Origin of the sequence: Parashewanella tropica, assembly GCF_004358445.1 — a bacterium.
GTDB classification, from domain to species: Bacteria; Pseudomonadota; Gammaproteobacteria; order Enterobacterales; family Shewanellaceae; genus Parashewanella; species Parashewanella tropica.
This window is the reverse complement of record NZ_CP037951.1, coordinates 2915343-2973013: the sequence shown is the minus strand read 5'-3', so window position 1 is coordinate 2973013 and position 57671 is coordinate 2915343. Positions and strand designations below refer to the sequence as shown.

43 protein-coding genes, 1 other RNA gene and 1 pseudogene (2 of these 45 cut by a window edge) are annotated in these 57671 nt (G+C 39.8%); 27 read left to right on the top strand and 18 right to left on the bottom strand.

Annotated elements, in window-relative coordinates; genetic code table 11:
• The 7 genes in view from E2H97_RS13005 to E2H97_RS12975 are tightly spaced (at most 41 nt apart) and all read right to left on the bottom strand, a layout consistent with a single transcriptional unit that may run on beyond the window.
• On the bottom strand, window positions 1-506 hold the 5' portion of the coding sequence (locus E2H97_RS13005; RefSeq protein WP_133407532.1) for a sigma-70 family RNA polymerase sigma factor. 58 nt of this gene lie to the left of the window's left edge; only the first 506 of its 564 coding nucleotides appear in the window; its start codon is at window positions 504-506; its stop codon lies beyond the left edge, outside the window.
• A gap of 41 nt (window positions 507-547) precedes the next feature.
• Window positions 548-2191 (bottom strand): BatD family protein, encoded by a 1644-nt coding sequence (locus E2H97_RS13000; protein ID WP_133407531.1) that lies wholly within the window; start codon window positions 2189-2191, stop codon window positions 548-550.
• Window positions 2185-4071 carry a VWA domain-containing protein gene (locus E2H97_RS12995; RefSeq protein WP_133407530.1) on the bottom strand — a complete coding sequence of 629 codons (1887 nt, stop codon included), beginning with the start codon at window positions 4069-4071 and terminating at the stop codon, window positions 2185-2187. Before E2H97_RS12995 ends, E2H97_RS13000 begins: the two co-directional genes overlap by 7 nt.
• Entirely contained in the window at window positions 4068-5063 is a 996-nt protein-coding gene (locus tag E2H97_RS12990; RefSeq protein WP_133407529.1) for a vWA domain-containing protein, read from the bottom strand. The genes E2H97_RS12995 and E2H97_RS12990 overlap by 4 nt, the downstream gene beginning before the upstream one ends.
• Window positions 5057-5539, bottom strand: coding sequence for a DUF4381 domain-containing protein (locus E2H97_RS12985; RefSeq protein WP_133407528.1), 483 nt, complete (start codon window positions 5537-5539; stop codon window positions 5057-5059). The genes E2H97_RS12990 and E2H97_RS12985 overlap by 7 nt, the downstream gene beginning before the upstream one ends.
• Complete coding sequence (locus E2H97_RS12980) at window positions 5536-6471, bottom strand: DUF58 domain-containing protein (RefSeq protein WP_133407527.1); 936 nt, start codon at window positions 6469-6471, stop codon at window positions 5536-5538. The genes E2H97_RS12985 and E2H97_RS12980 overlap by 4 nt, the downstream gene beginning before the upstream one ends.
• A gap of 30 nt (window positions 6472-6501) precedes the next feature.
• Complete coding sequence (locus E2H97_RS12975; protein ID WP_133407526.1) at window positions 6502-7458, bottom strand: AAA family ATPase; 957 nt, start codon at window positions 7456-7458, stop codon at window positions 6502-6504.
• A gap of 316 nt (window positions 7459-7774) precedes the next feature.
• Here E2H97_RS12975 and fadI point away from each other — a divergent pair, with 316 nt between their 5' ends.
• On the top strand, window positions 7775-9085 hold the full coding sequence (gene fadI / locus E2H97_RS12970) for an acetyl-CoA C-acyltransferase FadI (protein ID WP_133407525.1): 1311 nt from the start codon (window positions 7775-7777) through the stop codon (window positions 9083-9085).
• Between the two features lie 6 nt (window positions 9086-9091).
• Window positions 9092-11212, top strand: a complete 2121-nt coding sequence (gene fadJ, locus E2H97_RS12965; RefSeq protein WP_133407524.1) for a fatty acid oxidation complex subunit alpha FadJ — start codon at window positions 9092-9094, stop codon at window positions 11210-11212.
• A 586-nt stretch (window positions 11213-11798) separates the two neighbouring features.
• Here the strand turns inward: fadJ and E2H97_RS12960 are convergent.
• The 3 genes from E2H97_RS12960 to E2H97_RS12950 form a co-directional block, all read right to left on the bottom strand.
• Window positions 11799-12098, bottom strand: a complete 300-nt coding sequence (locus E2H97_RS12960; protein ID WP_133407523.1) for a hypothetical protein — start codon at window positions 12096-12098, stop codon at window positions 11799-11801.
• A gap of 116 nt (window positions 12099-12214) precedes the next feature.
• Window positions 12215-16504: an EAL domain-containing protein gene (locus tag E2H97_RS12955; protein ID WP_133407522.1), complete on the bottom strand. Its 4290-nt coding sequence runs from the start codon at window positions 16502-16504 to the stop codon at window positions 12215-12217.
• Between the two features lie 210 nt (window positions 16505-16714).
• Window positions 16715-19507 carry an insulinase family protein gene (locus E2H97_RS12950; RefSeq protein WP_133407521.1) on the bottom strand — a complete coding sequence of 931 codons (2793 nt, stop codon included), beginning with the start codon at window positions 19505-19507 and terminating at the stop codon, window positions 16715-16717.
• Between the two features lie 338 nt (window positions 19508-19845).
• Between E2H97_RS12950 and sixA the strand changes: the two genes are divergently transcribed.
• Complete coding sequence (gene sixA / locus E2H97_RS12945) at window positions 19846-20310, top strand: phosphohistidine phosphatase SixA (RefSeq protein WP_133407520.1); 465 nt, start codon at window positions 19846-19848, stop codon at window positions 20308-20310.
• 6 nt (window positions 20311-20316) lie between these two features.
• On the opposite strand, the gene smrB is transcribed toward sixA, so the two are convergent.
• On the bottom strand, window positions 20317-20829 hold the full coding sequence (gene smrB, locus E2H97_RS12940; RefSeq protein WP_133407519.1) for an endonuclease SmrB: 513 nt from the start codon (window positions 20827-20829) through the stop codon (window positions 20317-20319).
• 147 nt (window positions 20830-20976) lie between these two features.
• Between smrB and prmB the strand changes: the two genes are divergently transcribed.
• The 4 genes from prmB (at window position 20977) to E2H97_RS12920 (ending at window position 24559) form a co-directional block, all read left to right on the top strand.
• Window positions 20977-21924 (top strand): 50S ribosomal protein L3 N(5)-glutamine methyltransferase, encoded by a 948-nt coding sequence (gene prmB, locus E2H97_RS12935; RefSeq protein ID WP_133407518.1) that lies wholly within the window; start codon window positions 20977-20979, stop codon window positions 21922-21924.
• The gene (gene aroC, locus E2H97_RS12930) at window positions 21925-23019 is read left to right on the top strand and encodes a chorismate synthase (protein ID WP_133407517.1); all 1095 of its coding nucleotides are present in this window, start codon (window positions 21925-21927) and stop codon (window positions 23017-23019) included.
• 137 nt (window positions 23020-23156) lie between these two features.
• Window positions 23157-24287, top strand: coding sequence for an ATP-NAD kinase family protein (locus tag E2H97_RS12925; protein ID WP_133407516.1), 1131 nt, complete (start codon window positions 23157-23159; stop codon window positions 24285-24287).
• The gene (locus E2H97_RS12920; protein WP_133407515.1) at window positions 24287-24559 is read left to right on the top strand and encodes a YfcL family protein; all 273 of its coding nucleotides are present in this window, start codon (window positions 24287-24289) and stop codon (window positions 24557-24559) included. Before E2H97_RS12925 ends, E2H97_RS12920 begins: the two co-directional genes overlap by 1 nt.
• Here E2H97_RS12920 and E2H97_RS12915 read toward each other — a convergent pair.
• Complete coding sequence (locus tag E2H97_RS12915) at window positions 24554-25663, bottom strand: hypothetical protein (RefSeq protein WP_133407514.1); 1110 nt, start codon at window positions 25661-25663, stop codon at window positions 24554-24556. The two genes, E2H97_RS12920 and E2H97_RS12915, sit on opposite strands and share 6 nt — an antisense overlap.
• 215 nt (window positions 25664-25878) lie before the next feature.
• Entirely contained in the window at window positions 25879-27210 is a 1332-nt protein-coding gene (gene mnmC1 / locus E2H97_RS12910; protein ID WP_133407513.1) for an FAD-dependent 5-carboxymethylaminomethyl-2-thiouridine(34) oxidoreductase MnmC1, read from the bottom strand.
• Between the two features lie 169 nt (window positions 27211-27379).
• On the opposite strand from mnmC1, the gene fabB reads away from it, so the two are divergent.
• The 5 genes from fabB (at window position 27380) to E2H97_RS12885 (ending at window position 33903) form a co-directional block, all read left to right on the top strand.
• Complete coding sequence (fabB, locus tag E2H97_RS12905) at window positions 27380-28591, top strand: beta-ketoacyl-ACP synthase I (protein WP_133407512.1); 1212 nt, start codon at window positions 27380-27382, stop codon at window positions 28589-28591.
• Window positions 28592-28818: 227 nt separating this feature from the next.
• Window positions 28819-28916, top strand: an RNA gene (gene ffs / locus E2H97_RS12900) — signal recognition particle sRNA small type.
• Window positions 28917-29109: 193 nt separating this feature from the next.
• Window positions 29110-30870, top strand: a complete 1761-nt coding sequence (locus E2H97_RS12895) for a hypothetical protein (protein ID WP_133407511.1) — start codon at window positions 29110-29112, stop codon at window positions 30868-30870.
• A 298-nt stretch (window positions 30871-31168) separates the two neighbouring features.
• Window positions 31169-33340: a hypothetical protein gene (locus tag E2H97_RS12890; protein ID WP_133407510.1), complete on the top strand. Its 2172-nt coding sequence runs from the start codon at window positions 31169-31171 to the stop codon at window positions 33338-33340.
• A gap of 59 nt (window positions 33341-33399) precedes the next feature.
• Window positions 33400-33903, top strand: coding sequence for a hypothetical protein (locus tag E2H97_RS12885; RefSeq protein ID WP_133407509.1), 504 nt, complete (start codon window positions 33400-33402; stop codon window positions 33901-33903).
• Here the strand turns inward: E2H97_RS12885 and E2H97_RS12880 are convergent.
• Genes E2H97_RS12880 through dinG form a run of 4 tightly spaced genes read right to left on the bottom strand, consistent with a single transcriptional unit; the run spans window position 33884 to window position 38296 of the window.
• Window positions 33884-34789 carry a histone deacetylase family protein gene (locus tag E2H97_RS12880; protein WP_133407508.1) on the bottom strand — a complete coding sequence of 302 codons (906 nt, stop codon included), beginning with the start codon at window positions 34787-34789 and terminating at the stop codon, window positions 33884-33886. The two genes, E2H97_RS12885 and E2H97_RS12880, sit on opposite strands and share 20 nt — an antisense overlap.
• Window positions 34790-34796: 7 nt before the next feature.
• A complete protein-coding gene (locus E2H97_RS12875) occupies window positions 34797-35459 on the bottom strand; it encodes a primosomal replication protein (protein WP_133407507.1) in 663 nt (220 codons plus the stop codon).
• Window positions 35456-36223 carry a sulfite exporter TauE/SafE family protein gene (locus E2H97_RS12870; protein ID WP_133407506.1) on the bottom strand — a complete coding sequence of 256 codons (768 nt, stop codon included), beginning with the start codon at window positions 36221-36223 and terminating at the stop codon, window positions 35456-35458. Before E2H97_RS12870 ends, E2H97_RS12875 begins: the two co-directional genes overlap by 4 nt.
• On the bottom strand, window positions 36224-38296 hold the full coding sequence (dinG, locus tag E2H97_RS12865) for an ATP-dependent DNA helicase DinG (RefSeq protein WP_133407505.1): 2073 nt from the start codon (window positions 38294-38296) through the stop codon (window positions 36224-36226).
• 143 nt (window positions 38297-38439) lie between these two features.
• On the opposite strand from dinG, the gene E2H97_RS12860 reads away from it, so the two are divergent.
• The 11 genes from E2H97_RS12860 (at window position 38440) to E2H97_RS12815 (ending at window position 54183) form a co-directional block, all read left to right on the top strand.
• Window positions 38440-40794: a DNA polymerase II gene (locus tag E2H97_RS12860; RefSeq protein WP_133407504.1), complete on the top strand. Its 2355-nt coding sequence runs from the start codon at window positions 38440-38442 to the stop codon at window positions 40792-40794.
• Between the two features lie 113 nt (window positions 40795-40907).
• Entirely contained in the window at window positions 40908-42077 is a 1170-nt protein-coding gene (locus E2H97_RS12855; protein WP_133407503.1) for a porin, read from the top strand.
• 352 nt (window positions 42078-42429) lie between these two features.
• The gene (locus tag E2H97_RS12850; RefSeq protein ID WP_133407502.1) at window positions 42430-45345 is read left to right on the top strand and encodes a TonB-dependent receptor; all 2916 of its coding nucleotides are present in this window, start codon (window positions 42430-42432) and stop codon (window positions 45343-45345) included.
• A 525-nt stretch (window positions 45346-45870) separates the two neighbouring features.
• Entirely contained in the window at window positions 45871-46860 is a 990-nt protein-coding gene (locus E2H97_RS19015) for a TonB-dependent receptor plug domain-containing protein (protein ID WP_246029001.1), read from the top strand.
• The gene (locus tag E2H97_RS12845) at window positions 46857-48767 is read left to right on the top strand and encodes a TonB-dependent receptor domain-containing protein (protein ID WP_246029000.1); all 1911 of its coding nucleotides are present in this window, start codon (window positions 46857-46859) and stop codon (window positions 48765-48767) included. The genes E2H97_RS19015 and E2H97_RS12845 overlap by 4 nt, the downstream gene beginning before the upstream one ends.
• A gap of 468 nt (window positions 48768-49235) precedes the next feature.
• The gene (locus E2H97_RS12840; protein WP_133407501.1) at window positions 49236-50018 is read left to right on the top strand and encodes a DUF3450 domain-containing protein; all 783 of its coding nucleotides are present in this window, start codon (window positions 49236-49238) and stop codon (window positions 50016-50018) included.
• Window positions 50018-51373, top strand: coding sequence for a MotA/TolQ/ExbB proton channel family protein (locus tag E2H97_RS12835; protein ID WP_133407500.1), 1356 nt, complete (start codon window positions 50018-50020; stop codon window positions 51371-51373). Before E2H97_RS12840 ends, E2H97_RS12835 begins: the two co-directional genes overlap by 1 nt.
• Window positions 51373-51900, top strand: coding sequence for a MotA/TolQ/ExbB proton channel family protein (locus E2H97_RS12830; RefSeq protein WP_133407499.1), 528 nt, complete (start codon window positions 51373-51375; stop codon window positions 51898-51900). Before E2H97_RS12835 ends, E2H97_RS12830 begins: the two co-directional genes overlap by 1 nt.
• A gap of 13 nt (window positions 51901-51913) precedes the next feature.
• Window positions 51914-52318 carry an ExbD/TolR family protein gene (locus tag E2H97_RS12825; protein ID WP_133407498.1) on the top strand — a complete coding sequence of 135 codons (405 nt, stop codon included), beginning with the start codon at window positions 51914-51916 and terminating at the stop codon, window positions 52316-52318.
• A 1-nt stretch (window position 52319) separates the two neighbouring features.
• Complete coding sequence (locus E2H97_RS12820) at window positions 52320-52934, top strand: energy transducer TonB (RefSeq protein WP_121838357.1); 615 nt, start codon at window positions 52320-52322, stop codon at window positions 52932-52934.
• A 4-nt stretch (window positions 52935-52938) separates the two neighbouring features.
• Window positions 52939-54183 (top strand): tetratricopeptide repeat protein, encoded by a 1245-nt coding sequence (locus E2H97_RS12815; RefSeq protein WP_133407497.1) that lies wholly within the window; start codon window positions 52939-52941, stop codon window positions 54181-54183.
• Between the two features lie 44 nt (window positions 54184-54227).
• Here the strand turns inward: E2H97_RS12815 and E2H97_RS12810 are convergent, their stop codons facing one another.
• Window positions 54228-54707: a diguanylate cyclase domain-containing protein gene (locus tag E2H97_RS12810; RefSeq protein WP_170308303.1), complete on the bottom strand. Its 480-nt coding sequence runs from the start codon at window positions 54705-54707 to the stop codon at window positions 54228-54230.
• A gap of 136 nt (window positions 54708-54843) precedes the next feature.
• On the opposite strand from E2H97_RS12810, the gene E2H97_RS12805 reads away from it, so the two are divergent.
• The 4 genes and pseudogenes from E2H97_RS12805 to E2H97_RS12790 form a co-directional block, all read left to right on the top strand.
• Window positions 54844-56673 (top strand): DUF885 domain-containing protein, encoded by a 1830-nt coding sequence (locus E2H97_RS12805; protein WP_133407495.1) that lies wholly within the window; start codon window positions 54844-54846, stop codon window positions 56671-56673.
• Between the two features lie 62 nt (window positions 56674-56735).
• Window positions 56736-57263, top strand: a complete 528-nt coding sequence (locus E2H97_RS12800; protein WP_133407494.1) for a GNAT family N-acetyltransferase — start codon at window positions 56736-56738, stop codon at window positions 57261-57263.
• Window positions 57264-57306: 43 nt separating this feature from the next.
• A pseudogene (locus E2H97_RS12795) lies at window positions 57307-57534 on the top strand (RNA-binding S4 domain-containing protein); the annotation flags it as partial.
• A gap of 6 nt (window positions 57535-57540) precedes the next feature.
• On the top strand, window positions 57541-57671 hold the 5' portion of the coding sequence (locus tag E2H97_RS12790) for a ribonuclease E inhibitor RraB (RefSeq protein ID WP_133408648.1). The gene runs 256 nt beyond the window's last position; only the first 131 of its 387 coding nucleotides appear in the window; the start codon lies at window positions 57541-57543; the stop codon falls past the right edge of the window.

Below are 57671 nucleotides of genomic sequence, written 5' to 3'. Positions count from 1 at the left end.
CGCGCCCTAAAGAGTCGAGTCATTACAGTATTGCGATTTAAATCAAGAATGCTGGCGATTTCATCACCAGTAAAACCGCCAATAACTTGCAGTAATAGAGGTTCACGGTACTCCAACTCTAAACTACCGATTTGTCTTCTTAACAAGTGTTGCTCAGCATGTTGCTCATTTGAGCCTGAAAACACATCTTCAAGGTGATCTTGCTCAATATCGGCATAATCAAATTGTTTGCGTTCAAACCGACGAGCGTTCTCACGGCGTAAAATCGTGATCAACCAAGCCTTGGCCGCTTTGTCATCCTTTAGGGAGTCTAAAGCCTTCCATGCGCGTAAAAAGGTTTCTTGAGTTACGTCTTCGGCAATATGTTTGTCCCCGCACAACCAATACGCATAACGGTATATGTCGGTGTTTAGGGCACGAACTAGGCTCTCGTAACGGCGTTGTTTAGTAATCATGTCTATAGAGACCGTACTGTCCGCCTTTTTATTTCGAAAATGTTTCAACATTTTTTACATTCTTATCGGGCTGTCGCCATACTCCATTGTAATTAAGGATTTAATGGCGTTAACTGGTTGTCATTCTTATTCGAATTCGACACGTTTAAAGACTCAATTGCATCCCTTAGAGTTTTTGCCGTTAGTTGGCACTGACCTTTACCGTATTGAGCTGATTGTAATTGCTCTATTACTTGTTGAAGCTGTTTTGAAGCTTGAGAGACTTGCGACAAGTTCAAAGCCGTTCCTTGGTGTTGACTGACGTACTGCTGGATCAGAGTGAGCACTTTACCATACTCTTTGCTTGCTAAAGCTTGTTCTAGCTGATTTATGGAGATATCAGACCAGCGAGTAGATACTCTAGTATTTGTCGCGACTTGTTCAACCGGTTTGCGACTTTGACGCCACCACATAAAGGTAGAAAAGAACCAAAGCACAGCAAAAGCAAGAGTGGCCCAAGGCCAGTAGCCAGCAGATACCGATTGTGTCGTTGGTGTTCCTGCTATAGGAGGCGTAACAACAGCAGGAGCGTCAGTGATTGCCGGTACTGAGCCAACAACTTTTATAGTTCTAGCTGGTAACATTGCAAACTCTTGCTTGCGTTTTACTGGGTTCCACCATGGAACTCTAACTTCAGGTAAAGTAAAAGTTCCGGGTTTGGTTGGAACGATTGCAATAGTTTGGCTTACCTCTGCCACCATAGAATTGCCTCGTACATAAGTTTTACGTACGGGTTTTTCTGGGTAATTTTTTAGCTCATTAGGGTAATTTAAACTGAAATCTGGAACACTGGTATCGTCAGTATTTGACGCTAAGATTTTGATGGTTCGAGTGATAGGCGAACCAACGTCAAATTCTGACTTATTCTCTGGCCACGTGTCTTTCAGCACAACCAAATCAGAAACTAACCAGTTGCCATGATAATCAGCTGGTTTAGGCAAAATTTGAATGGTTTGTGGTTTTGCATTTAAGAGAACAGGGCGGCTTTCATTAAATCCAAATAAGCCTCGGCTAGGTTGAGTATTGGTTAATACATCACCGTTAAAGCCAGCGCCAGTAATTTCTAGCTTACCTGCTTTATCTGGAATGATGCCATAGGTTCTCTCAATTACTCTAAAACGACGTCCATTGACAATTTCTGTATCATCTTTGTCGTTACCAATTTGCTTAACTTGCGCGTCATTTATGTTTGGAGCATTCAGTGCGCCACGTTGAAGATCAACGGCAAGATAAAGTTTCATGGTATACAGCAATAATTGACCCACATACCCTTGTTGATGATTTAGTGAGGTAGTGATGTAAACGTCTTTATTTTTTTGTTGGGCATTTTTATCGGTTACCACTTGTAGAGCGATTTCATTCGACTTTACATTGTCGATTTCAAAGCTTGGAATTCTTACAATGCCTTTGTGCTTAGGGGCCAATAAAATCTGCCAGCGGGTTTCACGCTTAGCATCAAAGTTGATGATTTGAGTACTGCGACTCACGCTAGTTCGACCGACAATAAAGTCCTTAAGTAGGGCAGAGGTATTGAGAGTATTACCGTCGAGTTCATCATCAGCAGTGATATTTAAAATAAAGTATTCGCCTTCAACGACAGGGTTTCTATCTACTGACGATTCTATCTTGGTAACCGCCAATGCTGAAAATGACGTACTGAGCAATAGAAAAAATAATGTTAAGAGTCGTTTTACCACTGTTCTTGTCCTTCTACTGTTCTACCTTGTTGGCGACGTTTTTGATACTCAAGCTGCATTTTATTTCTGATCAACAGTTGAGGATCATCAGGTAAAGCATTTAATACTCGTTGCATACTTGCAGGTAATTCCTGTTTAGGTTCACCTTGTTTTTGCTCTGCCGTTGCAGCCTGTTGTTGATCTGATTTTTGCTCATCAGGTTTTTCTTTTTCAGACTGAGTTTGGTCCTGTTTCTTTTCAGACTGCTTCTGCTGAGATTGCTTTTGTTCTTGGTCGTCCTGAGATGTTTGTTGGTTTTGTTGCTGTGGTTTATTGTTTTGGTTATCTTCTGACTGTGATTGACCAGATTTTTGATCTTTTTGCTCAGCGTTTTGATTCTGCTTGTTTTGCTGCTGTTGATTTTGCTTTTGTTGTGACTTTTGTTCGTCACTGTTTTTCTGATTTTGTTGATCACTTTGTTGTTGCTGATCTTTTTTATCTTGGTTTTGCTGTTTGTTGTCACCGCTACTGTTTTGTTTATTTTGCTGCTGTTGCTTCTGAAGTTTTTTGGCTAACTCCAAATTATCTTTAGCGTCAGCCATCGAAGGATTTTGCTTCAAAGCTTGTTGGTAGCGTTTTTCTGCTTCGGCATAATTACCCATTTGCATTAAAGTATTGCCTTGGTTGTAAAGTCCCGTTGCCGAATTGTCTTGCTCAAAACCTTTTAATGCTTGCTTAAAATCACCTGATTTATATTGGGCGCTATGCTGCCATTGAGGTTGGTTAAACTGTTTGGCAGCTTGTTTGTAATTTTGCTCGTTATACGCTTCTTGCGCTTGTTGGTTTTGTGTTTTCCAGAGGGAATCCCAATCAAGGGCATGGGCTTGTTGCGGCATCAAAAGGTAAGAGCACAATACAAGAGAGAACAACGTCGCGCCGTTTCTAAATAACATAAGTACAAAAGGTAAAAGTAATAAAGCGATATAAGGGCCTAAGTCTTGCCATGTTTCACCTTCAAGGTCGGTCAATTTAGCTTGTTTTTTAACACTCAACCATGAAGTTATCTGTTCAATATCATTATTATCAGCTCGCTGGCGGATAGTGATTCCTTGACCTGCTTGAGCCAATTCTTCAAGTAAATCATAACGAGTTTTAGCAACGACAATTTGATCGGCATTGTCTCTGAGTAATTGACCATCAGGAAGCTTAATAGGTGCACCTTGCTGACTTCCGAAAGCCAGAATAATTAAGCGGAAATTTTGGTCATTAAGCTGAGCTTTGGCTTGTTGAAGTTGTTTTTCATTAATGCCGTCTGTGAAGACAATAATATCACCACTAACGTGTCCACCTTGAGTGAGCAGTTGCTTAGCCTTCTCAATACCTGCTGCAAGGTTTGAACCAGCTACAGGCATAATGTCAGGCGATAACGTTGGTAAAAAGTTGAGTAGCGTGCCTTTATCTCGGGTTAACGGGCTAATAGTGAAAGCATCGCCTGCGTATGCGATTAAACCCGTTTCTCCTTCTTTAAGAGCTTTTATTAAATCTATGGCTTTGTAACGTTCTTGAGCCAATCTATTTGGTGGTAAATCTGTGGCATACATGGATAACGACATATCCATCAACAATACTCTGCCTTGTGTACTGGCAAAAACGGGTAAGTTTTCTTTGGTTACAGCTGGGCCAGATAAGGCGAGAACCAAAATCAGCCAAAAACTGCTGAGTAAGAATACTGAGTTTTTATTATTTTGTACGCCAGAATCAATCAGCAAGTTGGCAAGATGAGGTGAAATATAACGATTCCAAACCGTATTTCCGCCTTGTTGACGCCAAAGAAACACTAAAACCACTGCGAGTGGAATGAGGGCAAACAACCATTCAGGACGAATAAAATGTAAGGTCATTTTTGTTCTCCTGATTTGGATTTTCGTAAATTTTGTAATACAGGTAATCGGCTTAGACACATGAGCACGTGCAGTAATAACAATATGGCGAGTGGGTAATAAAACAGCTCTGAACGTGGACGATACGTTTGTTGATCTCTTGCGATAGGTTCTAGCTTGTCTATCTCATGGTAAATCTTTTCTAATTCTTCAGTGTTTCGAGCGCGGAAAAACTTGCCATGGGTTGTATTTGAAATGGCTTTAAGTGCATTGATATCAAGATCCATAGACGGGTTGACTCGTTGGCGACCAAAGAGTGTTCTTTGCTCTAGCACATCCGCACCTACGCCAATGGTATAAATTGTAATGCCTCGTTTTGCGGCAATTTCAGCGGCTTGTTGTGGGTCTAATACGCCAGCATTGTTTGAGCCATCAGTCAGTAAGATCAAAATTCGGTTACTGTTTTTTACTTTATCAAAGCGTTTAACCGCTAAACCAATCGCTTCACCTATGGCGGTTTGTTTACCCACTAATCCAATTTGTGCTTCTTTTAGAAACTGGCTGACTGAGCGTCTATCAAGCGTTAAAGGTGCTTGTAAATAGGCGTGATCGGCAAACAAAATTAAACCAATTCGATCCCCTTTACGACGTTGAATAAAGTCACTAACAACATGGCGGATCATGGTAAAGCGATCAACGGTTTGATTATCTAGTACCATGTCTTCGATTTGCATACTGCCTGATAAATCGACTGCTACCATTAAGTCACGACCTTTACTTGGAAGCTCAATGGGTTCGCCTAACCATTGTGGGCGACAAATGGCAGCTAAAAATAACAACCATAAAAGCCAGTAGCCGTATTTTGACGGTGAAGCTTTTTGTTGCTGAACACCAGAGATGCTACCTGTTGCTGGCAGTTTTAGGTGTCCACCTTGTTGTTTTTGTTTAATGCGTTTGAAAATGAGTGGCAGTGGCAATAATAGCCAAATCCAAGGCCAAATAATGGTTAACATTTTGCCTCCTGTTTTAGAGGCAAGCTTTGTTTAAGCCAAGTCATGGCTAATGACTGCAACTGTTTCTTTTCTGAGTCGGATAGAGGCGTTGCTTGATAGCGTCTATCTAACAGTTCGGCAATTTCACCTTGTTGGTTTTTAGGCATGGTTTTATCAAGCCATTGATACCAATTTTTTCCGTCAATAGAGGCGATGTCTTCTCGGCTTCTATAACTTAGTGCGGCACGTTTTAAGACGGCATTAACTTGCACAGCATAGGTTTCATCGCTTTGCGATATGCTGTTTAATTCAGCTAAAGCGGCAATTTTGACTTGCTGATTTTTTTTATATCGTTTGATAAGCAAGTAAGTCATTACTATCAGCATTAATACGACAACAATAACAACCCAATATCCAATAGCCAGCGGCCAAATTCCGATGGCTTCAGGCGTATGTATATCTTTTAACTGAGCAAGTGCTGGATTTTGGGCATTCATTGGCGTAAATGCTCCAGTTGTTCACTGAGCTTTTTACCTGCATCAATGATATTCGGGTATACATGGATTTGCTGCATAATCGAGAGAAACTGTTGTCTTTTTTGTTGTTCGCTACTTAACCACTCTTGGTAGGAGTGACGTGTTAATACGGTTTTATGTTTACCTTGCTTGATAGGCAGTGAAAATTGTTTGGGAAGTGGTAGCTCGCCCGTTCTTAAAGGGTCAGTGACTAAAAAAGCTTTTACTTCACAATGACGTTTTAACTCAGTAAGTGGTGCAACACATTCTGGGGTAAAGTTTTGTCCGTCTGAAACAATCCATACTAATGAACCGGGTTTAGCTAATCGTTTTAAGCGCATGCAAGCATTGAAAACATGATCGGGCTGATAATCTTCATCGTCAATGTTATCTAGTTGATGTTGATGAAGTTCATTTAGAGTTGAGATAAGTTGCAAAATCCCATGACGACGACTTTTGGGCTTGAGCTCAACATGTTCTGTTTCTGTTGCCACCAAGGCTCCGAGTCGATCACCATGCTGTATTGCTTGCCAACCAAGAGTAGCGGCAATATGTGCCGTTTGTACTGATTGCAGTAATAATTGAGAACCAAAAAATTGACTATGGCTAAAGTCTACAAACAACAGAATAGGGCGCTCACGCTCTTCGACAAACAGCTTTGTATGGGGCTTGCCTGTTCGAGCCGTGACTCGCCAATCAATACTTCGAACATCATCACCTTGTTGATAATGACGAACTTCGGCAAATTCCATACCTCGACCTTTGATGTTACTGCTTCTATGTCCAGCTAAAGCCGCTCTGGCTCTGTGGTTAACATTAGGCAATGCCTTAGCCAGATTTTGACAAGCTAATAACTCTTTTTCTGTCAGGTTTAAGCCATTGGCAAACAGAGGCAATTGTTGTTCAGTTATCATTGTGTTTATCAATTACAACCTTTATTTGGCTTATGGCACAGCGACTAAGCTGATCACTTTTTGGATAACATCATCAGTGCTTATCCCTTCTGCTTGTGCTTGATAGCTCAACAGAATGCGGTGACGTAACACATTACCTGCTACAGCTTGGATATCCTCAGGTGATACATAATCACGTTCTTGAAGCCAAGCTCTTGCTCTTGCACAACGTTCAAGAGAAATGGTGGCGCGAGGGCTGACACCGTATTCTATCCATTGTGCAAGCTCTTCACTAAACCCTTGTGGCTGGCGAGTCGCCATTACAATGTCGATGATGTATTTCTCAAGCGGTTCAGCTAAATAAATATCTAATGCCGCGTCACGAGCTGCAAAAATATCAGTTTGAGAGATAGGCTCCATTGAAGGCAGCTGATGAGTTTGCGCTTCTTTACGTGATTGACGCAAAATTTCCATTTCTGTTTCAGCACTTGGATAATCAAGGCTCAAATGCATAAGAAAGCGGTCAAGCTGAGCTTCTGGTAATGGGTAAGTCCCTTCATTTTCTAACGGGTTTTGCGTCGCCATCACTAAAAACAGTTCAGGTAGCTTGTAGCTGTTTTTACCAACGGTTACTTGGCCTTCTGCCATAGCTTCCAATAGTGCGGACTGAACCTTTGCTGGTGCACGGTTGATTTCGTCTGCCAAAATCAAATTATGGAATATCGGCCCAGCCTCGAATTCAAAAGCACCAGTTTGAGCACGGTAGATATCAGTACCAGTAAGATCGGCAGGTAATAAATCAGGCGTAAATTGAACTCGGTGGAAGTCACCTTCAATACCGTCACATAAAGCTTTGACCGCACGGGTTTTCGCAAGTCCCGGAGGACCTTCTACTAAAAGGTGTCCATTGGCAACAAGTGCGATTAGTAGGTTTTCCGTGAGTGTCGGCTGACCGAGGATCACGGTATTTAAGTATTGTCGTAATGTTTGAAAACGGCTTAGAGACATGATTTTTCTCAGTAATTTAAATGCTTCGACTACGATTTATGGTGTTTTTTATCATTTTATTTATGGGAAGTTCAAGGGATATTAATTTTTCATAATCAGATAAATCTAAACAAGTGTTTGAATATTGCTTTTAAATAGTTAGAATCAGATCACAGTTCTAAGGTCTGACCTGTTGTCGCCAGACAAGTTCCCAAAAAAATCTTGTTTTGAGGTTGGTGGCAAACCAGACATATATTCAATTGATTTTGTTTATTCAGTTCGATTTATTCTATGGTTATAGCATTTAACGGATTGATATATTTCACAGGGGTAATTTATGGGTGGTAAGCAACAACTCACTAACAGTCGTGGCGAACGTGTTGCGATAGTCAGCGGTTTACGAACACCGTTTGCAAAACAAGCTACGGCTTTGCATGGTATTTCAGCATTAGATCTAGGGAAGATGGTCGTAAACGAGATGCTTTCTCGCTCAGAACTTGATCCTAAATTGATTGACCAATTGGTTTATGGGCAGGTTGTTCAAATGCCTGCTGCGCCAAATATCGCTCGTGAAATAGTTCTAGGCACAGGGATGAATGTTCATACTGATGCTTATAGTGTGACTCGAGCTTGTGCCACCAGTTTTCAATCTACGGCAAATATTGCTGAGTCTATTTTATTAGGCAATGCCGAAATAGGTATTGCTGGTGGTGCTGATTCATCGTCGGTTGTGCCGATTTTAGCGTCAAAGCGTTTAGCCCGTGGCTTGGTGGACTTATCGAAGGCGAGAACACTTGGACAACGCTGGAACATCATTAAGAAATTACGATTAAAAGATTTACTGCCTGTTCCGCCTGCTGTTGCCGAGTATTCGACGAATTTAAGCATGGGGCAAACGGCTGAACAAATGGCAAAGACTCATCAAATCAGTCGTGCCGATCAGGATGAGTTAGCGCATCGCTCTCACACTTTGGCCACTCAAACGTGGGAATCAGGTGTATTGAATGATGAGGTGATGGTGACGCATGTTTCTCCTTATAAGTCATTCCTTGAAAAAGACAATAATATTCGCACTGACTCGAATTTAGCTGGTTATGCCAAACTTCGTCCTGTGTTTGATAGAAAACACGGAACAGTTACAGCGGCAAATTCTACACCTCTAACTGATGGTGCATCAGCTGTGATCTTAATGAGTGAAGGCAAAGCTAAAGCATTAGGTTATGACCCAATCGGTTATATTAAAAGTTATGCGTTCAGTGCCATTGATGTGTGGGAAGACATGTTAATGGGACCTTCATACGCCACGCCTAAAGCGCTAGCGAATGCAGGAATGCAATTAGAAGATTTAGATTTAATCGAAATGCATGAAGCATTTGCGGCACAAGCATTAGCCAACATGAAAATGTTTGCTTCTAAAAAGTTTGCTGAAGAAAAGCTGGGGCAATCTCGCGCCATTGGTGAAATTGATATGAGCAAATTCAATGTACTCGGTGGCTCAATTGCTTATGGTCATCCATTCGCTGCAACAGGTACTCGTTTGATCACTCAAGTATGTAATGAATTAAAACGTCGTGGCGGAGGCACTGGTTTAGCAACCGCTTGTGCAGCTGGTGGTTTAGGCGCTGCAATGATTGTCGAAGTGGAGTAAATCAAGATGGAAAAAACATTTAATTTAGAACGTCGTGATGATGGTATCGCTGTGGTCACTATGGATGTGCCGGGTGAAACCATGAATACCCTCCGCGCTGAGTTTGCTGATGAAATCAGTGAACTGCTAAGTGAAATTAAGCGAGATACCAGTATTAAAGGTTTAGTGCTTATTTCAGGTAAAAAAGACAGCTTTATTGCTGGCGCCGACGTCAAAATGTTGGATGCGTGTAACACACGAGATGACGTTACTGCAATTACTAAAAAAGGTTATGAAGTTTTTGCTGAACTTGAAGGACTTTCGTTTCCTGTTATCGCCGCTATTCACGGTGTTTGTTTAGGTGGCGGTCTAGAACTGGCAATGGCTTGTCATGCCAGAATTTGTTCTGATTCAACCAAGACCATGCTTGGGCTACCTGAAGTCATGCTTGGTTTACTTCCGGGTAGTGGCGGCACTCAAAAATTACCTAAACTTGTCGGCATCACTACCGCCTTAGATATGATGCTGACAGGCAAGCAGTTACGTGCAAAACAAGCTTTAAAAGCGGGTTTAGTAAATGACATGGTTCCGCAATCGATTCTGCTTGAAGCTGCGATTGAGTTGGCGAAATCAGGAAAGGTCACACCTAAGCCTCGTAAAAAATCCCTTGTTAATCGCTTTTTAGAAGATACGTCTATTGGTCGCAATATTGTATTTGATCAAGCTGCCAAAAAAGTTCATAAGAAAACTCAAGGTAATTATCCTGCTCCTCCTAAAATTATTGATTGCATTAAAACAGGTGTAACTAAAGGCAGCAAAGCTGGGCTTGAAACTGAAGCTCGACACTTTGCTGATTTAGTCATGACCAAAGAATCTGCGGCGCTTCGTAATATCTTTTTTGCCACCACTGAAATGAAAAAAGAAGCAGGCGAAGCGGAAATTCGAGATTTGAATAAAGCCGTTGTTCTTGGAGGTGGTTTAATGGGCGGCGGTATTGCATCCGTTACTGCGACAAAAGCCAAAATGCCAGTGCGTATAAAAGATATTGCAGAGCAAGGTCTAAGCAATGCTATGGCCTATGCCTATAAGCAGCTCGATAAAAAAGTAAAACGCCGTCATATGACGGCTTCAGCCAGAGACAATACCATGGCCTTGATGACCACAACGACAGAATATCGTGGTGTTAAAGATGCGGATATTGTTGTTGAAGCCGTGTTTGAAGATCTGAACCTTAAACATCAAATGGTGAAAGATATCGAACGTGAATGTAGCGAACATACGATTTTTGCATCTAATACGTCTTCACTGCCGATCGGGCAAATTGCTGAAGCAGCAGAAAGACCAGAAAATGTGATTGGTCTTCATTATTTTTCTCCCGTAGAAAAAATGCCATTGGTGGAAGTTATCGCTCACGAAAAAACATCACAACAAACCATTGATACCACTGTCGCGTTCGCACGTAAGCAAGGTAAAACACCGATTGTGGTTAAAGATGGCGCAGGTTTTTATGTAAATCGTATTCTCGTACTTTACATGCTGGAAGCAGCGCAGGTATTACTTGAAGGTCAGCGTATTGAACATTTAGATAAAGCGCTAGTTAAGTTTGGTTTCCCAGTTGGCCCTATTAATCTTTTGGATGAAGTCGGCATTGATGTTGGCGCAAAAATTTCTCCGATCTTGGAGAAAGAATTAGGCTCACGCTTTAAAGCCCCTGATGTTTACGAAAAATTATTGGCTGATGGTCGCAAAGGTCGTAAGAGTGAAAAGGGTTTCTATTTATATGGCAAGCAAGCCAAGAAAGGGAAAAAGCAGGTTGATGAATCTGTTTACACCTTATTTGGTATTACGCCTAGCCATGCTCATGACCCTCAAAAATTGGTACAACGATGTGTGGTTCAAATGCTCAATGAAGCGGCACGTTGTTTAGAAGAAGGCATTATTGCTTCACCAAGAGATGGTGACATTGGTGCTATCTTCGGTATTGGTTTTCCTCCTTTCCTAGGTGGCCCATTCCGTTATATGGATGAAATGGGTGCTGATAAATTAGTAACACTTCTTAAGGGTTATCAAGCCACTCATGGCGAACGATTTGAACCTTGTGAGCTGTTATTAAAAATGGCAGAAGAAGGAAGTAAGTTTTACGACTGATTTTAACGTCAAGAGACACTCGTCAAAATTGTGACGCAAGCGGCACTTCGTTGCCGCTTTTTTATTGCCTTGCGGAAATTTATTGTTAATTATCAATGGGGTATGAGTGGGAGCTACATAGGCAGTTTATTCAGTCAGTCTTAGAGTTTTCGTCATACTTGCGAAGGCAGGTATCCAGAGCCTTTATTACAGAATATGAAACTCATAATGTCCTAGCATACTTAGGAATAACGCTGTGTCGCTGCTAGCAGTTAGGTGATTTAGTTTAAAGGGTTGTGTTGAATAAAGGGAGCTATAGTGTTGATTGCTTTTGAGTTATTGCTATTTAAAGTTGGCTTTATAGATAGTTTTGTGGGGACGTTTAGATAGGGTAAAGATAAAGCATTAAAAGAGCAGCTACGCTGAGGTATGTTACCTCAGCGAACGCTGATGCTTTCATAATGATCCCGAGTAGGAATTAGTTCCACCAAGCTTTTGCAGAAACAACTTCTAGTTCCTTCAAGCCCTTAGGAAGCTTCACTTTATGAGTTTTCGGCTTTGCCAAACCCATAGAGATAAGGATATTTCTTAGCATGGTAAGCTCCTTTTAGGCAGTTTGAGCGAGTCTGATAGTTGGATCGGCTGCAAGGAGAGCTGGCTTTAATCTGATAGTTGGGTCAGCAGCAAGTAAAGCTGGTTTCAATCTGATAGTCGGGTCGGCTGCCAACTGAGTTGGTTTTAGCCTGATAGTAGGGTCAGCAGCAAACAAAGCAGGTTTCAATCTGATAGTTGGGTCGGCAGCTAACTGCGTTGGTTTTAGCCTAATAGTAGGGTCTGCTGCAATAACTAAGGATGGAGCAAAAGATAGGGATAGTGCAATAGTGATGAAGGTAGTAACTTTTTTCATTTTAGGTTTCTCAGATATTAAGTTTATTGATAAGAATCTAATGCAGATGCTGTGCCAATAAAACTGTCAAAAATACCGTCTGAGAAAGCTTATTATCAAAAGTAAGTGGTAGTTAGTTAAAAAGTGATAATCCGTCTTTTGTTAAGAAACTGTGCATATTCATTTTCTGGTATTGGTTTACTATAGAAGTATCCTTGTATTTCCTCGCAATTTAGTGCACGTAAGGCAATTAATTGGCTTCGATGCTCCACTCCTTCTGCAACTACTGAAATACCCATATTGTGAGCTATAGTGATAATAGAGTCGACCATTTTTAAATCACGATCAGATTTATCGATATCATCGATAAAGGATTTGTCGATTTTAATGGTAGAAATTGGAAAGTCTTTCAAATAGGTCAAAGATGAATAACCAGTGCCAAAGTCATCTAAAGCTAAGTGGATGCCCATATTACGGAGTTTAGTCATGACTTTGATCGCCTGTACTGGATCTTGAATCACAGTGCTTTCAGTAATCTCAATTTCAAGGTGTTTTGAATCAAGTTCAGAATACTTCAGCACTTGCGTAATTCTTCTCTCAAGATCAGGCAAGGCAAATTGTCTAGAAGACAGGTTTACTGCAACTCGACCATTGAATCCATATTTTTCAACCCATTTTTGGGTGGCATTACACGCTTTGCTAAGTACAATTTCGCCAATTTCTACAATAAGCCCTGTTTCTTCAGCAATTGGAATAAATTCTGCTGGAGAGATAAAACCTTCAGTTGGATGAATCAGTCTTACTAAGGCTTCCATTCCCACCATTTTATTGCTGCTTAATGAAATTTTTGGTTGGTAGTACACTTCAAAGTAATTTTTTTCTAATGCTTCTCTAATAAGGTTTTCAACTTCTAGCTGACGAATCGCACCAGCATTTTCAGATTCTTGGTAGAAATTGAAACTGTTACCACCATTCGATTTGGCTGAATACATGGCAATTTCTGCGGATCTTAGTAGATCATGTTCGTTAGTTTCATCATCGGGATAATGAACAATCCCAATACTCGCTCCAACAACAGCTTGGTGAGTTTTTAAAGCTATGGGCTGGACAAAAGTGTCAATGATTCGACTTGCAACTGCGGCAATATGGTTAATATCAGTCAGTTTTTCGATAACAATGGCAAACTCATCACCTCCGAGACGATAAAGAGTGGCATCGCCATCTAAAGCTTCGGTCATTCGAAGCGATACTTGCACCAGCAATTCATCACCGAAGGCATGACCTAATGAATCATTGATTTTCTTAAAGTTATCAATATCCAAAACTAGTAATGAATGACGGGCTTTACGTGTAACAAGGCTTGTTAATGTTAGTTGTAGACTATCGCGGTTAGGCAACCCTGTTAGGTTGTCAGTAGATGCCATTTGACGCATTTCTTGTTCTTGCGCTTTTTTAATGGTCACATCAGAGAAAATGGCAACAAAATGACTGGTGTTTCCCCTATGATCATAAATGGTATCAATGCTGACATCCATTTTATAGATGCTACCATCATCACGAATTGCATCTACCTCACTGGTCCAGCGTCCATAGTTAGTTAGCATGTGCTTAACTTGTTGAGTAAAGCTATCAGGGTATTGAGTAAACTTAAGTTTTCTGCCTATGATGTTTTCATTTGAGCAACGCATTATTTTACTACAAGCTGAATTGACCTCGATAAACTGAAAGTCAGCATCAAGAATAAACATACCCTCAGAAATATTTTCAATAGCCGTACCAAACAGTTTTAATTGCTCCTCGTTCCGCTTAAAATCATTAATGTTTTTTATGGTTCCTGTCATACGAACAGGTGAACCATCATCTTCACGCTCAACGACTCTTGCACGGTCTAAAATCCAAATCCAATTACCTTTAATATCTTTGACCCTATAAGGAACTTCAAAAATATCAGTACCAGCGTTTAAATGCTCGCTCAGCATGTCGTTAACATGCTTTCTATCCATAGGATGGATATTGTGACCTTGAGCTTCACCCTCTGCACGCTGGCCTATTTCAGGAAAGTTCAAGCTTTGCCATACATTTGAGCGGAAAATTTTACCTGAGCGTATATCCCAGTCCCACATTTCATCACCACTGCCCCATAGAGAAAGCATTAAACGTTCTTCACTAAGAGCTATTTGCTTTTGTATTTCTCGGCGTCTTTGAAATAGTTTCAAAAATAAAATCAATAGGATGAGTACAAAAATAAAATACCCCATTTTGGCTTTTGTACTAAGCCACCAAGGTGGGGTAATGATAATTTTTATTGAATTAATATCTCCACGCTCTTTAGTCAATGAATCAAAAGCAACTACTTGAAATAAATATTCACCTGGAGGGATATTAGTATAAGTCGCAGAGTTATGACCATTTGCTATTATCCATTTGCTATCGATTCCTTTCATCATATATTCAAATCGACCTTCGTTGTCATTTGAAGTGAACCTTAGAGTGAAAGGATAATCCAAATAATTAAAAGTAATTGTTTTTGTATTGTATGATGAACCGCTAAAGTGTTTATTTTTCCCTTCAACTCTTTTGTTAAAAACGGATATAGATGATATTGCCGCCTTGGGTTTTATTTTTTTATTAATGTGATTATTTATTTTTTTTAAATTGAACTGCGATACTCCTTCTATGCCAGATATCAGAAAGTTATCATCGCTTGTTTTTAGTATTGGAGATTTGTTGTATTCAGTTTGACCTCCGGAATTGACACCAAAAGTCATCAGTCTTTTATTTTTAAATAAAAGCACGTTGTTGTAGTTGGTTGCTAATATTATTTTGTTATCACAATATAGGGCATTTAACTTCCCTTCGGTTGGAATGATTTTTTGTGTTTTTTTAGTGGCGTGAGAATAAGAAAACAAAAAATTATCTGAGCTGAAATAAATGTTTTTTTTATTTGAACAAATTTGGTTTACAACTCCAGGATGTATTGTTTTTAAATTGTTTTTTATTTTTAAAAACAGTCCTGATTCAGTTGCTATATATATAGAGTTACTGTGTTCTTCAATATCGAAAATTGGTCTATTCTTTATTATTTGGCGACTTTTAATTTGAAGTGACTTATCAAGGGTGTACAAAAATCCATCGCTTGTTCCGATAAGAAGAGTGTTTTTATTAGATGTTAATGATGTGACTTTTTTAGATAGAACCTGTGTTGAATTTCCATCAATAATGTAATGTAATCCATGTTTAGAACCTATAAATAATCTATTTTTGAATAAACTTAAATATTTATAACCTTCAATATTGGAATTTATACTAGATTTGTTAGATAGATCATTGTTTACCTTTTCAATATCGCTGTCATTACTTGAAAAATAAATATTATGATCACTTTTTGCTAAGCCCCAAATTGAATCAAAAGCTAAGTTCGTTTTGTTTATTAAATTATTTTTGATAGATATGGATTTGTATCCATCATCAATTGTTCCAATTTGAAAACTTTGTTTTTTTACTTTGAATAAAATAATTGATGAGTTTGTTTTTTTGAAATGCCCAATGTTCTTTTTTTCTGATAAATTATGGATACTTCTTTGGTTGACTCCATATAAATGCTGATCTTTAGCTAATTTGATGTAGGTGTTGCTAGATATTTTTGATTTCTTTTTGTTTTCAATTTTAAAAACTCCTTCTTTAGTCGCAAAGAATAAGGCGTTGTTTAGTTTTGAAATGTCATTTACATTCTCGTCTATAAACGTTTTTTTGTCATTGATTATCGAGTATAAATTATTTGAGTATGTTAAAATATAAAGGTTATCGTTGAACTCGAAAGACTTTCGTATTCCTATCGATTCTTTAGAGTTAAATATAGATAAGAGTTTTTTTGTGTTTTTATTTAATTTGTAGACATAGTTGTCTGTTGTTATTAGTAGGTTGTTCTTATCTCCAGTTATAGACCATATTGGCTCACGACTCTTCTTTAATTTTATCTCACTAAATTTATTTTTTCTTGCCATATATTGAAATAGGCCTGAGTTTGTACCAACCCACAAAGTGCCATCATCATCTACAAACAAACTGCGAATAAACGAGCTTGGTAGCCCACTTTCGCCAGCGTAATAATGAGTAAACTCTGTCCCGTCAAAACGGTTTAGACCATTAACTGTACCTACCCACAAAAAGCCGTCTTTATCTTCAACGATAGAAGTCACCGTACTCTGCGACAATCCCTCGGCAACACCATAAGTTTCAGTGTTAAGAATGATATGAGATTCGGGGATCTCTATGAGATCAGATTCATCATCAGAAACTGATTCGTCTGTTTTTTGTTCAGCTGTTGATGTTGGTTGTGTTGGGGAGGCTTCTACGACGTTGTCCGAAGCATAAATGGTCCCTGAAAGGATGAGTAACAACAAGGCACAAATGTGTCTGAAATGCATGATTATCTTTTGTTTATTTATTGTTTTTGTGGATTAACAAACACCGTAAAAAAACAACACTTTTTCAGATTATGTTCCATTTGTCAAAGCTATTGTCATTAATACATCAAAATTGATACAAGCTAGATGTTTTCTGTCAAAAAATTATCCGTTAACGAAATTCTGACAGTGTTTTTATGATGTAAATAAACAGGTTAATGGAACAAAATACTATAAAGTAAACCGTACTGAGTTCTGTTTAAATGTGTCTAAATCTTTAGGAATGAGTTCAGATGCCATGATTTCATATTCTTGATGTTCTGCACCGCAGCTATATAACACAACTCTGTCTTTTGAATTTGTTTTCATCTTGTCGATTAAAAAGCGAATCAGCTCAGCTCTGGTCAGTTGCGATATTTCATTCACAACCTGTTCGCGTTGATTAAACTCATAGTCCTTATTGCCAATGCTGGTCCAATAGCGCTGGCTTCGGGTTTTGAGATTTGGGTCATGTTCCATCAATTGGCTGATTAATCCATCTTTTGTTTGTCGCCACTGTGCATCTGTCAGTTGCATGACTGTGTATGAAAAGTCACTTATGAAGTTATCAATTTCATCTAATAAAATTTGGGGACCACTATTAGGGGATTGAATGTAAAAAATCATTCCCGGATGGCGGTTAAGTGGAAGGTAGTTAGTACCTACCATATAGCCGAGTTGTTTTTGAGTTCTTAATTCATGAAAAAACGACGAAGACATTGTGTGGTTTAAAAGGCTAAATAGTGCCATGTTTTCAATGCTGGTATGCTCTGATTGAAAGTAGACTAAAATGGCACTGTCTTGATGCTCGGTATCAATTTTACTTACTAAAGTGCCTTGTCCCTTCAAGTTAACAAGTTCTCTTTCAGTTTCAGGGCTTGGCGCAGACACAAGATCTAAAACTTCGCTTAAGTGTTCACTAATATCTTTGGCTTCTTCTTGTAAATAATCACCGTATAAGAAACCTTCTAAATATGTGGCTTGATAGAATCGTTCCACGTGCTGATGAAGCAGCTCTAGATTCGCATGTTCAATGATTTCTGCTAGTTTTATTGGTTCATAACTCCTTAACTGAACGGTTGACGTTAAGGCTGAAAATAGTTGAGAAATAGGGCGAGTGTTACTGATGTTTCGCCAATTTCTAATCAGTTGTTTGGTAACACGCTGAAATCTTGTTTGACAAAAATTACGCTCTCGAGCTTTTTCTATGATTAATTTAAGCAAGTCTAGTTGTTTGATGGTAAAGCCGCTGATATGAAGTGTAAGTCCGGCTTGGTGTGGATAGATATGATAATGGATACCTGCAACTTCAGCATCGTAAGTAAATTCGGTAAGGTAATCCAATACCATTTCTATGTATAAGCGAGTATAAGCCGCATGCGTTAACGTGTCGCAAGCGTATAAAGAGTCGATGGCTAAATAGATATGTCCTTTGGGTACATTAAATTGCTGGTCTTTTTGATACCAAAGCCTAAACCCTTTTCCATCTTTTAAAATCGTTGGGGTGGTGTGTGGGTAATCGGTAAGCCTAGGCCGAGCTTTTTCAATGATAAATGGATTGGGCGCAGGAAGGGTTAATTCAGCCCTTACATGCGGACTTTTGCATCTTTGTATTAGCCATTGGTTAATATCATCAACTCGATATTCGGCTTTGTACCATTTACTGCAAATTTGAGCTTCAACTTCAGGTGCAATAACTTGTAAACGCATATTTTCGGGCTTTAATTGAGCCAACAAGGTATTGGTTTCTGATTCAAATAAACCATTCATACGATAATCACCATAAATCACATCTTCAACAGGGTAGTGTTGTAAGTTGATGCTTAGGTGACTAACCAGCTCGATAGCTTTAACGGGTTCTTGGTAATCAAAGGCTTGTTGAAGTAAGTTTGCCCTTTCTTGATAACGCCAATCCTCAATACCTTCTTGTTTGATTAGCTCCAAATATTCGAAGGTGGCAATCGTAATTTCATCAATATGCTCTAGCCCTTCTGCGGTAAGCTGGAACAGAATGGAAAAATCTTTGAAGTTATAACCTGAGGCTCCTCCGCCTGATGAGAGGTTGTTTACCCAACCTTTCGACTTTAAATATGAAAGCAAACTGCCCTTGGTTTCGTTGCCCAATAAATGGCTGATAAAAGTAAGCGGCTTTCTTGGGTAATGCTTTTCAATATTGGGTAATAAAAAACTAATGGTTAATCGACGTTGGCTTTTTACTGGAACAATACTGATCCTTTTTTGTAATTGTTGCTGGTCATATAGAGGCACTTTAGGATAGCTTTTATGCACAAATTGATTTTTAATATCAGAGAAGAATTTGTGGGCAAGTGCTTCAAGCTCATCTAAAGCGTTAGGTGCAATCAAACACAACGTCATAATGTTGGCGCTGTATTTACTGTGATAAAACGCTAAAAGCTCTTGCCTTAATTCGTTCTCGTCCCCGCCTAATGTAACCAAATTACCAACAGAAAACTGTGTAAATGGATGCTTGGGATTACAGGTTTCTTTTTCTATTTCGTAAACGCGTCTAACGTCGTCTTTTAGTTTCAAACTGAATTCGGACTCTATGGCGTTTCGTTCACGCTCCACATATTCAGGATCAAACAGTGGGGAGATAAAAAATTGACTAAAGCGATCAAGCAATCCTGCGAAATGTTCAGGTGCGATTGAAGACAAAAAGTTGGTGTGTTCGCTTCCTGTCCACGCGTTATTACTACCACCATATTGATTCACGAACTCATTAAATTCGCCGCACTTGGGATATTTTTCAGTACCTAGAAATAACATGTGCTCGAGAAAATGAGCCATGCCTTCACGATCTTCAGGGTCGTCGAAATGACCAACATTAACAGCCATAGATACTGCTGATTGGTTGGTTTTTTCATCTTGTATCAAAAGCACCTTGAGTTCATTTGCCAGTGTAATAAATCGGTACTGACGATGATCATTGGGACTGGTGATGATTGAACATGATTCAGTGGTCAATGATTGTTCCTGTAAGTGTGAGAGCGCAAAAGAGTCCAACCACAATATATAGTGGTTGCAGTTTGCTTATTTCGCAAATTATGGCGGAAATATTTTTGATACAAGGTATCAGTGGTTTTGAAATGGCGAACGCAAATTATAATCGCCAAACTTTTAAATTTACTGTGACATAGTTCGGATTTCAGTCAAATGACCGACATAAGAATCAATTTGTTTCATTATTAATTTATTCCACTTTTGCCATTAGGCATTTTGAAGTTACAATTGAGTTAACAACCATAAAACAAAGTGGTGGATACCAATGATAGGTGTTATGCCATTTTGATGATGAGACATTTATGCAATTTTTTTTGATGCGTCACGGTGAAGCGAGTTTTAATGCGAGAACCGATGAAGAGCGTGTCTTAACGCCAAATGGGAAAACTCAGGTTTCTCAAATTGGCCAGTGGCTTAATGAGCAAGTTGAACAGTTTGATTTGATTTTAGTTAGCCCGTATATGAGAGCTCAACAAACTTGGGAAGTCGTGCAGAAGTTTTTAGATATCACTCCTAAGATTGAAATACTTAAAGAGTTGACACCTGATGCCGATCCTGAACGATGTGCTTTAGCTGTTGATGCTTATGCTCAGCATTATCAAGCCAAAAACACCTTAGTCATTGCTCATATGCCGTTGCTTGGCTACTTAGTCAGTGAAATGGTTACGGGGATTGAGCCACCTTTATTCTCTACTGCCGGAGTCGCAGTAATAGAAGCGGGTGTTTCTGAATCAAAACTTGTGGCTCAACAGTCTCCGAATTGTTAGTAAAAATTATTCAATATCGATTAACACCAATAAAGCCGCATCGCTTCCCCATTCTTTAGGAGCTTGATGGAAGGCTAACACCTTAGGGTGTTGAGCTAACCACATTGGAATTTGTTGTTTTAAAACACCTGAACCATACCCGTGCATTACACTGCAGCATTCAACTCTTTGTTTCACGCATGCTCGAATCAAGGCGGCAATTTCCAACTTGGCTTCAGTTTGTCTCATTCCATGAAGATCGAGCAATAAATCAGGCACAAAATCGCCACGACGAAGTCTTTTTAATAAGTGGTTATCAACGCCGCTTTGTTTCCAACGCATCGGACCTTCGTGGGGCAGTAAGGGTTGATAGCTGTCCGAAAAATAACTATCAGCGTCAATTTTTTGCTCGCGCTGAATCGTTACTTGTTTTGGCTTCGTCGCTTGTTTGAAGTGACGCTTATCTTGTTTAAGAGGTTTAACCCCTTTCATTAAATCGGCAAAACTATCCATGTCATCTTGATTATCTTTGTTTTTCATTGTTGGAATCTTTGGCTTAGATGGCGATATTTTACTGAATCCTAAGCCAAGTTGACATAGAATATACCCTTGATAATTCATATGCCCTGAAAAACTGCCACTGGAATTATCAAGGGTATTTGCAATTGCACCATCTAGGAGTGTGTTTTGGACAGAATTTATGTAGAAGAAGCGGTGAATGAACTGCAAACCGTAGGTGATATGCTGCGATGGGCGGTAAGCCGTTTTAATGATGCTGATATTTATTATGGGCATGGAACGGATAATGCGTGGGATGAAGCCATTGCCTTAGTATTCCATGCGTTGCATTTACCACATGAAATCGGACAGCAAGTCATTAACACCAATCTACTGACGTCTGAAAAGCACAAAATCGTGGATTTAATCATTCGTCGAGTCAATGAACGTATCCCAGTTCCTTATCTGACCAATAAAGCTTGGTTCTCAAACTTAGAGTTTTATGTAGATGAGCGTGTATTAGTGCCAAGATCGCCGATTGCTGAAATGATTGCCAATCGTTTTGGTCCATGGTTATACAACAAACCTGTAAATCGAGTATTAGATTTATGTACAGGTAGTGCTTGTATTGCAATCGCTTGTGCTTATGAGTTCGAAGAAGCGGAAGTTGATGCATTAGATATCAGTGATGATGCACTTGAAGTGGCGCAAATCAATGTGGAATCTCATCATGTGATTGATCGAGTATTCCCAATGCAATCAGATTTATTTTCTGCCATCCCGAAGGGCCCACAATACGATTTAATTGTGTCGAATCCTCCATATGTGGATGAGGAAGATCTATCTGAAATGCCTAATGAATATCATCATGAGCCTGAAATTGGTTTAGGCTCAGGACGAGATGGGTTGGATCTTACTAAACGAATTTTAGCGAATGCCGCTGACTATCTAACAGAAAGTGGCGTGTTAGTTGTAGAAGTGGGTAACTCAATGGTTCACTTGATGGAGCAGTTCCCAGAAGTGCCATTTACATGGGTGAACTTTGAACACGGCGGTGATGGCGTATTTGTACTAACTCGCGATCAACTTGTTGAGAATGAGTCATTATTTACTATTTATAAGGACGAGCAAGCGTAAATGTCTGGAAATAGCATCGGAAAAAACTTTGTAGTGTCAACCTTTGGTGAAAGCCATGGTGTTGCATTGGGCTGTATCATTGATGGTTGCCCTCCGGGTATCGAGATCAGTGAGCAAGAAATCCAATTGGAGCTTGACCGTCGTCGCCCTGGCACTTCTCGATTTACTACGGCTCGACGTGAACCTGATCAAGTCAAAATTCTTTCTGGCGTATTTGAAGGTAAAACGACAGGTACTTCAATTGGCTTATTGATTGAAAATACCGATCAGCGAAGCCAAGATTATTCAAACATCAAAGATAGCTTCCGTCCGGGGCATGCTGACTACACTTATCATCAAAAGTACGGTTTACGTGACTATCGGGGCGGTGGTCGTTCATCTGCAAGAGAAACCGCTATGCGAGTGGCGGCGGGTGCTATTGCTAAAAAATACCTCAAAGAAAAGTTTGGTGTAGAGATCCACGGTTATTTGTCACAACTCGGTCCAATTCGCGCTGAAACCATTGATGTTGAGCAAATCTCGCAAAATCCATTCTTCTTTCCTGATGCAAGTAAGATAGAACAGCTTGAAGACTATCTTAAAGATCTTAAAAAGCAGGGTGATAGCATTGGCGCCAAAGTGACGGTTGTTGCTAACAATGTTCCAGTGGGATTAGGTGAACCTGTTTTTGATCGTATCGATGCCGATATCGCTCATGCACTTATGAGTATCAATGCTGTAAAAGGCGTTGAGATTGGCGATGGTTTCGATGTGGTTAATCAAAAAGGCTCTGAAGGTCGAGATTTAATGTCTACCAAAGGTTTTCAGTCTAATCATGCTGGTGGAGTGTTAGGCGGTATTTCTTCAGGTCAACCAATACTGGCTAATATTGCTCTAAAACCGACTTCTAGCATTAGTGTTCCCGGTCAAACCATGGATATTAATGGCAAAGATGTTGATATTGTGACTAAAGGCAGACATGACCCTTGTGTTGGTATTAGAGCTGTACCGATTGCGGAAGCGATGCTCGCCATCGTGTTGATGGATCATTGCATGCGTCATCGAGCACAAAATCATGATGTGGTGACTAAGACTCCAGTCTTAGGAATGGAATAAGTTGGGTATATCATAGCGATGAATAGGAGCAATAGTACGAACGACAACAGAAACGCATATCCATGTGCTGACGACCGTACAATTGCTCCTATCGATAAACTGGGTTATTAGCCGTTATTACTGACAATGGAAAGTGTATGAAGTTTCGACTTGGGATGTTTGTTAATCCCTATGCAGGACTCGGTGGCAGTGTTGCCCTTAAAGGAAGCGATGGTGTTGCTGAGCAAGCTTTAGCCCTCGGCGCGGTCCCTAAAGCACACTTACGAATGGCAGAAGCGTTAAAAGTACTGTTGCCACATAAAGACAAAATCCAAATTCTAACCGCTAGCGGTGAAATGGGAGAGTCAGTGGCAAAGGAACTGGGCTTTGACATTGAGCTTATCTATCAAACTTCCCATCTGCCAACTTCATCTGATACTCACCAAGTCGTAGAAACTCTTAATCAAACTGACATTGACTTATTACTGTTTGCAGGTGGAGATGGCACTGCGAGGGATGTGTATTCTGTTGTCGATGATTCAAAGCCTGTACTGGGTGTACCTGCTGGGGTAAAAATCCATTCAGGTGTATATGGTGTAACGCCTAAAGCATCAGGTTTAGTGGTTAAAATGCTGCTTGAAGGTGAACTTGTTAGCTTAATGCATGCTGATGTTATGGATATTGATGAATCCGCATTCAGAGAGGGGCGAGTTAAAGCCAAACGTTATGGCGAAATGTTAGTGCCAGCTGAGCCAAGGTATGTCCAAGCCGTGAAAATGGGTGGCAAAGAGGTTGATGAGTTAGTGTTAGCCGATATTGCTGCCGATGTTATCGAGAACATGGAAGACGAGCTCTTCATTATGGGGTCTGGTTCAACGGTTGCTTTTGTTATGGAAACCTTAGGGGTTGAGAACACCTTGCTTGGAGTTGATCTTATTCAACATGAATCTCTGTTAGCTTCAGATTTAACGGCACAAAAACTGTTAACCCTTACCGAAAACCAAGCGACTAAACTTGTCATCACTCTTATTGGTGGTCAAGGGCATATATTGGGGCGAGGTAATCAGCAACTATGCAGTGAATTGATCCAGCGCATCGGCAAAGAAAATATTATTATTCTTGCCACAAAAACAAAGCTAAAAGCGCTTGAAGGAAGACCGTTAATCGTGGATAGTGGCGACCCTGAATTAGATAAAGAACTCAGTGGCTATTATCCAATCACCACTGGTTACCATGACAGTGTGATGTACCAAGTGGCAGCACCTGATGAATTGGAGAATGAGATTTAATGTTAGAACAATATGAAATGGCTTTAGATAACTGGATTGAACATGTCGTTTCTAACGGTGATGATGACGCCTTATTTGCCAGCGGTTACTTACAAGGTCATATCGCAGTAGTACTTTCTGAGCTAGAAGCAGAAGGCGAGAGCTCATTACCAGCACTGGATTCCAAAATTGAAGGCTGCATGCAACTCGCTCAAGATGAGCTGGAGGAAGGGGATTTACGACTAGTAAAGACCGCGTGGTCCGAATTTAGAATGCACATCGAATCTCTATAGATTTTTACCATTGATACCTTCAAGCGCTAGGCAGGCCTTCCTTGCGCTTTCTTTTACTTCAGATGCTTTCAGAGCCGCAATGGCTTTTATCGCTCTGGTGAGCTGTGAAATTGTATAACAATCTTGATGTAACCTATCTACAAACTCTATTATTTGCCTAGGGATACTTTTATGTGAATGTTCACAGTTTTTTATTTCATGAGAGCTAAGTTTCATTTCGTAGGCAATTTCTACCCAAAATGCATCTAATTGGTACTTCAAAAAAATATTCTTGATGGCACTAATATGAGTTTGTTCGATTTGTACCTGTATTTTTACGATTCGTGTTTGTCTATAAGGTTGAGCCCTTGCGGTTGGCGTTAATTGGGGAAGCTTTACTACTTGCCTGTCAGAACGACTATGCTTCGCTCCTCTTACTGGTAACCCCTGTGAAAATTGAGGTTCGAGTTTTCTTTGCTGGAGCAAGAGTTTGCTTTGTAGTCTCTGGTTTTCTATGACTAATTTTCTCATTTCCTCTTGAGCTTTAGACAGCTTAACTTCAAAACGCCTTTTCTCTTTCTCTAATTTTTTTATTTGTTGAGCTTGTTTTTCAGAATGTAAAATCAGCCTTTTTCTTTCGGCTTGTAAATAGCTAAGTGTCTTTAGCTTTTCTTCTGGATTCGCGACGGAATTTGTATCGTCACGCTTTACATAGAAAAAATGCTTGTCGACTTTTAGTTTCTCTCTCACCTGATTAGCTAATCTTCGATTACTCTTTTCTACAATAGTGAGTAGTTGCTCGATGTGTGAGCCGACAAGGCTTACCCATATAGAAATAACGTGGAAGAACTTTACATTTACTCCGCGCCTGTTGTGCTCAATACGATCTAGGTCTGTTTTTAAGACGCCTAAATCTATACCAATTTCATAATAGTTTGAAGCTACCCCGTCAAATGCTGTCGTTATTAAGTTCGGATCAAGTAACAACGGAAGTTGGATAGCTTTTGGTAACTCTAATGAGTCAGGGACAAAATCATTGGAATGAGAGCTTGAACTGGAAGAAAAAGTATCAGAATATTGAGAATATGGTACAGGTGAAGATGACGTTGAAGCTGAAGCCGACATAATAGCCTCATTCTTGTTAGATTTGCTGCCATTATGCCTTACAAAAAATATAACCTATCTAAAATGATCGAAATAAAGTAAACCTTTAATCAACTATTAATTGATATTTAACCTCAGCTCTGTATAACGAAATCAATAACATTCTAATTAACAATACAAATTCTAATTTTAATGTACAGTGTTGTAGAGGTTGGCTTATGCAGAGCTGAGGTTATTTAATAAATCGGCCGATTTTTAATAAGCTTTCTTAACCAGAGGCGGTTTGGATTCATTCTTTCTAGATACTCTTCCGAAAGTGGCGTTTTTTCATTACATAAAATACATGCCAGTGTTTCAGCCGCTAAAGCACCAGAACATAAACCTCGAGATCCTAAAGCACCTAAAATATACAGTCCTTCAAAATGGGCTGGACGTGTCTCTTTCCAATATTGTTCAGCAAGCTTTTTGTTGTTCTTATCTAGTGCTTTTTGTTGTTTAACGATTTCTGGGTAGTTTGGTGCTAAACCAAGCATTGGAAAATGATCTCGAGTCACTAATCTAACCCCAACTCTTGCCGAATTTCCTGTGATATCGATATCAGATACCCAGTTCGATTCACCAAAGCTCTGTTGCATTTTTTCCAAATTACCTAATTGCTCATAAGGTTGGAAATCACGGTTAAGATCGTCTTTAACATAGCTTGCTCCCATACAATGCAATTGGTTATGTTGTGGTGTGATGTAACCATGTGCACATAACACAGCTTTCATTTTTTTAAGATCGTTTCGGCTGGGAATATGGCTTACTTGCCCACGAAAATTTGACGCTGGAATATACTGAGTTTGTTCAAAGTTGATCAAACCAGAACCACAAGCATTTACTACTGTTTTATAAGGGCCAAATTGTTGTTCATTAGTATGCAGCAGCCAGCCTTTTTCCGTTTGCTCGAAAGAGGTAATTTTGCTGTTAAATCTAATTTGAACATCTGCTAAGGTTTGTGCTTTGGCAAATACCGCTTGAGTTAACTCTGCAGGGCAAACCCATCCGCCTAAAGGGTAAAATGCACCGTCTTTATTTATGTCTAAACCAGCCAAATCATTTGCTGCTTGAGCTGAAATAGCTTGGACTATGTCCTGCGGCCAATCTTGAGCGTGCAATATTTTGTTTAATCTATCAGTCGATCTTTGGTTATAGCCTGTTTGCAGAACGCCACAAAAATCATGACTGACATGAAACCCTTCAGTATGGAGTTGCTGAATACGATTTCGGCTGAATAAAAAAGCTTGCTGATAAAATTGACTGAGCAAATCATTTTCAGGTGTGAGTAATGGATATAGAGCCCCTTGTTTATTGCCTGAGGCGCCTTGTGCAAGGGCATTGTCTTTGCAAAATAACCGTACGGTCTTGCCTCTTTGCGCCAATGATAACGCTAAATGTACACTTGCAAGACCACCACCAACGATAGCTATTTGCTCTTGAGAATTTTCAGGCACTTGAAAAGGTGGGAGCATTTCTTCACAATTCACTTTAATCTCATTGGCTTTATCGTTAACGATTTGATGAGTCACAACAATTTACCCGTTACATGCTTCAAAGAGGCGTATTTTACCTGTTGTTTTGGAAAGCTGACCACTTTAACTCGGTAAAACCGCTACTATTGTCGCAGAATTTTGGGTACAACGGTTTTTTCTTTTGTTTTAAAAAGGTAAAAACCAGTACAGAATGGATAGTTAACACATGAAAAGAGTCGTCATTAGTGGAATTGGTGTTGTTTCTAGTATTGGTAACAACAAGCAGGAAGTGATTGAATCTCTGAAAGCTGGTCGCAGTGGAATCACTTATTCAGAGCAGTTCGAAGAAATGAATCTTCGTAGCCGTGTTTGGGGTGACATTAAGCTAGATCCTAAAGAACATATCGATCGTAAGGCATTACGCTTTATGGGAGATGCAGCCGCATACGCATACATTGCAATGCAAGAGGCGATTGAAGATGCGCAGCTAAACGAAGACCAAATTAGCAACCCAAGAACAGGTCTTGTTGTTGGTACTGGTGGTGCGTCATCAAAAAACCAAGTAGAAGCTGCTGACACTCTTCGTAGCCGTGGTGTTAAACGTGTAGGTCCTTACGTAGTACCTCGCATTATGTCTAGTACTTCAAGTGCTTGTTTGGCAACTCCTTTCAAAATTAAAGGCCACAACTATTCAATCAGTTCAGCATGTGCGACCAGTGCACACTGTATTGGTCATGCCGTTGAGCTTATCCAGCTTGGTAAACAAGATATGGTTTTTGCTGGTGGTTCTGAAGAAGTAGATTGGACCTTAGCTATGGGCTTTGACGCGATGGGTGCGTTATCGACAAGCTATAACGATACTCCAGAACAAGCTTCACGTACTTATGATGCTGACCGTGATGGTTTCGTAATCTCTGGTGGTGGTGCAATAGTGGTTGTTGAAGAACTTGAGCACGCCCTAGCACGCGGTGCAAAAATTTACGCTGAAATAGTAGGTTATGGTGCATCTTCAGATGGCTATGACATGGTTGCACCATCTGGTGAAGGTGCGGTTCGTTGTATGCGTGAAGCAATGGCGAATGTTGAAGGTAAGATTGATTACATCAACACTCATGGCACTTCGACTCCAGTAGGTGATACTCGCGAACTTGAAGCTATTCAAGAAGTATTTGGTAACGACTGCCCACCAACGGCATCAACCAAATCAATGACTGGACACGCTTTAGGTGCAGCAGGTGCACACGAAGCAATTTACAGCCTGTTAATGATGGAAAATGGCTTTATCGCACCAAGTATCAACGTTGAAACCCTTGATGAAAAAGCACAAGGTTTAAATATTGTGACTGAATACCAAGAAGCTGAGCTAAACACTGTAATGAGCAACAGTTTTGGTTTTGGTGGTACTAACGCAACGTTAGTGATGAAGAAATATAAATAATTTCTGAAGTCAAAAAATAGATCTCGTGAATGCAGAGCCACATCATTTGATGTGGCTCTGTTGTATCAAAACTTCCTGAGTTTATTTGTCTCTATTTTCCTTTTGAGCAGATGTTGCTCACTTAACATCAGAATTGCTTGATTCTATCAGTAATTACTTGATTGACCTTGTTGGATAAGGGATAATTCGACCCGTCTTCAAAGTCTTTGAAGAATTCAATGGTGACCCTAGGGTCCCCCCGCAATGATACCTTGTGGACTCGGTCAGGCCTGGAAGGGAGCAGCCGCAGCAAGCGACTCATGTGCCGGGGTGCTGGCTCTAGGGAAACCTCCAAAATTTTTCACCTTATGTTTTCCAATAATCTTGAAATAGCGTCATTGTTAGTACTATAAAATTTCGTATCGTAACTTTTAAAGTTAACTACACGTTAATATTTTTTTAGTCTTATTCATTCATGGTTGTTGTTAACTAAACTTGGTATCTAACCTTTCAACTCCGTTATTTTATTGGAGCCACTAATGGCTACATTACTAGAGCGACCAGCAAGTACTCATAGTGACTCATTAACTTCAAGTATTAGTGAGGGGATTGAATATGTTGAGTATGAAGATGAAAATTTAGATATTGGTGATCATAAGTATCGAGTAACTCAGAAAGGTGATTGGTTTACTGACAGAGATGAAATGTATTTCTTTGTACAATCTGAGCCACCGTATAGAGATGCCCGTTATGCTGGGTGTCAGAATCGTATTAAAAGATCAGACTCTTCCAGTGAAGTAAAGCCTTTCAAAATGTTGTCTTCATCAGAGGCGCGTTTAATAGCTTTCGAATTAATGGGCAGCGAAAATCCTGCGCTTTGGAGCCCTCAAAAGTTTGTAAAGCAAATCATAGAAAGAACTGAAGATGACCTATCTTGGAAGATTGGAGAAGTTCTTCTTGAGGAGCTAAAGGCTGGCAGACCACAGCCTATTATAGGCTTTAAGCAAACTTGTGATGAAATGAAGTCAGAGCTCAGAAAGTTTTTAAAATTCAAAGAAGTTTCAAGTGAAAATAAAGTTGGGATAGTACAATTTATATCGCAATTATCTGAACTTGAGAACTCTGGCTATCCTTATCAAGAATCTTTACAAGTTAGTTTTATTTTTCCTTTAATACAAGGGCTTGTTTATAACGATTTTAAAAATAAAGCTTGTTGGAAAAAAGCGCTTAAAGATTGTGGTATTGCAGAAATAGATGCTCGATATCAAAAGGCCGGATTTTCAAAAACTGCTTCTGTAAGTGATGTTTTAAATTTACCGTTTCACTTAATGTTTGAAGAAGCTTCAGAAGAGCAGCATCTTCATATTGAAGAAGTCATAAAGCATATATCAGCAATTTCTGGTATCCCAGCCCGTGCAGGACGCACTCGATTCACTGTCGAAAATTTAGTAAGTGATTTTACTCAAAATTGGAAAGAAAAGCTCTATTTCCCATCATTCACTGAGCTAACGGATAAAAGCTTATCGTTAGCATCCCATACGCCTTTTGTTCCTTGGGGATTTACAAAAGCAATTAAAGTTGACCATGACAGTGGAAATATGTCCTGTGTATTTTTTTCATTGCATGATTTACTACATGAGCTTGATATATGCTCCCATTGTTGTAAATACGGTGAATATAAGGTTGTTATTGGGTTATTTTACAACGTGCTACCTAGGTTGCCAAAGCCTCTAATGTATTGCGTGAGGGGCTATTCATTTTTATGGTGGCATGAAGAATTCGATAGAAGTTGGAATTATAACCCAACGAGCTATTTGGATTTAAAAACATTGTATGCAGCAACCGATACAGTAAATTGTTATGCTCGAACTCGTTGGAAAGATTGGACTTCTAGTCAGTTAGTGCCTTTAAAAAATGATAGTTTAATCAGAACTATGTTTTTATTTAGTGAGGGAGGCATACCAACCGCTCATAGTTGGAAAAGGCAGCTAACAAGTTCCGAATTCAGATATGAAAAGTTGAAGAAAAGACTGCAATTTTGTCATTCATCCCATACATTTTCTCCTGAAAACAAAAAGAAAAAACAGAATTTATGTGATGATTTAACAAGCTATGTCGCTAGTTATTATAGAGAAAATAACGTTTATTCGCTTTTTGATGATAAATTAAAGAGCGCAGAAATAATGTATATACTATTTAATAAAGAATGGTCAAAATGTGTAATTTCTGAAAAACTGGAGCTAATTAAGGTGATCTTTTCCAAAGATGCTGAATATATTTGGGAAAGGTACGAGTTGTAATTTTTCTAATCTACAGTTTCTGCTCTTTATTGTTCTAGTTTGATATTTCTTTAGTCTACTATACTTCATGAGTGCTATAACTCAGTCAAATCATATTGCTGTATTTATCATTCCTTTTCAAATGCATTCGGTTAGAACCTTCTCGCTTCTTCATTATTTAGAGTTAATTTACCTAAAAAATACAGCTAGATAGGTTAGCGAATATTAATCTGCGCTGACAATTGATAGAATAAATTTGCCCTAAAAATCATCAAAATTATATCCTCGCCCTATTGCATATAAGACTTTAGGGGGAGATATGGCTGCAGGTACTGCTGATCTTACTGTCACTCCGCAATATCAACCAGGAATGCTTACCGAGGATCATACTTCTATAAATTCCGGTATTTCCCCAGAAGGGAACGAAAAGACACCGTTGATCTCTACTTCGAGAGATGGGCAAGCAGTTCAAGGTGCTAGGCCTGTTAACTTGCGAGCAAGAGCTCGGTGGCACAGTACATTATTCAAAGTGAACCAAGTGGCATTAGCGGGTTTAAAAGAAATACCATTTCCCGATTTACTTGAAAGTGCTTTAGTTGATTTACAAAGAGAAGAACTGGAGGCCATTGAAGCGCGAAGAAAAGAACTCGCGGCGGAGGTTGCAGTGGCTCGGAAGGACACAGTTCTTAATTTGATTAAAGTCATTTTGGCTGCTTGTGCAGCAGCTGTTGCATATTATTACTGGTTAGGCTATGGGAATATCGCCTATTTAACCATCGCTATTTTGCTTTCTCTCACGGTCGGGTTGAATAGCTCAAATGGGGTGACTTCTTTCATTAATTGGCGTCGGCTTGCTGCCGGTGAAAGGGGGCTGCCTTTAGGGGGGGATGCCATTGGTAATCTAGGGTATTTAGGGGCGTCTTATCTTACAGATGATGAAGGCATTCGATCCACTACAGGTGGCATAGCTTCTTTACTTGTTAATGAAACATTACGATTAGGAACTGGGGTCGTGTCTTCTTCAACTCCTGCTGGTTTAATAAATGCCACTGATGTACTTGAGAAAGGCGATGCCTTATTAAAAAAAGGGGAGCAATATATCGGCCAACGCATCAAAGGGTTAGATATAACTCTTGAAAAGTTAACAAAATTGAAGCGAATTACAAAGAAAGAGAGGTTTGAAGCTGACCAATTTCGAGAACGCTTTGAAACTTTATATGAACAGTACTGGTATCATAAACTAGACCTAAACGCTTATCGACATGGGTTAATAAAGTTAATTGATGATGTGAAAGTTAAGGTGAGTACTTTACGTGTCGAAGTAAGGGATGATTATCAATTAGCTAAAAAATGGGGAAGTTGTTGGGATAGTTTACCTGAAGATACTAAGAAACAATTACCCGAGTTAAAGTCCATAAGGCGGGCTACACGTGCAGTTCTTCACCCTCATTTGGATGATGATGCAGAAGGTTCACTTCATTTATTAGGTATCGATCCTGCCAGTTTAAGTTTACATCATGAAGATGAACAACCTTATGTTGAACAAGCTGAAAAGGATATTGCAGAGACAGAGGCTCAAATCGACCAAGCTTGCGCGGGAATACAAAAAAAGAGTGTTCATTATGCAGGCAGAGATTTGTGTTTTCAAACGGCTAAAACTCCTTTTGCTATTGCTGGTTTTTTGGGGTTAGGAGCAGCAGCGTATCTGACAGTTGGGCTGGATGGGATCCCTGTTATGACATTTATGTTAGGGAACGCAGTAATAGCTGTATTGGATTTAGAGAAAGCTTTCGCTAACTACTTTAGGCTAAGGAGGGGGGAACCCCCGCTCCCAATTGGTAAGGACAGCATTGGCCTTGGATTTTATGAATCATTGAAGTTAGTGGGAGTTGGTGAACAAAGCGCTAAAAGCTGGGGAACAAAAGCAGCGACTTTAGTTCGTTACTTATTTAATACGGGAGCCTCTGCAACTCAAAGTGATGTGATGGATCAAATAAAACAAGTTCAGAAGGTTGCCGATGCGGCTAAACCTTTGCTAGAGAAAATCGATCAGTTTGAACAAGATCAAAAACAGTTAGATAAAGAAGAGTCAGAGCTACAGTTGAAGCTTCAAAAGCTTGACCTAGATTTAAAGGGAAAATTGAAAGGGGAACTTAAGGCAACGAGTCAAGCACATAGGGAACATATTCAAAACATTCGACGGGTAGCGAGTATAAAAATTAACGTTCAAATGGCATTGATGGCTCACTATATAGCATTAAAAGAAGAGTTACCGGATGAGATAAAGGCCTTTAAGAAGCAATTTATCGCAGATGTTAATGGAGTAACACCGACTACAACCCCTGAAGTAATACATGCCTTAAAGAAAATTTTTCATTCTTTACCAAAAGAAGCTCAAGATGAGCTAAATAAAACCATTGATGTAATAGCTAAGCTTGAGAGTTGCTTCAGTAAGCCCCTTGAACCACAAGTTGAGACTACAGATTCTTAAATTCTACTTTCAATATATTCAGATTTTAATTCAGATGACAAAAGTTATGCGAGGTGAAAATGGCAGTATCTGGAGTTCAAGGAGTCGTATACTGGGGGGAATGTCGAGACGGAGAGCAATTCTATAACTTATCCAAAGTTAGCATTGAGATCGCAAGTCAGAATCTTGATGAAAATCGTCGGGTGAAAATTCCGCTTTTAGTGCAAAAGGGTGGAACAGGAGATAAATTTATTCCTCATAAGCTCTTCTTTTCTGTTGAAAAGCAAGCTGACCAGCAACAAGATACTTTTATTGTCACATTAGTTGAGGGAGATGAATTAATATCTTCTTTTCTATCCCAAGAGCAGCAAAGTACATTGCGAAGTTATTTATCTACCGAAATATCTGATCTCCGAATTGCTGTGAAGAAAGATCATAAGTCCATGTTGCTTGGAGCTGGGAGAGTGAAAGCAACAGAAGGTTATTTGTATGAAAGGAGAGATACAGATGTTGATGAGAAATTAGCGCAAGTACTAAAAAGAAGAAAACAAGCACAAAAAAAGCCTAAATGCATAATTTTGTAGCTTGTTGAATCAAGTTGAAGTGGCGTTGTATTAACTGTTGCTTATCACGGCTATAGCCACCGCCAATAACAGCGGCAATAGGGATATGGTGCTGCTTTGCGAGTGTAAATACTAACTTATCTCGTTGCGCAATACCTTGGTCACAAATATTAAGATAACCTAAGTCATCATCTTGATGGATATCAACACCAGCGTCATACAGAATCAAGTCAGGTTGATGTAAACGAATGAGTAAGTTTAACGTTTCTTCAACTGTTGCAAGATAATCATCATTTGAAGTGCCTTTATCGAGTTCGATATCATAATCTGAAAGCGCTTTTCTGGCTGGGAAATTTTTACCGCAATGTAACGAGCAGGTGATGATGCTGTCGTTTCCTTGTGCCATTGTTGCAGTACCGTCCCCTTGGTGAACATCGCAATCAAAAATCAAGACGTTATCTACATTGGGTTCCTTTAATGCTTGCACCGCTGCATATATAAGATCATTAAAAACACAAAAGCCACTACCAAAATCATAATGGGCATGATGGTAGCCACCTGTTAGATGTATTGCTCTTCCATGCTCTAATGCCAATTTTGCGGTTAATGCGGTTCCTGCTATTGAATGCCTACTTCGGTAAACTAATTTTTCACTCCAAGGAAAGCCAATTCGTCGCATTACTTTAGGGTCAATAGTATTGTTAAACAAGCTTTCCACATAATCAGGGCAATGAATGGTTTTGATGTCATCAATACTGGCTGGTTCTGGCATGTAGAACTGTTGTGGATTGGCTAATTGATTATCCAATAAGTACTGATAAATATCGCGATATTTGCTGGTGGGAAAGCGATGGTTGCTTGGTAAATCTAAATCAGAATATGAAGGGTGATAAACAATTGGCAGCATTAGAATGTTAGTAGCCTTTTTTTGAATTTGGACGTTCAAACAATGCAATGCGTTCTTCAATGTAGCTGATAGCTTGGCGGCACTTCCCTAAACGCTTGTGGGTTTGCAATATTTCATGCTGAAGTTTGAGCTTTTCTCTGCTTGAGCATGACGATAGTTGTAAATCCAGAGCATGAATTTTTTGCTCAATGCGAGATGCCCAGTTCAAATGCTTATTCAGTTCATCATAAAGCTTGTGAGAACTTTGCATAACGTTACTGGCAATCCATTCAAACCCGCTGCTTTCATGCACCTTTTGTTGTTTATTTAGGTATCTAGCCCTCGATGATGCTTTAGTTTGACGAGCGGCCTTTAAATTGATGTTGGTGGTGGCTAAAGCCCGCTTAACCGCTGAGAACTGATCTTGAATCTGTTGACAGCTGATTTCAATCGCTTCTTTATTCAACCCTACTCGCAAACGTTTTTCCAGTTGTTGAATTTGCGTTCGGATCTGATGAATACAAGGCTGAAGTTTTGCTCCAGTTTGTAAAAAAAGTTGGGCATTGAATCTATCAGTATTTTGTAGCAGTTTGCATTCACCCTGAGCAAGCTTGGCATCGTGCTGTAACACTTCTTGTTCAAGTTTATTCAGTTGCTCGACTAACTTACTTATCAAGGCTAATGAATTCAAAACCAGTTGCTCCATGCTAGGTGAATGGACATGACAATGACCACACTTATGAATATTGGTTTTATTACTTTCGAACCAAAACGAATAGCAAAGCGCGCCCCAATAAATGAGCCTAGCATCATGAATAAGCCCATAGCTATGCCAATATCATACATTACATCTGACTGTAGCATGAATACGACTAAGGCGGTGACATTACTTACTAAGGTCATAGATCTTGCTAGTCCACAGCAGTTCAATGTTGGAAGAGAGTACAACTTTGAAGCTGATAAGGTCCAAAATGCACCAATGCCTGGGCCTGCAAATCCATCATAACCACCAAGAAAGAAACCGCTAAGCCACTGCTTGATTTTATTAGGAGGTTGACTAGGACTGATTTCATTTTTACAGCCAATCGCGTTTGGGCTGAATAAGGTGTATAGGGCAACAGAAATGATGAGCAAAGGTAAAATCAATTCGAGCCAATAGTTATCAATTGCAAGTACTAAAAAGCTACCAAAAACGGCACCGACAAAAGTGGCAATGGCGGTGTTATACCAAAGTGCTGGAGTAAAGAACTGCTGTCTAAAATAGGTCATTGCGGACGTAAATGAACCAAAACAGGCAGCAAGTTTATTTGTGCCTAAGGCAACATGAGGAGGCATACCAACAGAAAGTAAAGCAGGAATTGACAGTAATCCACCGCCACCGACCACGGCGTCAATAAAGCCGGCAACAATACTTACTCCCGATAAAATCAGCCAATGGCTACTTTCTAGTAACATTTATTCAACCACCCTACGAAAAGGTGGTAAGGCATCTAAGAGTGATTTACCGTAGCGCTTGGTGAGTAAACGACGGTCGAGAATTGTGACACGTCCATAGTCGAGCTCTTTTCTTAATAGTCGACCACAACTTTGAATAAGTTTTCTAGAGGCATCTGGTACGGTTAGCTGTAAAAATGGATTACCGCCTTTGAGCTTGATGTATTCCGCATGAGCTTGTTCAACTGGTGAGGTTGGCACCGCAAATGGAAGTTTAGTCACAATGAGATTCGTTAAATAATCTCCGGGTAAATCTAAACCTTCTGAAAAACTACCAGTACCAAAGATAATGCTGGGCTTATTGTCATCACAGCGCTGGAAGTGCTGTTTGAGTAGTTCTTGTCTTGGAGCTGAACCTTGTATCAATACAGGTGTTTTCAATTTTGATTCTAATAGTTCACTGACTTTATCCATTTGCCAATATGAGGCAAATAACACTAGGGTTGCAGCTTCACCTTCTACGAGTTGAAAAATCTTGTCCGCTAACTCTTGAGTGAAGTTATCGTCCGTTGGCTCACATTGCATTTTAGGTAAATACAAAGTGCCGTTATTTTCATAGTCAAAGGGAGATTGTAAGGCTAAGTAGCGGCTGCCGTCATTTAAGGTTAATCCAACTTGATGGCAGAAGTGATCGAATTTGTTTAACGCCCTTAATGTCGCGCTGCATAACACTACGCCAGCTGCTTTTTGCCATAATAAGTTTTCGAGCATAAAGCCGACTTCAATAGGGGAGGCTTGCAGTAAGTAATCGCCTTGCTTACCTGATAATAATTCTGCCCATCGAGCAGACGGCGCACCTTTGGCTGAGTCTTCTTTTGCCATGGAACGCCAGAGCTTGCTGACACCCTCTAGGCGCTGCATCATAAAGCCTGTTTCAGTTAACAGTGATTCAGCTTGATGCTTTGGTATTTCGCCGTCTTTGATGGCTTCGTTTAAAATACTTTGCACTTTGGCAAATTGCTTTACCGCAGATTTTGAAGCTGTGGCTAGGTTTTCTGCTGGTATCTTTAGCTGCTCTGGGAGCTTGCCATGTTCAAAGCGCCAGCGTGACTCTTGGTTATTAAATAGCTTTAAATGTGAATCAAAAAACTGTGAAACCAGCTTTGAACCAGACATCATCTCTGCAATATGATCTTGTAAATTTTGCGCAGGTGAAATGACCGAATCACTCTTGATTTGGTTTTGCAGCTTACTCACGGTTTTCATCAGCTTTTCTAACCAATCAGCTGTTGCTTTAACTGTAGATTGAGCGCTGCTAAAGTCACGAGCTACTGTTGGTAAGTGATGTGCTTCGTCAATGACATAATAACTGTCTTCAGGATCGGGTAAAATCACACCTCCACCCAATTCAAGATCAGCAAACAACAAGCTGTGGTTTACGATCAACACATCCCAAGTATCCATTTCGTCACGTGCTGAATGGAATGGGCATAACCTGTGATTTGGCTGCATACGATGGCAGGAATGTTTATCTGATGAAATCTGCTGCCAAAGATGATCTGGAATTGGGCGCTTTAAAGTATCAATCTCGCCGTTCCATTTACCTTCATGGAAATCTTTTAGGAGCTGCTCAAGTAGTTTAATTTGAGTTTGATCGGGCTTGGTTTGCCACATAGCTACCTGACCACCCGAATCAGTGCCAATCATCATTTCTAATTTTGATAGGCAAACATAACGCTGACGACCTTTGACTAAACCGAACTTGAATCCTAGCTCGGCTTGCTGGTGGAAGAAAGGAATGTCTTTATGCAGAAGCTGCTCTTGCAGAGCAACAGTCGCGGTTGCGATGATGACTTTCTTTTTTTGCTCTAAGGCAAGTGGGATTGTGCCTAATAGATAAGATAGGGATTTACCAATCCCTGTACCAGCTTCAACGACAACAATTCGGCGATGTTTATCGTATTCGCCAGCAAGCGTTTTTGATATTTCTGCCACCATGTAGTTTTGCTCACGGCGAGATACAAAGTTTGGCAAGGCTGCGGCAATGTCTTTGTAAATAGCGCGAATGCGAGTTTTTATTTTAGTTGTGAGCATAATTTGGTAGCAAGATTATCCGTTGTTGGTATTAGCCATTTCTAACAGTCGAGAATGGCATTCCATATATAACTGTATATATTAACAGGTTTAGTGCAAAATGCTTATTAGAATTTTTAGGTAATACCTCGGTAACCGTTTAAATGTCTCAGCAAATTATCACAGGTAAAGTATTAACTCGTCGATTGAAAAATGATGGGAAACAGAACTTATTGGAATACTTTATAGCCACTGAAAATGGCTGTATTCAAGTTGATATTGCGTCTGCTGATTGGATTTGTTTTTGTCATCAATCTGATTTACCCAAGTTAAAACAAATCGCGCCTTCTGTGAACTTTCAAGCTCAAACAGTCGAATTAAAAAGCTTTAAGCTCCAACCTGTCAGTGCGCTCTATGTAAAATCCAGTCGTGATATGAGCTTACTGAGACGCATCGCTACTGAATATAGTATTCCGTTATTTGAGTCTGATATTCGACCTGAACATAGATATTTAATTGAACGGTTTATTGCTTTTGATGTCGATTTTTTCGGTCAATTTGTTGCGTCAGATCGCTTTTCTACACCAAGGTTTATTGCAGATAAAGCAAGAAGTGCCAAGCAACCAAGTCAACACAAGCTTAAAAGCGTATCACTCGATTTCGAATGTGCAATGGATGGAGAGCTGTATTCAGTAGGGCTATATAGTGACAACCACCAAACGGTGTTTATGGTGGGAGAAGCCATTGAAGATGCGCCAGATTATTTACATTTTGTCGATAATGAGCATCAACTCATTTTAGCCTTGTTAGATTGGTTTAAAGAATGCGATCCTGACATCATCATTGGTTGGGCAGTAGTGACGTTTGATTTAAGTCTACTTTATCGCAGAGCCAAATATCACAAAATACCGTTAACTTTAGGTCGTAACCAAAGCTTGTTAACTTGGAAAGTCGAAGAAAAACATCGCCCTGAAACGCTCTCCCTGCCGGGGCGGGTAGTATTAGATGGTATTGATTGGCTTAAAGCGGCGTTTTATCAGTTTGAGAGCTTTTCGCTAGAGTTTGTGGCTCAGGAGTTACTTGGAGAAGGCAAAGCGATTGATGATGTTAAAAATCGTGGCACTAAAATCACCGACTTATTTCATCAAGATAAATTGGTGTTAGCACATTACAACTTAACGGATTGTCGTTTGGTTTGGGAAATCTTTGAGAAAACTCAACTATGGCAGTTTGCGATTGCAAGGAGTGAACTCACAGGGCTAGAACTTGGTCGCGTTGGTGCTTCGGTGGCGGCATTTAACAATCTATATTTACCTCACTTGCATCGTAGTGGTTATGTAGCACCGCAATTTCCTGCTAGTCAGGGATTAGAAAGTCCAGGTGGGTACGTTATGGATTCAATACCAGGTCTGTATAAGAACGTGTTGGTATTAGATTATAAAAGTCTATACCCATCAATAATCCGAACATTTTTAATAGACCCCAAAGGCTTAATTGAAGGTGAAGCAGACGCGAATAGTGACAATGTTTCCGGATTCTTAGGTGCCAGCTTTAGTCGTCATAAGCCTATTCTTCCTAACTTAATTGCTAAGCTAAACGAGCAACGTGATTTGGCTAAAAAAGATGACAATCAACCCCTCTCTCAAGCGATAAAAATCATCATGAACTCCATGTATGGCGTACTTGGCTCAACAGGTTGTGTGTTTCACGATGCAAAGTTAGCAAGTTCTATAACAATGCGCGGTCATGAGATCATGAAGCAAACGAAAGTGTGGATTGAAGAACTGGGTCACAAAGTCATATATGGAGATACTGATTCAACGTTTGTTTGGGTTGAAGACCGAGAGGCTGATTTTGATGAGATTGGAGGTGAATTAGTCAAAATTATAAATGCTAACTGGCAGAATAAAATACAAAAAGAATATGAACTGGACAGTTTTTTAGTGCTTGAGTTCGAAAAACATTATGAACAATTTTTCATGCCTACTTTGCGTGGTTCTGAGCAAGGGAGCAAAAAGCGATACGTCGGACAATATAGAGATAAAAATAAGCAACTTACCTTGTCATTCAAAGGAATGGAAAATGTAAGGCACGATTGGAGTCAAATTGCTAGAAGGATTCAATTTGAATTGTTTGAGCGACTGTTCAATGGTCAACCTTTGAGTCAGTACTTAAGTGAGCAGCTTTCAAAACTGAAAAACGCTGATCTAGATAACGAACTAATTTTTAAAAGAAAACTAACAAGACCGCTTGAAGACTACACGGCTAAATCATCGCCTCATGTAAAAGTTGCTCACCAATTGCTTGTATTAACTGGTGACCCCAAATACAGCAAGCGGGGCTGTAAAATTGAATATATCAACACTCTAGCGGGTTCTGAACCCGTAAGCCTTAGAACTTCACCTATTGATTATGATTACTACATCGATAAACAAATAAAGCCAATCGCTGAACCTATTTTTGCCGTAACCAATGAGAGTTTAGTGCAAGTGTTAAGTAACCAGTTAAGCTTGATATGAATATTTCCAATATAATCCAGTGTTTACATTAATAAAGATTAATTTCAATAACTTGGAGTGCCTATATGCTTTTGTTATAAGAGCGAAACATTTAACTGTATAGGTCACTCGATATGAAAAAATCCTTTTTAGCAACTGCTGTAGCGGGGTTAATGTTATCTCCTGTTGTGTTCGCTGCTCAGTTATATGACAACGGCAACACATCAATTACAGGTTCAGGTGCTATAGGTGCCGCGGTTGTAAATACTAATAGCAAGACTGAAGTCATCAATGGTGGCAGTAAAGTTCACTTAGATTTTACACACAAATTGCAAAATGACTGGAAAGTATTTGGTGCTTATGAGTGGGGAGTCAGCCTAGCAGGCAGCCCTGAGCTTAAAGTAAACAATGATGCCTTAGTTTCTGATCAAAAAAGTGATTTTTTCTATAATCGTTTAGGGTATGTCGGCTTATCACACCCAGTATACGGCAGTCTTGCTATCGGCAAAATGTGGAGTGCTTGGTGGGATGTAGTAAAAGATACCGATAATGGCGCGATTTGGGATGGTCTAGCAGCTGGTGTTTATACCTTTAAAAGTGACGGTGGCGTAAACGGTGTTGGTCGTAGTGATCAAACCATCCAATATCGTAATACGTTCGGTAACTTAAGTGTCGCTGTTCAAGCCCAAGTTAAAGAGAACGACTTTAAAATTGATCCAACCTCTCCTAACTCTCCATTTCCTGCTAAAGGCACTGTCCCAGCTAACATCGCATACAAAAATACTTATGGTATCGGATTACGTTACAAAGTCGTTCCAATGGTTACTGTAACAGCAGGTTATAACCGAGGTAAATTCGATATTGCCTACAACAATGGTTCTAAAGCCAGTGATGTCGATAAAATTTATGGCGGCGGCATCGTATACGGAGACTGGGATACCGCTGGTTTCTATGCGGCTGCAAACTACAATCAAACCACTTACCATGATGTTGATAACATTGGACGCTTGATCCCTAAATCAAAAGGCGTTGAAGCTGAAGCGGCTTACTTATTAGACAACGGTCTGCGTTTCTATGTTGAGTACGATGTCCTGAATGCTGGCAATGATTACAAACAAGCCTATGCTGGTGATACCTTTAAACGAGCTAACATCATTGGAAGTCTCCAATATCAAGTTGATCCACAAACATTACTTTACGTCGAAGGTCGGGTTGATAAGAGTGACTTCAAAGGTACCCACGAAACGGCTATGAAACCAGCCGATGATGATGGTATCGGTGTAGGTATCAAATACAGCTTTTAACAGCTAACTAGAAGTTACATTTTACAAAATATTAAAAACTGGGTTCTTCCCAGTTTTTTTATGTTTACATCTTTCAAAGCCTCTTAAAAGCTATAAATACAGCTAACTACTGGTAAACGTCGCTATTTTTATTCTGTCAAATCTCCACTATGTCAATAAGAACACTGTTTCAGTATTGAAATATTTTTGATAACAATGTTGCTTAAATGTTGTAAATGTGATTTTATTGCGTCATTCAACAAATTTATGTAACTAATGGTTGCAGTTTTAAGTTGAGTGAACTACCGAATGTGATGCAATTCAAAACAGGTAGAAAACAATAAAGACATAAAATGCCCAGGGAGATTGAACTATGTTTAAAAAAACAGCATTACGTGTTGCAGTTTGTACGGCTTTATCCGTAACTGCGTCTATGGCATATGCCAATAACGTGGATGGAACCTTACAAGGGAAAGTCGTAACTCAATCGAGTAATTCAGCTTTGGCTGGAGTTATTTTAATCGTTACAAACAAAGAAAATGGATATAAAAAAGAGCTTGTTGCTGATAGCAAAGGGGTATTCAATTTAAGTAACATTCCTGTTGGTAAGTACGATATACGCGTCGAAAAAGAGGGGTACAAAACATCGGTAATAAATGATGTTATTATAGGCATTGGTCAGACTTCTCAACTAGATATTCGTCTTGAGTCTGGTGATGATATTGAAGTTATACAGGTAACTGGTTCACGTATTGCAACAGTTGATACTTCAAGCTCTGAAGCATCCTTTAATGTTTCTGCCGCAGAACTTGAAAGATTACCAATAGCACCGGATGTGACTTCTGTTGCTCTTTTAGCACCTGGAGTTAATTTAGGTGATTCACGCTTTACAGATGCAAAAGGTAACGCTCTTGCAACCTTTGGTGGTGCTTCGCAAGCTGAAAACACATATTATGTTAATGGCTTAAATATGACTAACTATAGAAATGGTGTTGGAGGGGCAACAATTCCATTTTTAGCATACGATGCATTTCAAGTGAAAACTGGTGGTTATTCTGCAGAATTCGGTCGCTCAACAGGTGGTGTTGTTAGCGCAACAACAAAATCTGGAACAAACGAATTTAAATTCGGCTTACAACATAGACAGAAACTTGGTGGACTATATGGGGAGCGCCCTAGCTCAAGATATTTATCTAGCGACTGTAAAGATAAAAATGACACTAAGTGTAATCGTGTCGGAGATATTATCGTAGATAACAGTGAAGATGAAAGAAAAGGTTATACTACCGACGTTTATGTAAGTGCTCCAATCATTAAAGATACTCTGTTCTTTTATGGTCTGTATGAAATGCGAGAGCAAAAACTAAAAGATTTAACCAGTGCAGGAACTAGAACTTTATATCGAAATGATGATTCACCATATTATTTAGCTAGGCTAGATTGGAACATTAATGAAGACCACTCTCTTATGGCTTGGACCTTTAATGATGAAGGTGAATTGAAGTCTAGAGAGCTGATTCCAGGGAAACCAGATGCAACAAGTGTTGCCAAAACAGGAGGTAGTAGCTGGTCTGTTCGCTATACCGGTAACATAACTGATGATTTCAGCGTTTCTGCAATGGCGGGTGAAGTTGAGTTTAGGGACATTGTTAGGGGGTCAGGTGACAAATACCCTGTCGTTTATGATCTTTCAGCTAGAAAATCACTAGGGCAATGGTCAAACTTTACAATTCGTACTGATACAGATAAGAGACGTCAATATCGTTTTGATGCAAATTGGTATTTATTCGATGAGCATAATCTAAAATTTGGTTATGATGCTGAGAAAAATACAAGTGAAGCTGATACAACACTATCTGGTGGTATTTATTATGCCTATATTAACTATAAGGCTGGAACGAAGCTTCCTAACGGTTATACAATAACCAAGGATGGACGTTATTCTCGTGTTAGAAACTATAAAGTAGGTGGTACTTTCGATGTGAATAACTCAGCGTTTTACATTGAAGATACTTGGACACCCACTGATCAGTTAACTGTGAATTTAGGTCTTCGTTGGGAAAGTTTCGAGAACTTAAATGCAGATGGCAAAACATTTATTGAAATGAAAAATCAGTTTGCTCCTCGATTTGGTATTTCTTATGATTTAACCGGTGATGGTGAACATAAGGTTTTCGCTAATTTAGGACGTTATCACCTACCTGTCGCTGCTAATACGAATGTCCGTTTGGCAGGCGCTGAGACATATAAGCATACGTATTATGAGCTAAAAGGTGTTGGTGAAGGCGATGTGCCAATTCTAGGTGATCAATTGGGCGATGTACATGTTATAGGAGATGGTGTCGCTCCTTCTCCTGACAGTGTAACAGATAAGAATCTGAAACCAATGTATCAAGATGAGTTTATGCTTGGTTATCAAGGTATGATTAACGAAGATTGGTCATTTGGGGCTAAGTTTACGCATCGTAAATTGAAGAACGTAATTGATGACGCTAGTGTAGACGCAGCCTTTAAAAAGATTGGAAAAAAAGTTCATCACTTTGTTCTAATGAATCCAGGGCGTGACGTTACCTTCGAATTGGATACGGACAAAGATGGTAAGCTTGAAACATATCATTTCACTGCCGAACAATTGGGTTATCCAAAAGCTGAGCGTACTTATAATGCTGTTGATTTAGTACTAGAGCGGGCATGGCAAGATGATTGGATGGTTAAAGCAAGTTATACTTGGTCTCAACTTTACGGTAATACAGATGGTCTAGTTAAGGGTGATAATGGTCAAGATGATGCCGGTTTAACTACTGATTGGGATTATCCATATCTAATGGATGGGGCATATGGTAATTTACCGAACGATCGTCGCCATGCAATTAAAGTATTTGGTTCATATGCAGTTACAGATAACTTTTCAGTTGGTATGAACTTGAATATTACTTCTGGTCGACCTCGTAATGCATTAGGTGCTGGTTACTTCCCTGACCAAGATTCTTATGATTATGGAAACACTTTCTATGTAGGTAAAAAGAAGTTCTCAAGAGGTAGTTTCGGACGTACTCCTTGGACAACAAAGTTTGACTTCAATGCTAAATATGACTTAAGTCACTTTGGAATTGCTGAAAAAGCATTCGTACAACTGAATGTATATAATGTTTTCGATTCAACAACACCTACTCGTTATAATGAAATTGCTGAAACAGGAGGGGCATTTAACGCCAACCCTGCATTTGGTTCAGAGACCAGCTGGCAAACACCAAGAACTGTTGAGTTATTATTTAGAGCTGAATTTTAATTCAGCGTCATCCTAGAATGCTTAGTCTTTCGCTAACGCAGGTCATATAAGCATTTTAATGATAATTGGGTAGCTTAAAAAATCGGTTACAACTTAGTTGTAGCCGATTTTTTTATACATGATTTTTCGAAAGAATTACAAATCACAGAAGAAGTTTTGTTAAGTGCACTCCTCATTAGTACAGACATTAAGCGACCAAGTTTAAAATAAGAGCTATTCAACAGTATGTGACATAAAGCTTCTAATAATGACTTTATGTGACTTAGAAAACTCTAAAGTCAAATATCTGTACTGTTGAACCATTTCATGTCTATAAACTGAATTGAGTTTGAGCTGTTTTTAAGCTCCTAAATCATACCAAAGTACGACCCAGAATCATTTTTTATTCAATCGAAACGGACATAAACAAAGGGAGAATCATTTTTGGTTATTTATGTGTCTCAGGCATGTTTTAAGGTTGTTTGCTTTATGTTGATGTTTTGTATCTGCAAATGCACATAATTAAAACACACCTAGGAGGGACAAATGCAAAGCAATAAGAAAGGATTAACTCAAGCAATTAGATTTAATCTGATTGGTGGAGCAGCAGTCTTAATGTCGGCGCCTACAATTGCAGAAGAAGAAAGTAAAGATGTAGAAAGGATTGAAGTCACAGGCTCTCGAATTAAACGAGCTGATATCGAAGGTGCAAACCCTGTAACTACTATTGATTCATCACAAATTCAAAAAATGAGCGTTACGAATGTTGGTGATTTGTTGCAGAATTTGACGTCGTCTGCGGGTGCTGCTGTAAACACTCAAACTAACAATGGTGGTGACTCAACAACTCGATTTTCTTTGAGAGGTATTGGAACAAACCGTACATTAGTTCTAGTAAATGGTCGTCGTGTTGTATCAGGCGGTGGAGGTGCTAATTCTTCTGTTGATTTGAATACAATTCCTACAGCAATTGTTAAGCGTATCGAAGTACTGAAAGATGGTGCTTCTGCAATTTATGGTTCTGATGCAATTGCAGGTGTAGTTAACATTATCACTAAGGATGACTTTGAAGGGTTTGAAATTAAAACAAGCTACGGAAAAAGTGATAAAGGTGATGCTGGTCAAAAATCATTTGATATTACTTTTGGTACTTCAAGTGATAAAGGGAACGTGGTAGTAGCACTTGGCTACAGCGATCAAGAAGATGCATTTATGGGGGATCGCCCGTTTTCTGAGTTCGAATTAAGGGCTTACCCTGATGGAAGTACACAGAAAGGTGGTTCTTCGGCGCCACCGTGGGTTAATGCTAATACTGCTGATGGGCGTGTGACTCGTGGTCCTGATTACGGCCCGTGGAGAAAGTATGATGGTGCAAAAGATTCATACAACTATAACCCCGTCAACTACCTTCAAACACCAAGTACAAGGCGCTACGCTTCTGTTTTTGCAAACTATGAGTTAGGAGAACTTGGTGTATTAGGAGATGTTAAGTCATTTGCTGAAGCTAACTATGTAACGACAGTGGTAATCGTTTGATTGCTCCAGAGCCATTAGCACCATTGGTTTTCTTTGGTAAGCCTGCCCCGTACTCATCAAAGAACTACTATAACCATAAGTTTGGTCCTAAAAGTCCTGACGGTAAATCTTACGACATTGCTGATTGGCGGCGTCGTATGCTGGAAACAGGTGGTCGTGCTAACTCTAGAGACTATAAAACATTTAGATCCGCAGTTGGTTTTAAAGGTGCTCTAGATAACGGTTGGGATTGGGAAGTTTCTTATAGCTGGGGTCAAAGTGACGCAGTAGAAAGAGCAGAAGGCTACTTTAACCTTGCAAAAGTTAAGGATGCAGTTGGTCCTACAGGGTGGCTAGATGCCAGTAACAAGCTAATAGTTGATGCTGATGGCAAACCTGTCGTTGACGCTGCAGGTGAGAAACTGGTTTGTTTAGATGGTGAAAATAAAGTTATTGCTGGTTGTGTACCGTTAAATATTTTTGGTCAACCAGGGACTAAAGATGAAATCACACCTGAGATGCTTAGGTACATTTCTGGTGACTACAATACAACAGAAATTGGTCAAACAAAGCAGGAAGTTGTTAATGCTATTGTGACTGGTGACTTATTTGAGTTACCTTCAGGAGCAGTCGGTTTTGCTGCGGGGTGGGAATATCGTAAAGAAAGTGGTTTTTACACACCTGATTCATTAATCCTTCAAGGTATTACCACAGCAGGTTCTGCTGTTGGCACAAAAGGCGGCTATAACGTTGATTCTTTGTTTGCTGAAGCAATTGTACCTATTGCTGTAGATGAATCATGGGCAAAATTGTTGGATTTGGAGTTAGCTGTTCGTCACTCAAAATACTCATCATTCGGCAGAAATACTAGTGGTAAGGTTGGTATCAAGTATAAGCCTATCGACAGTGTGATGGTGAGAGCAACAGCTTCACAGGCATTCAGAGCTCCGAGCATAGCAGAATTATTTGGTGGTGCTGCAACTGGTTTTCCAGAAGCGCGAGATCCATGTGACCAAGATTCATATAAGACCCTTGCTGATTATGAGAAAGTTAAAGCGGGACCTAACTGGAAAAACTGTATAGCAAGCGGTGTACCAACAGATGGTTATAAGTCTGGTGATGTGGAGCAGATCCCTACTAAAGGTGGCGGTTCTGAAAACTGGAACGGCGCAGTAAGCTTAAAGCCAGAAACCGCAGATATCTTGACCGTCGGTGTTGTATATAGCTCTGATGTTATAGAGAATTTTTCAGCAAGTGTAGATTACTGGAAAATAGAATTAACAGATGCTATCTCGACAGTTGGTACTCAGCAGCGATTAGATGGATGTTTTAAGAATGGACAGTACTGTGATTCTATCAATCGATTTGGCCCAGGTAGTCCTGTAGTTGGTTTGATTAAAAATGTGAATAACTACACGGTGAATGTAGGTGGAATAACCACATCTGGTGTTGATTTCGACGTTAGATACTTATACGAGACCAGTGCGGGGGATTTTCGTTTAGGTCTTGATGGTACTTATTTGTTGAGTTACGACAAAGAGCTTTCAGACGGTACAGTCATCGATCATGTAGGAAGATTTGAAGCAGACCATGACGGTATGTTCGCAAAAGTTAAGGCAAACTTTAACTTAGGTTGGACTAAAGATGAGTTCGGAGTAAACCTTATCACACGCTATATCAGTGGAGTGGAAGAGACTGAAAAAGGTTGGTGGACTGATCCATTTAAGCGTGATGTGAGCTCAAATATTGTTTTCGATTTCCAAGGTAACTGGGATGTTTCTGAAAATGTATCTGTTACTTTAGGCGTCGATAATGTATTTGATAGAGAGCCTCCATTTGTGTACTCTGCATTTGGCGCCAATACGGATGTTTCAACTTATGATGTAATAGGCCGATTCGTATATCTACGAGCGGGTGTTAAGTTCTAATTTAAAATGACTTTTCATAATTTGATATCTATAAAGCTCTGCTGAAAAGTAGGGCTTTATTTTTATCAACCATTGCTCTACCTTGTTTGAATTTATACTTGGAGTATGAAGTATTGATACCTATCAAATGATCCCTGTCAAAACAATTTGAACTGTCTTTCGTTATCAGCTATTCAGTTAATCATAATTTTAAGTTCACTCACGATTATACAAGCTTGTGTAAAAAAAATGTTAACAAAAACAATTATCTTACTTAATTCTCACATCATAGTTTAAGAAGTATTGACACTCGTCAACCTTTTATGGAATGATGCCATCGGGTCTATGCCTAAGGGTATAGAAAAAGGGAAAATAACAACAATCACAATAGAAAGATGTACTTACGTGATTGCATGAAGTATTAAAACAAACACTCAGCAATATCAGTAGGTTAACACTTTTTAATTAACACAAAATTGGTTGGGAACTATGTCCAAGGTAAGCAAGAGAACGAAAATTGCTTCAGCGTTAGTAGGTGTACTAGCGATTGCAAGCAGCAACCTGGTAGTTGCAAATCCTCTGAGCGATGTCCAAAAAGCAGACGGTAAAATCCATACTGCTGCTGCGGCTTCTCAGAAGAAAGTTGATAAGTATTTTGATCAGGCGCAGGACCTGCTTATCCAGTATGACTCTGTTGCGGGTGAGCGTGAAACGCTAAAAGACTACAACGATTACGTTGCTAAGTTAGTAGCGGATCAAGAAGCAACTATGGCTTCTATCCAAAAAGACATCGACGGTGTTGATGCTCTACGTCAAGGTGTAGTGCCTCTTATGTTTAAGATGGTTGATGCACTAGACAAATTCGTAAAGCTGGATCTTCCTTTCAAAACAGACGTACGTGAAGAGCGTGTTCAACGTCTAAAAGAACTTCTTGACTCTGCAGAAGTAACGCTTGCTGAGAAATACCGTCTTATTCTAGACGCATACAGCATTGAGCGTGAATACGGTACTACTACCGGTGCTTATGAAGGTAAGCTAAACCTAGGTGGTAAAGAAGTATTAGTAGACTTCCTACAATTTGGTCGTGTTTCTCTAGTTGCACAAAGCATCGACCAAAAGAATGCTTGGGTTTACAACAAAGAAACTAAATCATGGGATGAGCTAGATGATGGTTACCTACGTAACATCACTAAAGCTATTCGTCAGGCTCGTGGTCAAGCTGCACCTGATATGTTCGCTCTACCAATCCCAGCTGCGGAGGCTGCTAAATAATGAAAAAGTTAATCACATCCACACTAGTGGCTGCTAGCCTTTCTTTAGTTGCTGGCATGGTAAGCGCTGCTGATGCGCCTACGTCGGTAGACCAACTTTTAAAGCAAGTTCAAACTGACCGTGCTGCAAAAGGTAAAGTAGACAAAAAGCGTGAAGCTGAGTTCCGTGCTGAACGTGCTGATAAAGCCGCGCTTCTTAAGAAAGAAAAGCGCGCTCTTGCTAATGAAAAGCAACGTGGTAAAGATTTACAACAACGTTTCCTAGACAACGAGCGTCGTATTGCTCAACTTGAAGCTGACTTAGTTGCAGCCCAAGGTGACTTAGGTGAAATGTTCGGTGTTGTTAAAGGTGAAGCCGGTGATTTCGCTGGTAAGCTAGCCTCTTCAAACATCTCTGCTGAGTACCCTGGACGTGACAAGTTTGTTGCTGATTTAGGTGCTCGTAAGCAGCTTCCAAAAATCAATGAGCTAGAAAAGTTCTGGGAAGACCAACTTTTCGAAATGGTTCAACAAGGTAAAGTTGTTAGCTTTAATGCAGACGTTACTGGTCTTAACGGTGAAGTTACTAACACTAAAGTCACTCGTGTTGGTCCATTTAACCTATTAGCTGATAACCAATATGTGGTTTACAACGATACTTTAGGCATCATCCAAGACCTAGCTCAACAGCCAGGTGGACAGCAAGTATCAAGTGTACAAAACTTCCTAGGCACTACTTCTGGTTATACAAAACTATTTGTTGACCCAGCACGTGGTAACTTACTTAAAGTATTCACTGGTAAAGCTACTCTAGAAGAGCGTATCGAAGCAGGTGGTCCAATTGGTTACATCATCATCGGTATTTTAGTTGTAGGTGCTCTGATCGCACTATTCAAACTAGTTACTCTTTATGCTACTGGTGCTAAAGTTAACGCTCAACGTAAAGACATCAACAACCCAGGTAACAACCCTCTTGGTCGCGTACTTCAAGCTTATCAAGCGAACAAGTCTGGTGATGTTGAAACTCTAGAGCTGAAACTTGACGAAGCCATTCTGAAAGAAACACCTTCTCTAGAAAGTGGTATTTCAATCATTAAAGTATTCGCTGCTATCGCGCCTATGATGGGTCTACTTGGTACAGTAACTGGTATGATTGCAACCTTCCAAAGCATCCAGCTATTCGGAACTGGTGATCCTAAGCTAATGGCTGGTGGTATTTCTATGGCTCTTATCACGACTGTGCAAGGTCTGATTGCTGCACTACCTCTAATGCTTCTACACGCTATTGTTAGCGCGAAGAGCAAGTCTGTAGTACAAGTACTAGAAGAGCAAAGTGCTGGCCTAGTTGCTGAGCACGCTGAGAAGAGGGCTCAATAATGATGCTATTCCTGATGGACATTTGGGATTCCGTCAGGGGCTTCATGGCCGCTGGAGGCGACGTCCTCTGGCTGGTTGCGGCAGTACTATTCCTAATGTGGGTGTTAATGCTTGAACGCTACTGGTTCCTTAACTGGGTATCACCAGCTAAGCACAAAGCAATCATCAAAGCATGGGATGAAAGAGAGGATTCTACCTCTTGGTACGCACACCGTATACGTGAAGCTTGGGTATCCCAAGCCAAACAAGAGTTAAACGCGGGAATGCTTATCATCAAAACCTTAGTAGCTATTTGTCCTATGATTGGACTATTAGGTACAGTAACAGGGATGATTCAAGTATTCGATGTGATGGCAGTACATGGTACGGGTAACGCTCGTATGATGGCAGCTGGTATTTCAATGGCAACCATGCCAACAATGGCAGGAATGGTCGCAGCGTTATCAGGAGTATTCTTTAGTACTCGCCTAGACGCAAAAATGAAAATCAGCATTGAGAAGCTAAAAGATAGCTTGCCACACCACTAGAGAGAGATTGAATATGGCACGTAAAAAGCATTCCAGCGTAGAAGATGAAGCACAGATCGATATGACTCCAATGTTGGACATCGTATTCATCATGCTTATTTTCTTCATCGTGACAACATCGTTCATCAAGCCATCTGGTCTTGATTACGAAAAACCTGAAGCGAGTACGGCTCCTAGCCAGCCTTCTTCTAACATCTTCATTGGTGTAAGTAAGACTGGTGTGATTAAAATGGAAAACCGTAACGTAGATATTGAACGTGTAACAGCAAACGTTGAACGTATGCTGGCAGAAACACCAGATGCTGCGGTAATGATTGAAGCCGACAAGCTAGCTGAACATGGTATCGTGGTTAAAATCCTTGATAGCGTGAAGAAAGCCGGTGTAGATAAAGTGTTTGTATCAGCAGGGAAGGATTAATATGTTCCGAGGAATAGTATCTATCATTATTGGTGGTGCTGTTACCTTTGGCCTGTTTGTCTTCATGGCATTCTTAGTAGGTGGCGGCGCAGGTCGCCACGCTGAGAAAACTGAGTCACCACAGATTCAGATCAGCATGGAGAGGCAGGACTCTCAGGTACAGGACAAGCCTAGGGTTAAACCTAAGCCACCTACGCCACCGGAGCAACCACCTAAGCCTGAGGTACCGCCACCAGATACTTCAAGCAGCATTGATACAAGTTTGAACTTTAACCCGAATGGTGTTTCTACAAGTGCTTCTCGCGGGGGATTTAAACTTGGTAACATGATGACTCGTGATGGTGACGTTACTCCAATCGTACGTACTGCACTAGAGTATCCACCTCAAGCGGCTCGTGACGGTAAAGAAGGTTATGTAGTACTTGGCTTTTCTATCAACACCGTTGGTGGAATCGAGGACATTAAAGTTCTTGAAGCTAAGCCGAAGCGTATCTTCAACAAAGCGGCACGCCGTACTTTGAGAAAATGGAAATACAAACCACAAATCGTTGATGGCAAGCCACAAAAACGTACTGGTATGAAAATCCGTTTGGACTTTACGTTAGACAAAGGATAATAACATGGCAAAGTTAAATAAATTTGCAGCTGCTATTATGCTTTCCTTTGGTGCATTAACTGTTGCAACTTCAGCTGTTGCGGCAGATAAATGCCCAATTGAGAAACGTAAAAACCAAGCAGTTGGCCAAAGTGTAGGTAAAAAGATCCAACGATCTTACAAAGCTTACACTGAAGGCAACATCGATGAAGCGTTAGCTGTATTGCTAGAAGCTTCAGCGAAAAAAGATTTTGATAAAGCGTCTGTTGCCCGAATGTTGGGTAACTTTTATGCTGAAAAGAATCAACTAGACAAAGCATTCGCTCAGTTAAAAGAAGCGGCTGATCTTGATGTTTTAGGTGGGACTGAGCATGCTGATACGCTAAAGCTTGTTGGTATTTTGGCGGTTCAATCAGAAAAATTTAACGTAGGTATTAGCTACTTTAAAAAATGGTTGGACTTCACTTGTAAGCAAGATGAAGACGTTTATCGTTTATTAGCGGCTTCATATTCTCAAGTTAAAGACTGGGATAATGCGATCAAGTACGCTGATCTTGCTATCAAGGTTGCCAAAAAGCCTAAGAAGGATTTTTACAACGTAAAAGTAAACGCTTACTACAACAAGAAAGAGTTGAAAAACGCAGTAAAAGTTCTTGAAACGGCTGTTGAGCTTTTCCCTGGCGAAGGTTCTTTTTGGCGCCAGCTATCTCAGTTTTATCTAGCAACTGAGAATTACAAGAAAGCACTTTATACTTATGACTTAACGTATAAGGCTGGTTTCTTGACAGCTGGCTCAGGCATTACTCGTTTGGCTCAATTGCAAGCGCGTTATGGCGGTCCTTATCACGGTGCTAAATTGCTTGAAAAGCATTTAAAAGCTGGTGATGTTAAAAAGGATAAGAGCTCTCTTCGTGTTATCGCTGGATTATTCCAAAATGCGAAAGATATGAAGAAAGCGGCTGATTACTTCGGTCAAGCAGCAGCCATTGATAACGATGCAAAATTGTATCTGAAACAAGGTAGAATGCTATCTAGCGTTCAAAACTATTCTGCGTCTATCAAAGCTTATAACAATGCAATTAAAGCTGGATTAGCTAATCCTGGTGAAGCATATTACGAGCTTTCTCTTTCTTACTTGAATCTTAAGCAATACAAATCATCGCTTAAGAATATCTTACTTGCTAAGAAAGATAAGAAAACCAAGAAGCATGCGACTTCTTTCGAGAAGTATATTCGCGAAAAAGCGCGAATCAATAAAGTTAAGCTTTAACTTCTTATTGCTCAAATAAAAACACCTCCAGTTGGAGGTGTTTTTTATTCCCAGTATATAACTTTGTCAGGTTTCTTTAGGTCTACAGGCTGTAAGTGGAGCGCTTGTTCAACCTGATTAATTAAACCATCAGATTGTTTATTGGTAGTTGGAGTACAATGCCCCGCAATGACTCGACAATCAAATTTCTGATTTAACCGTGTTTGAGTGTCATGCTTAACTTCTGTGATAGCTGTATTTATTCTTTTTAACACAGCCTGTAAACCATCAATATCCAAATCGAATAGCCCGATTGTAAAGTAGCCTTTTTCACTTCTCGCTAATAAATCATTGCTTCTTATAAAACTACTTTGCAGTTTTACAGACAGAATTTTAAGAACTGTATTGGAATTGCTTGTTTCATCCATGTTAGGACATAGATACAATAAGGCTAATCCTTTTTGTTGTGATAGATGTTTTTGCCATTCTCGGTTAAAAGCTTCAATAAAGTAGGCTTGGTTATAGACGCCGGTTTCTTGATCCATGAAACTTGGCTTCCGCCATGAATACAACATGCTTTCTCCTAAAAGCATTCACGCAATAGCATCAAGTATAGATGACAATTTTGAAATATCACTCGCTGCGTGACATTCAAAAATAAACTAATTTTGGGAAAGAAAAATGAAAAAGTCTCTTCTTTTTATGTCGATAAGTGCAGTGTTAACTCTGCCTGCATGTCAAGACAATGACGTTCAAGAAGTACAGGTTTCGTCTAAAAAACAAGCCTCATCTGTAACAGTTGAAAGTCAGCAAACAGCTGAAAAGGTGTATCTAGATTTGGTTGATAACTACTTTAAGGATCAACTGAAGCTGAATCCATTAATGGCTACTTTTGTTGGTAATAATGATTATAACGACCAATTTGGTAGTAACTTAACGGAAGAGTATCTAAAAGCGCGCCACGAACTTAACCAAGGGTATTTGGATAAGCTTAAAAAGATTGATCGTGATCGCTTACCGACAAATCTTCAGTTCAGTTATGACTTGTTCGGCTATGACCGAAACATGGAACTCATTTCTGAGACTTATCCATCGCGTTGGTTGCCGATGAACCAGTTCTATAACACTGTGATTACCATGGTTCAGCTTGGTACAGGTGAAAGCGCTCAGCCATTTAAAACAGTAGTAGATTATAAAAACTGGTTAGTTCGTTTAGATGGCTTTATTGAGTGGACTCAGCAAGCTCAAACTCGTATGAATGAGGGTACTGAAAGCAAGGTCGTACTTCCACGCGTACTTGCCGAAAAAATCGTTCCACAGCTTGAGGCTCATATTGTATCAAATCCAGAAGAAAGCATCTTTTTCTCACCAATTAACAATATGCCAGCAGATTTTACTGCTGAACATAAGGCCGAATTGACTAAAGCTTATAAGTTGATGATTTCAGATAAACTGGTACCAGCACTGACTTCATTAAAAGGTTACTTTGTTGAAACCTATATTCCTAAAACGCGTGCAAGTGATGGCTGGTGGGGATTGCCTAATGGTAAAGCTTGGTATCAACACTTGGCCAACCAACACACGACCACCAAAATGCCAGTTGATGAGATTCATGAAATTGGTTTAAAAGAAGTGGCTCGTATTTTATCTGAAATGGATAAAGTAAGAGAGCAGGTTGGTTTTAAAGGTGATTTAAAGGCCTTTTTTGCTCACTTATCATCAGACCCTAAGTATTTCTTCACCGAGCGCCAAGACTTGGTTGATGGTTATATGGGATTAAAAGATACCATCAACAAAGAGTTGCCTAAATACTTCAATGTAATGCCTAAAGCTGATTACATCGTTAAGCCTGTTGAAGCGTTCCGTGAACAATCAGCCGCTGGAGCATCTTATCAATCACCAGCAGTAGATGGTTCTCGTCCGGGTATTTTCTATATCAATACTTATAACCTAAAAGCTCAGCCAAAGTGGGGCATGACTACGCTGTCATTACATGAAGCAGCACCAGGTCACCACTTCCAAATTGCTATCAAGCAAGAGTTAAAAGGTGTGCCTGAATTCCAACGCTTCAGTGGTTACACTGCATTTGAAGAAGGCTGGGCGCTTTATGCAGAATACCTAGGTATGGAAATGGGCTTATTTAAAGACCCTTACCAATACTTTGGCAAGTTGTCTGATGAAATGCTTCGTGCAATGCGCTTAGTAGTTGACACAGGTTTACACGCCAAAGGCTGGAGTCGTGAGCAAGCGATTCAATACATGAAAGATAACTCTCCTATGGCTGAATCAGACATTGTGGCTGAAGTTGAGCGTTACATGGCGATTCCAGGCCAAGCGCTGTCATACAAAATTGGTCAGTTAAAGATTATTGAACTTCGTGAACGAGCTGAAAAAGCACTTGGTAGTAAGTTTGATATCAAAGCATTCCATGATCAAATTTTGACGACAGGTTCGCTACCAATGGCTGTGATGGAAGATAAAATTGATAGCTGGATTGCTTCACAGAAGTAACTGATTTAAGTTAGTTATCTAGAGGCGGCAATTATGCCGCCTTTCTTTTTTCAGAGGATGAAATGATATACCTAGAAACTGATAACCTGACATTAAGATCTTTAGTCGATTCTGACTGGTCGAATTTCTATGAAATGAACTCTAGTGAAGAGATTTGCCGCTTCATTAGACCTCCTGAGCCAGCAGCACAAATTCGAGAAGTTTTCGATCAAAGAAAGAAAACTTGGAATTATGAGCTAAATGAATGGCTAGCACTGGTTTTAGAAGATAGACAAGGAAACTTTGTTGGTTATTCAGGTTTTCGCCGTATTGATAAAGAATATAACGATGTTGAAGTAGGTTACATGCTGCGCCCAAGCGCTCAAGGTAAAGGGTTTGCAACTGAAGCACTTAAGCGGGTCGTTGAGTGGGGGATTACTGAATATGGTATTCGGAAATTTATAGGTTACTGTGATATTGAAAATATTGGCTCTCAACGTGTAATGCAAAAAACAGGCTTTAAGCAAGAGGGCGTATTACGAGAACATGTTAAAAACGGTGAACGTTGGGTGGATGATTGCGTTTTCGGATTATTGTCTAGGGAATTTTAGTGGTAAGGCAGTATAATCCCTTTTATTTTTCATTGGTTAATTCATGTCTGATATTGAAACACTAGAACTCCGCTCGGGTGATGAGTTTATTGAGCTTTATAAAATTCTGAAAATTCAGGGGATGATCAGTGCTGGTGCCGAAGCTAAGCATGTTATCTCTGAAGGCTATGTTCTAGTAAATGGTGAAGTTGAAACTCGCAAACGCAAAAAAGTGGTTGCGGGTGATGTAGTTACTTTTAATGGTGAATCAGTAATGATCACCTCTGAGGATGAAATGATGCAGTTTCCTGATGATGATAATGGGCAAATGTTGGCTGCTATGGCTGAAGCGGGTGTGGATTTGTCAAAGTCTCAAGATATCGATTTTTTCTTGGTATTTGACGAGCAGCGTGATGCGGAGACGGCACT

What these genes read in the sequence shown, in the direction of transcription:
- E2H97_RS12995 (WP_133407530.1), bottom strand. Translation starts at nt 4,071, where the DNA reads ATGACCTTACATTTTATTCGTCCTGAATGGTTGTTTGCCCTCATTCCA.
- E2H97_RS12990 (WP_133407529.1), bottom strand. Translation starts at nt 5,063, where the DNA reads ATGTTAACCATTATTTGGCCTTGGATTTGGCTATTATTGCCACTGCCA.
- E2H97_RS12985 (WP_133407528.1), bottom strand. Translation starts at nt 5,539, where the DNA reads ATGAATGCCCAAAATCCAGCACTTGCTCAGTTAAAAGATATACATACG.
- E2H97_RS12980 (WP_133407527.1), bottom strand. Translation starts at nt 6,471, where the DNA reads ATGATAACTGAACAACAATTGCCTCTGTTTGCCAATGGCTTAAACCTG.
- E2H97_RS12975 (WP_133407526.1), bottom strand. Translation starts at nt 7,458, where the DNA reads ATGTCTCTAAGCCGTTTTCAAACATTACGACAATACTTAAATACCGTG.
- fadI (WP_133407525.1), top strand. Translation starts at nt 7,775, where the DNA reads ATGGGTGGTAAGCAACAACTCACTAACAGTCGTGGCGAACGTGTTGCG.
- fadJ (WP_133407524.1), top strand. Translation starts at nt 9,092, where the DNA reads ATGGAAAAAACATTTAATTTAGAACGTCGTGATGATGGTATCGCTGTG.
- E2H97_RS12960 (WP_133407523.1), bottom strand. Translation starts at nt 12,098, where the DNA reads ATGAAAAAAGTTACTACCTTCATCACTATTGCACTATCCCTATCTTTT.
- E2H97_RS12955 (WP_133407522.1), bottom strand. Translation starts at nt 16,504, where the DNA reads ATGCATTTCAGACACATTTGTGCCTTGTTGTTACTCATCCTTTCAGGG.
- sixA (WP_133407520.1), top strand. Translation starts at nt 19,846, where the DNA reads ATGCAATTTTTTTTGATGCGTCACGGTGAAGCGAGTTTTAATGCGAGA.
- smrB (WP_133407519.1), bottom strand. Translation starts at nt 20,829, where the DNA reads ATGAAAAACAAAGATAATCAAGATGACATGGATAGTTTTGCCGATTTA.
- aroC (WP_133407517.1), top strand. Translation starts at nt 21,925, where the DNA reads ATGTCTGGAAATAGCATCGGAAAAAACTTTGTAGTGTCAACCTTTGGT.
- E2H97_RS12925 (WP_133407516.1), top strand. Translation starts at nt 23,157, where the DNA reads ATGAAGTTTCGACTTGGGATGTTTGTTAATCCCTATGCAGGACTCGGT.
- E2H97_RS12920 (WP_133407515.1), top strand. Translation starts at nt 24,287, where the DNA reads ATGTTAGAACAATATGAAATGGCTTTAGATAACTGGATTGAACATGTC.
- E2H97_RS12915 (WP_133407514.1), bottom strand. Translation starts at nt 25,663, where the DNA reads ATGTCGGCTTCAGCTTCAACGTCATCTTCACCTGTACCATATTCTCAA.
- fabB (WP_133407512.1), top strand. Translation starts at nt 27,380, where the DNA reads ATGAAAAGAGTCGTCATTAGTGGAATTGGTGTTGTTTCTAGTATTGGT.
- E2H97_RS12895 (WP_133407511.1), top strand. Translation starts at nt 29,110, where the DNA reads ATGGCTACATTACTAGAGCGACCAGCAAGTACTCATAGTGACTCATTA.
- E2H97_RS12890 (WP_133407510.1), top strand. Translation starts at nt 31,169, where the DNA reads ATGGCTGCAGGTACTGCTGATCTTACTGTCACTCCGCAATATCAACCA.
- E2H97_RS12885 (WP_133407509.1), top strand. Translation starts at nt 33,400, where the DNA reads ATGGCAGTATCTGGAGTTCAAGGAGTCGTATACTGGGGGGAATGTCGA.
- E2H97_RS12880 (WP_133407508.1), bottom strand. Translation starts at nt 34,789, where the DNA reads ATGCTGCCAATTGTTTATCACCCTTCATATTCTGATTTAGATTTACCA.
- E2H97_RS12870 (WP_133407506.1), bottom strand. Translation starts at nt 36,223, where the DNA reads ATGTTACTAGAAAGTAGCCATTGGCTGATTTTATCGGGAGTAAGTATT.
- dinG (WP_133407505.1), bottom strand. Translation starts at nt 38,296, where the DNA reads ATGCTCACAACTAAAATAAAAACTCGCATTCGCGCTATTTACAAAGAC.
- E2H97_RS12860 (WP_133407504.1), top strand. Translation starts at nt 38,440, where the DNA reads ATGTCTCAGCAAATTATCACAGGTAAAGTATTAACTCGTCGATTGAAA.
- E2H97_RS12855 (WP_133407503.1), top strand. Translation starts at nt 40,908, where the DNA reads ATGAAAAAATCCTTTTTAGCAACTGCTGTAGCGGGGTTAATGTTATCT.
- E2H97_RS12850 (WP_133407502.1), top strand. Translation starts at nt 42,430, where the DNA reads ATGTTTAAAAAAACAGCATTACGTGTTGCAGTTTGTACGGCTTTATCC.
- E2H97_RS19015 (WP_246029001.1), top strand. Translation starts at nt 45,871, where the DNA reads ATGCAAAGCAATAAGAAAGGATTAACTCAAGCAATTAGATTTAATCTG.
- E2H97_RS12840 (WP_133407501.1), top strand. Translation starts at nt 49,236, where the DNA reads ATGTCCAAGGTAAGCAAGAGAACGAAAATTGCTTCAGCGTTAGTAGGT.
- E2H97_RS12835 (WP_133407500.1), top strand. Translation starts at nt 50,018, where the DNA reads ATGAAAAAGTTAATCACATCCACACTAGTGGCTGCTAGCCTTTCTTTA.
- E2H97_RS12830 (WP_133407499.1), top strand. Translation starts at nt 51,373, where the DNA reads ATGATGCTATTCCTGATGGACATTTGGGATTCCGTCAGGGGCTTCATG.
- E2H97_RS12825 (WP_133407498.1), top strand. Translation starts at nt 51,914, where the DNA reads ATGGCACGTAAAAAGCATTCCAGCGTAGAAGATGAAGCACAGATCGAT.
- E2H97_RS12820 (WP_121838357.1), top strand. Translation starts at nt 52,320, where the DNA reads ATGTTCCGAGGAATAGTATCTATCATTATTGGTGGTGCTGTTACCTTT.
- E2H97_RS12815 (WP_133407497.1), top strand. Translation starts at nt 52,939, where the DNA reads ATGGCAAAGTTAAATAAATTTGCAGCTGCTATTATGCTTTCCTTTGGT.
- E2H97_RS12810 (WP_170308303.1), bottom strand. Translation starts at nt 54,707, where the DNA reads ATGGATCAAGAAACCGGCGTCTATAACCAAGCCTACTTTATTGAAGCT.
- E2H97_RS12805 (WP_133407495.1), top strand. Translation starts at nt 54,844, where the DNA reads ATGAAAAAGTCTCTTCTTTTTATGTCGATAAGTGCAGTGTTAACTCTG.
- E2H97_RS12800 (WP_133407494.1), top strand. Translation starts at nt 56,736, where the DNA reads ATGATATACCTAGAAACTGATAACCTGACATTAAGATCTTTAGTCGAT.